Origin of the sequence: Sphingomonas soli NBRC 100801 (assembly GCF_001591025.1) — a bacterium.
In the GTDB taxonomy this organism is placed as follows: Bacteria; Pseudomonadota; Alphaproteobacteria; order Sphingomonadales; family Sphingomonadaceae; genus Sphingomonas; species Sphingomonas soli.
On the sequence record NZ_BCTZ01000006.1, the window covers coordinates 1 to 49,292 of the forward strand.

Consider the following 49,292-nt stretch of genomic DNA (forward strand, 5'->3'; position numbering starts at 1 on the left):
CGAGGTGCGCTTCACCAATGCACCGCCCCCTCCCCAACACGCCTTGCAAGAACGCCGCGGATGCTGAAAACCACGCATCGCCACACTCGAGATGGCGCAAGTGACGGGGGACGTGCATGAAATTGGTTTACGCCGCAGCCTTGGCATCCAGCCTGGCTTTCGTCGACGAAGCGGCCGCCCAGCAGGTGACCGCCTTCAAAATCGGCGCCGTGGCGATCGAGGGTTCGCTTCCCGCTGGTTTCTGCACACCCACCGGCGACGCCATCGAAAAGGCCAGGATCGGAGCGGCGGCCGACACCGGCAACGTCACGCACGCGACTTTCTATTCCTGCGCCCAGATGCGCGGCGGCGGCCGCATCGACGACTATTTCCTGATCAAAACTCCATCCAACCTTCTCGACACCGAATTGGCGCGCGAGGAAGTGTTGACCCAGCTCACCGCGGAATTCGACGATCCGAATTTCTCCGAGGAGAAGCTTTCCCGCCAAGCAGGCGAAGAAGCGAGCAAGGGGATCAGCAAGGCCAGCGGAACCGCCACCGAAGTGACCACCGATATCCGTCCGCTCGGGCGAGACAAGGATTGCGCCTATATGGGCGGCATCGTCGCCGCCAGCACCGCCGAGGGCTCCTTCGCGCTGAACGTGGCGGGATGCATCACCGCAGTCGGCGACCGAATGGTGATGGTGTTCCGCTATGCAAAGGGCACAAATGTAGCTGGCGCGGCGGCCTTGCTTCCCGACGCGCGCAAGCTTGCCATGGCGCTGCGCGTCAAGTGACGCGATGAGCGCGCCCTCCGGCATATTGCGCTTCGATCGCTTCATGCTCGATCCGCAAGACCGCCAGCTCAGGCGCGACGGGGTGCCGGTCGAGCTCAGCGCCCGCTATCTCGACGCGCTGACGCTGCTTGTCCGCGAATCCGGCCGGCTGATCTCCAAGGAACGGTTCCACGACGAAGTCTGGCGCGGCATTCCCGTCACCGACGAGGCGCTTACCCAGTGCATCAAGACGCTGCGCCGCCAGCTTGGCGACGACGCGGCCAATCCGCGCTTTATCGAAACCATCCCCAAGCATGGCTATCGCTTCATCGCGGCGGTGACCGCCGGCGAAGGCGAATCCCCTGCCCCTGCCGCTTCCACGCCGGCCGCGCCGCCCACGGCATGGAGCCGATTCCTACTGCTCGGCGCGGCGGGCACCGTGGGCGCGGGCGCGGCGGGCGCGATCGGCGGGCTGATCTATGGCTTCGCGGCAACCTCGCAGGCCGGGATCGGCACGGTTTCGGTGTTGCTCGTCCTGATCTGCCTCACCGTGCTCGTCGCGTTGATGGGCGGTGCCGGCGTCGCGTTCGGGATCGCGGCTGCGGGGTTCTTCTCGGGCAGGCGATGGCAGTGGAGCGTCCTAGGGGGTGCCGCGGGCGGCATGGTCGTCGGCGCGGTCGTCAAACTACTCGGGCTCGATGCGTTCAATCTGCTGCTCGGCCATTCGCCCGGCGACTTTGCCGGGGGGCTCGAAGGCGCGGTGCTCGGCGGGGCGGTCGGTCTGGGCGGCTGGCTCGCGCATCGCCGGTCCGCATCGCTCCGCCGCCGCGTCGCCATCGCCGCCGCTGCGGGCGCGGCCGCCGGGGCTCTGATCCCGTTCATCGGGGGACGCCTGATGGCCGGAAGCCTGGATTCGCTCGCGCGCAGCTTCCCGGGGTCGCGCCTGCGCCTCGATCATGTCGGCGGCTGGTTCGGCGAGGGCGGTTTCGGCCTGGTCAGCCAGATCGTCACCGGCGCGCTCGAAGGCGCATTGTTCAGCGGTTGCGTGATCGGCGCGATGATCCTCGCGCTTCGCGACGGGGATTAGCTCGGCCTTGCAATGTAGGGGATCGCCTGCTTGGCTTCGCAGCCCGGGCAACCCCCGCGCTCTTTGAACCCGTAAACCGATAAACGCGCGATTCCACCTCGCGGACATGCGCTCCGTGCGAATGGAATATCGAAGGCAGACGCGTGTCCCCCGGCGCAAACCTGGGCGTCTAGGTTCTCGACATTTCCCTGGCGAAGCCGGAATCCCCAATCGCGCCACGCAAAATTCCCGAAAATCCATTCACTTTCAGGCTGCGGCCATCTTGTAGGCGCTCTCCGCGCGGCCGATCAGGTGGCGGTCGTCATGGTTCCAGGGGTGGAATCCCGGCAGAAAATATGCGGCCAGCGATGGCGCGATCCGCCGCAGCAGCCCCGGCTTGCCGATCAGATACCACCAGACCTTCCGGCGGGCGCCTTTCTCCAGCCCATCCTGCCGCAGCAGCTCGACCGCGCCATCGACCCGTTTCTTCCAGAAATTGAGCGTCACCAGCACCATCATCAACGACTTGAGCCGCCAGCGGCGCCACTTGCTCCAGTCCCTCGTCGCATGCAGCCAGGTGTCGTAGGCGACGCCCTTATGCTCCAGTTCCTCGATCGCGTGCCAGCGCCACATATCGGCCTGCTCGGCATCGACGCCCGCGAAATAATCCGGGCTTTTCAATATCATAGAGGCGAGAATTGCCGTGTAATGCTCCAGCGCCATGGTCGCGGCCAGGTTCACGACCGCCGGGCGCTCGCGGATCACCGCCAGCACTTCGTCCACCGCCTTTTCCAGCGGCGCGAGGTCGTAGCCTGCCTCCACCACCCGCTTGTTGAACGCCACATGCTCGCGGCTGTGCATCACCTCTTGCAGCGTGAATGCCTTGATCTCCGCAGCCAGCCGCGGCGACGCGCCGTCGCGGAACGCCTTCACGCTCTCGATGAAAAACGCCTCGCCCTTGGGAAAGGTGATCGACAGCGCATTGTGAAACGCGGTCGCCACCGGATCGCCCGCCATCCACCAGCGCTGCTGCGCGCCGTCCCGCCCAAAGCGCCGGTCGCGGGGCGTGATAGTGAGGTCTGCAGGAGTCTTTGGATTGACCACGGGAATTCCTCCACTAAGCCGGATACCACAGGGGCATAAAGTTTACTTACACTAATGTCAATAAGTCCACGCAAACGTCTTAGTCCGGAGGAATCGCGTGACGCCTCGCTGGAAGCAGCGCGCACATTGCTCCTTGAATCGGGCCCGCAAGCCGTAACGCTAAAGGCCGTGGCGGCGCGGATCGGGCGCACGCACGCCAATCTGCTCCATCATTTCGGCTCCGCATCCGGATTGCAAAAGGCACTGGCGGCCAACATCGCCGAAGGAGTTACCGCCAAGATCGGCGAGGCGATCCTGCGCGCACGGGAAGCCGATCATAATCCGCGCGAAGTCGTCGATCTGACCTTTGATGCCTTCGACAAGGAGGGTGCGGGCGCCCTGGCAAGCTGGATGATCCTCACCGGCAACCACGATGTGCTCGAACCGATCCTCGAATCGGTCCAGAAGCTCGTCGACATGATCGATCGCGATCATCCGCATCAGGGCGCGTCGCTGCAGGAGGAAACGCTGCAACTGGTCCTGATGGCGTTGGGCGACGCTCTGCTCGGAGCACCCATGGCTGCGGCGCTGGGCCTTCCTCGCGGCAAGGCCCGCGAGCTGGCAACCGATGCGATCATCCGCGGGCATCTCGATCTAGAGGGCTAGGACGCGTTACTCTGCAGCCTCGCGGGGGGCTCGCCGTGCTTCCTGGTCCACCGCCTCGTCCAGCGCGCGAGCCAGCGCCGCCATGGTGAACGGCTTGCGCAGCACCGGCCGGCCGCGAAACACCTCGGCATCGACTTCGCCTGCAAAGCCGGTGACGAACAGCACCGCGACTCCCTCAATCCGGTCGCCCATCGCCGCGATCATCTCGGGCCCGGTCTGTCCCGGCATCAGCACGTCGGAAACGATCGCGTCGAGCGGTTCCAGCGTGCCGATCAACTGCATCGCCTCCAGCGGCCCCTCACAGCCAGTGACCGCGTGGCCCAGCTCCTCGAGTGCGCCCAAGGTTGCGGCGAGCACGCGGGGATCGTCTTCCACCACGAGAATCGAGAGCCGCCGCGCGGCCGTAGCCGTAGCCGTAGCCTCGCTCGCCTCTTCCGCGGTCTCGGCGACCGCCTCGCCCAGATAGCGCGGCAGATAGAGCGTCACCGTGGTCCCCTGGCCCACTTCGGTGTCGATCCCAATTTCGCCGCCCGATTGCCGGACAAAGCCAAAGATCTGGCTGAGCCCCAGACCTGTGCCCTGTCCGACGGGTTTGGTCGTGAAAAAGGGCTCGAACACCCGCTCAAGCACTTCGCTGCTCATGCCGCAGCCGGTATCGGCCACGGCGATGGTCACATAGTCGCCGGCCGCGCTCTCGCCGACCTCGCCCTGCGCCAGCGTGCGCATGCCCGACCAGATCGTCAGCATGCCCCGGCCATTCATCGCGTCACGGGCATTGACCGCAAGGTTGAGCAGCGCGTTTTCGAGCTGGTGGCGATCGACCCAGATCCGCCAGTCGCCCTCACCGGGCCTCGTCTCGACCGCGATCGTGTCGCCCAGCGTGCGATCGAGCAGGTCGCTCATCCCCTCGATCAGCTTCCCCGGCTCCACTGCTTCGGGAAGCAGCGGCTCCGAGCGGGAGAAGGCAAGCAGGCGCCGGGTGAGCGCTGCGGCGCGGTTGGCGCCTTCCATCGCATTTTCGATATGTCGCTGCGCATCGGGGCCACCGATGTGCATCTGGCGCTTGGCAAGTTCCAAACCGCCCAGAACCACCGCCAGCATATTGTTGAAATCGTGCGCGATCCCTCCGGTGAGCTGGCCCACCGCCTCCATCTTGTGCGCTTGGCGAAGCTGCTCCTCGGCGACGATGCGTTCATGGACTTCGGCGCGCAATTGCGCGGTCGCTTCGGCCACGGCGTGCTGCAGCTCGGCGGCGCGCTCGCGCTCGCTGATGGCTTCAGCATCCGCGATTGCGCGTTCGCCCTCGGCCTCGATCGCCATCCACCCGAGCAGCACCGCGCCCAGCACGATCAGCACACCAAAGCCGATAAGGATGCGCGACGCGAGGCTCGAATTATCGATCAGCTGGACTGCGGCGCGGGTACGCTGCTGGAGCAGGACACGCTCGCTATCGACCAGCGCGGCAAGGATCTTCTCGACGCGCGTCCGAGCGTCGCTTGTCCGGACGTTGTAGTAGCTGCCCCACGCGTCGCGATGGCGGTTGTAGGTGGAATATAAAGCGGTCTCGCTAAGCTCCTTGCCGCGCTGATCGAACGCTTCGCGGAGGCTGGCGAGCTGCTCCTGCTGGGCGGTATTGTCGGAGGTTAGCTGACGCAGCCGGTTCAGTTGCTCGCCGGCTTTCCCCCATTGATCGGCATATTGCCGCCCGAGCGCCGCGTCCGCGCTGACCACATAACGGCCCAGCGCGGCCTCAGCCGAGGCAATCGCGCCCGAAAGCTGGTTGGCGCGCATGATGACTTCGAACGTGTGCTGCTGGAGCGCGATGGCGCGGTCGCGGGCGTCGTCGGTACGCTGCTGGACGAAGATCAGCGCGCCCAGCACGGCGATGCCCAGCACCGCCAGCACGCCAAGCAAGCGGAAGCGCCAGTTCGTATCGCGAACTGCGCGCTCCAATGCGGTGAGGCCCTCGCTCATTTCGAGGGGGACTCTAGCCAAATCAGGCGATTACGCCAACCGCCTGCCCCGCCGCCTTGAACATCCCCAGCACCTTCTGGATCTGCTCGGGCGTATGCTCGGCACAGAGCGAGCAGCGCAGCAGGAAAGTCCCAGCGGGCGTGGCCGGCGGGCGGGCCATGTTCACATACAGGCCGCTATCCAGCAGCGCCTGCCACATCATCACCGCCTGTTCCTGATCCTTCAGGATCACCGCGATGATCGCGCTATCGGGATTCTCGGTCCCGAGCTCGAAGCCCATCGCCTTGAGCCCGCCATGCAGCGTCCGGGCATTCTCCCACAGATGCTGACGTTTGTTGTGCGCGAACTGGAGCTTGCGGATCGATGCGGCGGCGGTGGCGACCACGCTGGGGGGCAGCGATGCGGTGAAGATATAGGGGCGGCAGGCCAGGCGGATCGCCTCGAACTTGGGATGGTTCGAGACGCAGAAGCCGCCGACGGTGCCGACCGACTTGGAGAAGGTGCCGACGATGAAATCGACATCGCCCTCGCAGCCCTGCGCCTCATAGACGCCGCGGCCATTCGGACCGAAAAAGCCCATCGAATGCGCTTCGTCGCTCAGCACCATCGCGCCATGCTTCTTGGCGATTGCGACCATCTCCTTCAGCGGCGCGATGTCGCCCAGCATCGAATAGACGCCTTCGAGAACCACCAGCTTGCCCGCTTCCTTGGGCAGGCGGCCGAGGCGCTTGTCGAGATCGTTGATGTCGTTGTGGCGGAAGCGGACGATCTCGGCATAGCCCTGCTTGCAGCCGTCATAGATCGATGCGTGGCTGTCGGCGTCTAGGATGACATATTCGCCCTTCCCCGCGAGCGTCGATATCATGCCCAGATTGGCCATGTAGCCGGTGGAAAAGACGATCGCTCCGGTAGTCCCGTAAAAGTCGCGCAGCGCCTGCTCGACCTCCATATGATCGCGGAACGTGCCGTTGAGCATGCGGCTGCCATTGGTGCCGCTGCCGAACTGATCGAGCGCGTCCTTGCCGGCCTGGATCACGTCCGGATCGAACGTCATGCCCATGTAATTATAGGTGCCGAGCAGGATCGTGTCCTTGCCCGCGATCACCGCCTCGGTGGGCGACTTCACCTTTTCCATCACGATCGCGAACGGATCGGTGACGCCGGTGTCGATCAGCGCCTGGCGCTCCGCGATCAGGCCGTCGAACTTCGACATCAAATCCTGGGTCACCGGATCAGCCCTTCAGCTTGGCGACGGCATCGACGAGCTGGCCGACATTTTCGATCTCGGCCTGCATGTTCATCGTGATGATGATGTCGAACTCGTCCTCGATCTCGGCGACGAAATCCATCACGGTCAGGCTGTCCCATTCGAGATCGCCGGCGAACGTGGTCGCGTCGGTGATGGCGACACCCTTCTTGTTGAAGCGCTCGATCAGCGGGGCGACGGTGGCGAAGATTTCGGTGCGGTCGGTCATGGCGCGTCCTTAGTGGCTCGACGATGCACTGCCAAGCGAATGCGGCGGAAACGCGGTGGCGGCGGGGCGATGAACGCGCGAAAGGTTACACAAAGGTGACACCAAGAACGCTACCTGCGCGGCGCGAATGTTCCCAATGTTCGCACTGACAAAGGGCCAAGCGGCTGACGATTTCAAAGAGCGGCCGACAATGCCGACCGGCTGAGCCAAGCAGGTGAAATCCTACATTGCAAGCACTTAGGCCGTGAATGTTCCAACGACCGCTTTGGGCGCCTCCCGGAATGGCCGAGGTTGGGTGGAAAGCCGTCATTCCGCACGTCCCCACCCGTCATCCCGGACTTGTTCCGGGATCCACCTGGCGGCACTCGGTGGACAAGAGGCTCCAGCATAAGCACCCGCGGCTCCGTGGACCCCGGAACAAGTCCGGGGTGACAGTGATCCAGGGTCCGCTATTGGGTCGTCAGCGGCCCGACCGCTGCTAGCGGGGTGCCGTCACCGCTGAACGACGTCAAATGGGTGGTTAGCTGACATTGCCCACATCCACACCTGTCATCCCGGACTTGTTCCGGGATCCACAGGGCGGCACGCGATGGACAAGAGGTTCTAGCGTCAAAACCGCAGCTCCGTGGAGCCCGGAACAATTCGGCGATTCTCCCTTTGCGCTAAGCAATCCACGTCATCCCCGCGAAAGCGGGGACCCAGAGCCACACAGGACACAGCGCGCGACCCTGGGTCCCAGCTTTCGCGGGGATGACGAAAAGGGCGCGCCTGCTCCAAGGGGATAAGCACCGAACAAGTCCGGGGTGACGAAGAGAGGGGAACAGGAGGGTACGGACGCCCGCAACGGAGGCGATATCCGACCGGCAGCATTTGCCAATCCACGACCTAGAGCAGCCCCTGCGCCCGATACCATTCGGCCGTTGCCGCCAATCCGGTCCGCGTCTCGATCTGCGGGGTCCAGAGGTCGGGTGCCGGGCGTTTCGATGGATCGACGACCCAGTCCGGGTGACAGAAATAAGCGACGCGATCCCTGGTGAGCTTCGCGCCGGAGCGGCGGAAGAGGCCGTCGAGCATTGCGCCCAGGTTGAGCAATGTGCGCGGCAATGCGAAGGCGCGGATACGCTTGCCCACAGCATCGCCCACGGCGCGCGAGAATGCCTCGTGGCTCCAGCCGCCCTCGACACCGTCATCGGGTTCGAGGATCAGACGGCCAGGGTCGGTCTGCGCGAGCGCAATCAGCAGCCGGGCGAGGTCATCGGCGTGGATCGCCGACATCTGGCCGCCCGGCGGGAGCAAGGCGAGGCCGCGCTTCGCCAGCCTAAACAGATCGAGCATCTCCATGTCGCCCGGGCCATAGACTGCGGGCGGGCGGACGATCGTCCAGTCGAGCGCGGAGGCGCGGACCAGCGCCTCCGCACGCTCCTTCGAGCGGCCATAATTGGAGAGTTGCGGCTCGCGCGCCGATAGCGAGGAGACCATGACGAAGCGGCGCACGCCCATGGATTCAGCGGCATCGAGCATCCGCTGGGTGCCCTCCACATTGCCGCGGATGAAGCCGATATGATTGGGCGCGTTGACCACGCCGGCGATGTGCAGCACCGCATCCGCCCCGCTGGCGAGACGAGCGAGGCTGTCCACGCTTTCAAGGCTGCCATCGACCCAGACCACGCCCTCGCGCGGGGGCTGGGCACGGCGGGTGAGCGCGCGAACCTGATGCCCGGCGGCGAGCGCCAGATCCAGGGTGCGCTTGCCGACAAAGCCGGTGGCGCCGGTGATGGCGAGAATCATGCTCCCCCTACCCTCACAGCAGCGCCATATGGCTGCGATGGATCAAGGCGGCGCGCGGGGCGTAGCCGAGGATTTCGGCATGCTCCTCGCTGCGCTTGCCGGTGATCCGGATGGCGTCTTCGCTGGGATATTCGGACAGGCCCCGGGCGATCTGCGTACCATCGGGGCCGAGCACGACGATCAAGTCACCGCGCGCGAATTTGCCTTCCACGCGAGTGGCACCGGCGGCGAGCAGGCTGTTTCCCTTTGCCAGCGCACGCGCCGCGCCGGCATCGACATGGATCTGGCCCTTGGCGGTAAGGCCGCCCGCCAGCCATGCCTTGCGCGCAGGGGCCGACTTTTCCGCGACGAACAAGGTGTGGCGAGCATCGGCGGAGAGCGGGCGATCGACCCTGCCCGAGGCGATGGCGAGATGCGCGCCAGCCGCATTGGCGATGCGCGCGGCGGCGATCTTCGAGACCATGCCGCCCGACCCCATGCCCGAAGCCGAGCCCCTGTCGGCCATCCCCTCGATCGCGGAATCGATCCGCTCGACGCGCGCGATGTGCTGCGCGCCGGGCAGCGCGGGATTGCGATCGTAGAGGCCGTCGACATCGGAGAGGAGCACCACGCCCCCTGCCCCAGCCGCCTGACCCACGCGCGCGGCGAGGCGATCATTGTCGCCGAAGCGGATCTCCTCGGTCGCGACCGAATCGTTTTCGTTGAGGATCGGGACGACACCGAGCGTGAGCAGCCTATCGAGCGTGGCGGCGGCGTTGAGATAGCGGCGGCGGTCCTCAAGATCGTCGAGCGTGACGAGCATCTGCGCCGCGGTGAGGCCGTTTGCGCCGAGAACTTCGGCCCAGACCTGGCTAAGCGCGATCTGCCCGACAGCGGCGGCAGCCTGCGCATCCTCCAGGCTGGCGCGACCGCCCTTGCCGAGGCTGAGACGCCGCGCACCAAGCGCGATCGCGCCGGAGGAGACGACCGCAACCTGCTGCCCCGCGCGGACGCGTTCGGCGATGCCGGCGGCGATCCCCTCCAGCCATTCGCGCCACACGCTGCCATCGGGATCGACGAGCAAAGCGGAGCCGATCTTGACGATCAGGCGCGGGCAGGTGGCGGGGGGAAAGAGGGGCATAAGCGCCAGTTGTGGAAAAGCGCGGAGATTGGCAAGTTCCAATCCTCTCCCGGAGGGAGAGGATTTTTTGGCCCCTCACCCAACCCTCTCCCGCAAGCGGGAGAGGGCTTTAGAAGGTAGAGCCTAGAAGGTTAGATCGGCGACCATTCGATTGCGTCTTCGCCGTCATCGTCTTCGGCGACCTGGCCATGGTCGGGGCCGATCGCTTCGAGGAGCTTGTCGAGGACCCAATCGACGCCGGTGCCGGACGCGCCGGAGAGCGGGATGACTTCGGCACCGCTGGCTTCCTCGAGTTCGGCGGAGAGCGCGGCGATGAGTTCGTCGTCGAGCGTGTCGATCTTGTTGAGCGCGACGATGACCTGCTTGTCGGTCAGGCCCGCGCCATAAGCCTCCAGCTCGTCGCGGACGATGCGGTAGCTTTCGGCGACGTCCTCGTCATTGGCGTCGACGAGATGGAGCAGCACGCGGCAGCGCTCGATATGGCCGAGGAAGCGGTCGCCGATCCCTGCCCCGTCGGCAGCGCCTTCGATCAGGCCGGGAATGTCGGCGATGACGAACTCGCGCTGCTTGTGGCGGACGACGCCCAATTGGGGGCGCGTGGTGGTGAAGGCATAGGCGCCGACCTTTGCCTGGGCGTTGGTCACCTGATTGATGAAGGTGGACTTGCCCGCATTGGGCAGGCCGACAAGGCCGGCATCGGCCAGCAGCTTCAGCCGCAGCCAGACCCACATTTCCTCGCTCGGCCAGCCGGTGCCGTGCTGGCGCGGGGCGCGATTGGTGCTGGTCTTGTAGCTGGCATTGCCGCGCCCGCCATCGCCGCCGCGCAGGAAGACGATGCGCTGGCCCTCCTTCACCATATCGGCGAGCAAGGTGCGCTCGTCATCATCGGCGAGGATCTGTGTGCCGACCGGCACCTTGATCACCAGATCGTCACCGCCTGCGCCGGTGCGGTTGCTGCCCGCGCCGCCCTGACCGCGCGGCGCCCGGAAATGCTGGGTGTAGCGGAAGTCGATCAGCGTGTTCAGCCCCGCCACCGCTTCGAAGACGATATCGCCGCCCTTGCCGCCATTGCCGCCATCGGGGCCGCCATATTCGATATATTTCTCACGGCGGAAGCTCACCGCGCCGGGGCCGCCCGCGCCGGAGCGAACGAAAATCTTGGCCTGATCGAGGAAATGCATGGCTGCGCACTTAGTCCCGTTGCGAGAACGGCGCCACCCCTGCGCAACTTTCTTGCTGGCGCGAGGCGGAACCCGTCGTATAGGCTTGTGGTTCACGCAAACGGGCGAACCAGCGCCTGTTTAAGGAAGGCAGCCCAAGCACGCGCATGAATTCGATCGATCGCTATATGGCGCGGCTGATCGCGGTTCCGTTGATCTCGACGCTCCTGATCTCTGCAATGCTGCTGGTGCTGGACCGCATGCTGCGGCTGTTCGACTTCGTCGCGAACGAAGGCGGGCCGGTTAGCGTCGTCTGGCGGATGCTGGCAAACCTGCTTCCCGAATATCTGGGCCTGGGCATTCCGATCGGGCTGATGCTCGGCTGTCTGCTCGCATTCCGGCGGCTGGGCACGTCGTCCGAGCTCGACGTGCTGCGCGCGGTGGGGATCAGCTATACGCGGCTGCTCAAGGTGCCGTACATGTACGCCATCGCGCTGGCTTTGCTCAATTTCTCCATCGTCGGCTTCGTCCAGCCCTGGGCGCGCTACAATTACGAGCAGCTCCGCTTCGAATTGCGCAGCGGCGCGCTGGGTGCCTCTATCAAGGTCGGCGAGTTCGCCAGCTTCGGCCAGCGGATGACGCTGCGCATCGAATCGAGCAAGAATGAGGGCCGCGAACTATCCGGCATCTTCGTCCAGATGGCGACCAAGGACGGCCCGGTGGCGGTGACCGCCGAGGGCGGGCAGTTCATGCGCTCCGACGATCCCGACACGATCATCTTCCGGCTGACCAACGGGACTTTGGTGCACAAGGACAAGGCATCGGCGGTGCCGCGCGTGCTGACCTTCACCACGCATAATCTGCCGATCCCGCTCCCCAAATACGAACAGTTCCGAAAGCGCGGCGACCGCAGCCTGGAGCAGACGCTGCCCGAGCTGTCGCGCATCGGCAGGGACCGGACGGCGAAGGAGGAATTGCGCGATACGAGCCGGGCGGCGTGGCATTTCCGCGTCGCCGAAGTCGCATCCATGTTCCTGCTGCCGATGCTGGCGGTCGCGCTGGGCGTGCCGGCCAAGCGATCGACTTCGGCGCTGGGCGTGTTCCTGTCGATCGTGCTGATCGTGACATATCACAAGATCAACGAATATGCGCAGGCGATCGGGGCATTGGGGCGGATCGACCCGCTCATCGCGCTCTGGACGCCATGGGCGGTGTTCGCGGGGCTGACCTTCTGGCTCTATTACCAGACCGCCTATGTGCCGGGCGCGCAGCCGCTCGCCGCGCTCGAGAAGTGGTTCGACAAATTGGTCAAGATGTTCACCCGCTATCTGCCCGGACGCCGGAAGGCGGAAGCCGCATGACCAACTTTCTCGACTTCTTCCCGTCGCGCACCATGTCGCTCTACATGGCGCGGATGTTCCTGGTGCGGACGTTCGCGATCCTCGCGGCGCTGGTGCTGGTGCTGCAGGCGCTCGACCTGCTCAGCGAAAGCGGGCGGATCCTGGCCTATGCCGGCAATGGCGATGCGGAAGTGTGGCGCTATGTGAGCCTGCGCTCGCCCGAGATCATCGCGCGCTTCCTGCCCTTTTCGGTGCTGCTGGGCACGATCATCACGCTCAGCCAGCTCAACCAGAACAGCGAAGTCATCGCGATGAAGGCGTCCGGACTCTCGGCGCATCAGGTGCTGGCACCGCTGATGCTGACCGGGCTGGTGGTGGCGGCGATCTCGTTCGGGTTCAACGAGCGCGTCGTGGCGCGCTCCTCCGCCACGCTCGCGCAGTGGAAGAAGGTGGAATATGGCCCGCTCCCGATCGACCGGGGCGACCGATCGCACGTGTGGGTGAAGGACGGCAACCACCTGATCGTGGTCGAGCAGATCAAGGGACGCGGCGACGCGGCCCTGCTATCCGGCATCACCGAATATGAGCGCGAGGGACAGTCGCTCCGCTCGATCCTGACGGCCAAGACGGGCAAGCGCGACGGCACCGGCTGGCGGGTGGAAGGCGCGGAACGCTTCGACGTGGCGACGGGCGTGGTGACGCCGGTGGGTTCGGTGCGCATCGCCGACGGCGTGCGGCCCGATCAGTTCACCCTATCGAACATCAACGCGGACGGCATGTCGTTCGTCAGCCTGCGCGAGGCGATCGAGGATCTGAAGGTCGCGGGCCGCCAGACGCGCGCGCTGGAAGGCTCGCTCTGGCACAAATTCTCCGGTCCGCTGTCATCGGTGCTGATGCCGCTGCTGGGCGCGGTTGCCGCATTCGGGCTGGCGCGGAGCGGCAAGCTGTTCTTCCGCGCGGTGATCGGGATGGCTTTGGGCTTTCTCTACTTCGTCGCGGACAATTTCGCGCTGGCGATGGGCAATCTGGGCGCCTACCCGCCCTTCCTCGCCGCCTGGGCACCGTTCCTGCTGTTCCTGATGATCGGCGAAGCGGTGTTGCTCAAGACCGAGGAATAGGACGCTCCCCGGCTTCCGCCGGAGAGCAAGCTTGGCTTAGCGCTTCACCATCGTCGAGCGGGCGAGCTGGCCGACAAGGCCGGGAAGGCCCGGATAGCTCGCCTTGTGATAGGGCGAGTCCGGCTCCAGCGACGCAGTGATCCGGCGATGGGCCTGGCCGAGATTATGGTACGGCACGCTCGGCAGCAGATGGTGGAGCGCATGGTAGCGCAGACCCACCGGCGCCCAGAGCGCCGGAAGCAGCGCGGGCGGCGGCACGTTGACGCTGTCGAGATACTGGGCGGTGACGGTCATCGTCTCCCCTTCATTTTCCCACAGATGCGCGACGAGCGTGCGGATCTGGTTCATCACCGTGAGAAGCGAGACGATCGCGAGCACGATCAGGAACATCTTGAGCGGGATGATCCCGGTGACGACCATCGCGATGACGGCGATCGACCAGATGCTGGCGCCCGCCTCCATCGCCAGCCATTCGGCACGGAAGCGGCCCGTGGGCATGCGGCGGCGATAGGCGGGGTTGATGACCAGCCCCGAATAGCGCTCGATCACGGCCTTGCGCAGCGGCGGGATCACCAGCGAAAGCGGCGTCAGCACGCCATAGCGGATCAGCAGGCCGATCGGCGCGAGCGCGGCGAGCAGCACGAACACGGGCAGCGACCAGGGCTTCATCAGCGCAAGCGGCAGATATTCGGGATCCTCGACCGTGCCATATTTCATGCGGGCATGATGATGGACGTGGACGTCTTCATACATGAACGAGGGCACGGCGAGCGGGATACCCACGAGCAGGTTCCAGCCCAGCCGGAAGCCCGGCACCGCGCCCGGCTTCATATGCGAAATCTCGTGAATGAAACTCACCGCACGATAGAGCGCCAGCGCCGAGACCAGCCCGGCGGCAAGACCGATGCCAAGGCTGGCGGTGGTGACCGCCACGACCAGCGCGGCATAGCCGATCACCACGGAGGCGAGCAGATCGCTCCAGTAGATCAGCGGCTTGTGCGCAGCGAGGTCGCGCGCCATTTCGGCGGCGGCGCGGAGCATCGCCTTGTCATCGGCGATCCGCTCACGGGTCTTGCGCGGCGTCGCATCCGCTTCGCGCGCATCGAAAGCAACGGCAGTGTTCATGGTCTGGCCCATTGCAATCAGATAGTGGCTAGATGTTGGCATTAACAGGTCCGGAAGGTTCCGGCCTTGACAGCACGCCCGCGACGCAGGACTTCACCGGCGCAGAAAGGGGCTTCTTCCCATGTCTTCTTTGTCCATCCGCCCGGTAATCACCAAGGCGGACACCAAGGCCTTTGTCGAGATCGCGTACCGGCTGAACAGCGGCGACCCCAATTGGGTGCCGCCGCTTCGCAGCGAGGAATATGCAAAGATAAGCCCGAAGAAGAATGGCTGGTTCAGCCATGCCGAAGCGCAGTTTTTCATAGCGGAACGCGGCGGCAAGGTGGTCGGCCGGATCTCCGCGCATATCGATTTCCTCGCGCTGGAAATGCCGCCCGAGCAGGGTTTCGGACCGGGTACGGGATTTTGGGGCATGTTCGACGCGGAGGACCAGAATGCCGCAAAGGCGCTGATCAACGCTGCGGAAGACTGGCTGCGCAAGAAAGGCATGACCCGGGCCGTGGGCCCGATAAGCCTGTCGATCTGGGAAGAGCCGGGGCTACTGGTGAAGGGCTATGACCATTCACCAACCGTGCTGATGGGCCATCACAACCCGCAATATCGCGGCTGGATCGAGGCCATGGGCTATGGCGCGGTCAAGAAACTGCAGACCTATGAACTGGATATCGAAAAGGGCTTCCCGCCGCTGATCGGGCGCATCGTCGCTGCAGGCGAGAAGAATGCGCGCATCCATATCCGCAAGGTCAACAAGGCGAAGTTCGCCGAGGAAGCGCAGATCATCCTGGCGATCCTCAACGACGCATGGTCGGACAATTGGGGTTTCATACCGCTGACGCAGCCCGAGATCGACGATGTCGGCAAGAAGCTGAAGCCGCTGGTGTTCGAGGATTTGATCCACATCGCAGAGCTGGATGGCGAACCGGTGGCGTTCATGGTGACGCTGCCCGACATGAACGAGGCGCTGAAACCGCTAAAGGGTTCGCTGCTGCCCTTTGGCTGGGCCAAGCTGCTGCTATGGCTGCGCAAGCCGCGGGCGCACACGATGCGCGTGCCGCTGATGGGCGTGGTCAAGCGGCTCCAGGCATCGCGCATGGCGAGCCAGCTCGCTTTCATGATGATCGAATATTCCCGCCGCGCCGCCGTGACGAATTACGGCACCCTCCGGGGCGAGATCGGCTGGGTGCTCGACGACAATCAGGGGATGAACGCGATTGCCGATGCGATCGAAAGCACGGTCAATCGCGAATATCTGATCTACGCCAAGCCGCTTTGAGCGGAAGCGCGGCGGCTGGGGGACCGCCGCGCATCCAGATCAGATCAATATTCGCCGAGCGGATCGCGGCCTTCGCGGATCCACTTGCCGCGAGCCTTGCACACCACCTTGGCGCCGGGAGCATCGCTCTCGGGACGGCAGAGCTTGACGCTCTTGGCGCGGCCGCTGAGCGGCGGCTTGGCTGCCTTGGCGGCCGGGGCGTTGGTCTCGGGATCGGACGAATGCGCGCTGGCGGGCATCGCGACAGCGGCGAAGCTGAAGGCGGCCAGGGCGACGGTGAGGCTACGCATATTCATGGGGGGACACTCCTCTCAATTTCAAAACGGGCGTCTCTGCCCGTACCGAAACGATTGCATCACCCGTGCCAAATCAGCTTGTTACGCTAATTCAACACCTTAGCTAACTTGCGTAATCGTTGAGAGTGCCATAGAGCAGTAATACACACCAATATTTGGCGAAACCGTTCGCTGCCGGACAAGCTGGTGTCCGGAAACGGACGGCAAAAGCGGACCCCAGGGTTGCGCGGAGGCACCCTGGGCTCTGGTTCCCCGATTTCGCGGCGATGACGCCTATTCAATCCGGACGGGTTGGGTGGCTAGCGCAGGCTGACCCAGGTGGGTGCGTGATCGCTGGCGCGCTCGCGGCCGCGATATTCCTTGTCGACCCCTGCCCCAGCGAAGCGATCAGCGGCGATCGGGCTAAGCAGGAGATGATCGATGCGGAAGCCCGCATCGCGCTGCCAGCAGCCGGCCTGATAGTCCCAGAAAGTCCAGACGCCTCCCTGCGGGAAGCGCGTGCGCAGCGCATCGGTCCAGCCCTGAGCGAGCAAGGCGCGGTAACGCTGGCGGCTTTCTGGCTGCATCAGCGCGTCGCTGGCCATTGCGGAGACGGAGAAAGTGTCGTCATCGTTCGGGATGACATTGTAATCGCCCGCGAGCACCACCGGCCGCTCCTCGGACAGCAGCGCCTGTGCGCGATCGGCCAGCCGCTCCATCCATTTGAGCTTGTAATCGAATTTCGGGCCGGGCTGCGGATTGCCGTTCGGAAGATAGATGGAGGCGACGATCAGATCGCCGATCTCAGCCTCGATATAGCGGCTATGCGCATCTTCGGGATCGCCCGAAAGGCCGCGCTGGCGCTCGACCGGCTGTTGCCCACGGGCGAGGATCGCGACGCCGTTGAACCCCTTCTGCCCGTGCCAGACAGCGCCATAGCCGGCCTTTTCGATCTCGCCGACGGGAAGCGTCTCGTCCGAGCTTTTGAGCTCTTGAAGACAGACGATATCGGGCTGCTGTTCGGCGAGATATTCGAGCAGACGCTCCATGCGCGCCTTGATGCCGTTCACATTATAGCTGACGATCTTCATGGCCGTCAGATCGAGAAGCTGGTGCCGCAGCCACAGCCCGAAGCCGCCTGTGGATTGGTTACCGCGAAATGCGCGCCGCCGAGATTATCGACGAAATCGACCTGGCTGCCGCGCACCAGATCGAGGCTGATCGAATCGACGACGAGGCGAACGCCATCCTTTTCGACGACGAGATCGTCGTCAGCAGGCGCATCGGCCATGCCGAACTTGTATTGGAAGCCCGAGCATCCGCCGCCTTCGACCGAAAGCCGCAGGATCGCGGGCTTGGCCTGTTTGGCCGCAATCGCCGCGACACGCGCGGCGGCAGAGGCGGTCAATGCGATATCGGGCTCGGTTACGGTTGCCATGCAAGGGAGATAGTGCCGCAGGCGTGCGGGGGCAATCTCTGCTGCCTGCGCTTTGGCGGTGGGGGGCACCACAAAAGAAAGGGGGCCGCCTTCACGGGCGACCCCTCCCTCTCCTACCCCCTTGGGATCAATCTGCGGGACCGCCGACGCCCTGCGCGCGATCCTGGATCTGGACGAGATATTCGCCGGTTTGGAGGAAGGGGATCGGGTTGACCGCCTTGCCATCGACGCGGACTTCATAATGAAGATGGCTGCCGGTGGAGCGGCCCGTGGAGCCCATCAGGCCGATCATCTGGCCGCGCTTCACGCGGGTATTGCCGGCAACGAGGATCTTCGAGAGGTGGCCGTAGCGCGTTTCGATGCCGCGGCCGTGATTGATCTGAACGAGATTGCCATAGCCGCCCTGACGACCGGCATGGCTGATGACACCATCGGCGGTGGCGTAGATCGGCGTGCCGATCGCACCGGGAATGTCCACGCCCGCATGCATCGCCGCGGTGCCCCGGAACGGATCCGAGCGGACGCCGTAGCTGGAGGTGAAGACGAGCCGTTCGACCGGCTGCATCGACGGGATCGAGATCACCGTCTGCTCGAGCATGTCGAGCTTCTTCCACGTCTGGAACAGCGCGCGGAACTGCGCATCGGCCATGGCCGCATCCGCATTGGCGCCGCCAGCACCGTCATTCTCATCGACCGGCACATAGGGGCCGCCCATCGCGACGCCCGAATAACGCTCCGGCGTCAGGCCGAGCTGGCGGAAATGACGCGCGGTTTCGGCATAACGGGCCTCGCCTGCAGCGCGCGCCTTGCCGGCGAGCGCGACCTGACGGGCCTCAACCTGCTTGAGCGGCGCGAGCACTTCCTCAACGACGGCGCTGGTCTTGGGGGCGTTCGCGGGAAGCGGCTGTTCGATCACGGCGCGATCGACCTGACCGCCCGACATGGTGGCGGCGATCAGCGCCTGATTGCGCTCGACGCGCGCAGCCTGGAGCCTCGCCGCTTCCTTGGCGGCTGCGACGTCGGCCTGCATCTTCACGAATTGCGCGCGCATCTGCTCGACCTGGGCCTCGGGCGAAGAGGGCATACCGGTCACGCCGCTGATCGCGATCGCGCCGACGGTCGCCTGCGACACGCCATAAGCCGAGAAGAGCACGGTGACGGCGGCGACGCCGGCGAGCAGCGCCTGGGTGCGGCCCTGCACGCTGAAGCGGCGGAGATCGCGACCGTCATGGAAAATAAAGTCACGGGTGGTGAAGAAGCTGCGGAACCGCTGGCTCAGCTTGACCGTTTTGGTATTCGACAAATTAGCCATGTATCCCCGGCAACCCGAAAAAAGCCCCACGCCGATTCTTGCGTTCCGGCGGTGCTTCCAAACCCAAATTGTCGCAGCAGCAGCCCCTCCGCTTCTGGACGGACAGGTTTGTGACGGATTTCGTTAATCCCGGGCAAGGGGTTGGTAATAATCGCGGGACAAACCGGCTGAGTCGCGCGCCGAGTCGTTGAACGGAGGCTTAATGAGCCCGCGAAAATGGCGCGTCACCAGATCACGCCATGCCGCTTCCGGCGCGAGATTCGCCGCCTGACAGGCTGATTCGAACCATTTCGTACCCGCCCTGACATGGCGAATCTCATCGTTGAAAATGCGCGACAAAATGGCCGCGGTAGCGCTGTCGCCCGCCGCCAGGAAACGCTCCACCGTGGCGGGAGTCACGTCGAGTCCACGCGCTTCCAATACCATGGGGACGACCGCCAGCCGGGCCATCGGATCATGCGCCGTCTGGGCCGCAGCGTCCCACAAGCCATCATGCGCGGGCATCGCACCATAATGGCTGCCAAGCTGGCGCAGACGGCGATCGAGCAGCGCGAAGTGCATCGCCTCGTCCGCCCCTACCCCCAGCCAGTCATCGACGAAATCGCGCGGAAACCGCGCGCCGAACCGCCCCGCCATATCGAAGGCGAGATCGATCGCGGAGAATTCGATGTGCGCAAGGGCATGGATCAGCGCGATGCGGCCATGCGCGCTTCCCTTCCCCCGCTTCGGCATGTCGCGCGGTGCGAGCAAGCGCGGCTCGACCGGGCGAGCAGGCCGATCGGGCATCGCCACGTCGAACGCATGCGCCAGCCGCCCCAGCCGCCAGTCGCGCGCGACACGGCGGGCCAGCATCACCTTGGCGCGGGGTTCGGCAGTCTCAAGAACGGCGCAAACCGCCTGCGCGACGCTGCTCACCGGCCGAGCAGTTCCTTCACCGATTCGAGCACGTCGATGGCATGCCCGGGCACGCGCACGCGCCGCCAGACGCGCCACAGCGTGCCATCGGGGGCGAACAGGAAAGTCGAGCGATCGATCCCCATATAGCGCTTGCCGTAGAGCTGCTTTTCCACCCAGACGTCGAACGCCTCCATCGCCTTGCCTTCGGTATCGGTGGCGAGGGGAACGGTGAGGTCGTACTTGGCGATGAACTTCTGGTGCTTGATCGCGCCGTCCTTCGACACGCCGAGCACCGACGCGCCGAGCGCTTCAAACTCGGGCAGCATCGCCGAGAAATCCTGCGCCTCGCGCGTGCAGCCGGAGGTGTCGTCCTTGGGATAGAAATAGAGGATGAACGGCTTTCCCGCCTGCTCCGCGAGCGAGATCGTGCCGCCATCCGGCGTGTCCAGTTCGATATTGGGAAGCTTGTCGCCTTCCTCGATTGCCATGTCGGTCTCCGTCAGCCGCCGCGGATCGCGGCCCAGCATGCGCGAACCTCCTGCCGGGTCCGGGCCAGCTCCGCAACCACCTCGTCCCACGAAGCCAGGCCGACGGCACGGGCGATGAGCTTCTGGGTGGGGACGCCGGGCACCTGCGCATCAGGCGCGACCAGACGCAAGGTGACGAGCAGGCGCGAGAGGAAATCGTGCGCGGCGCGCATATCGCCGGAGATCAGGCCCGCCGCATGCAGCTCGTCGATGGCGCGGCCAAGCTGCGGCGCGAACGCCTTGTGATGCACGAGCTGGAGCGTGTGGACCGCGAATTCGAGATCGACCAGGCCGCCTTCGGACAGCTTGGCGTCAAGCGGACCCAAAGGCGGCTTATGCGCGGCCATCTCCTCGCGCATCTTCGCGGCCTCTGCCGGCACGTCGCGCTTCGGACGGTCGCCTTCGAGCACCTCATGCACCACCTTCATCACCGCACCGCGCGCCTCGGGCGAGCCAAAGAGAGGGCGCAGGCGGGTGAGCGCCATATGCTCCCAGGTCCAGGCGTCCTGACGCTGGTAGCGATCAAAGGCGGCGAGCGAGACCGACAGGGGGCCCTGCGCACCCGAGGGACGCAGCCGCGTATCGATCTCATAGAGTGGGCCCGCCGCAGTGGGCACGCTGAGCGCCGCCGATACGCGCTGCGCCAGCCGATTGTAATACATCACCGCGCCGAGCGGCTTTGGCCCGTCCGATTCCGCGGCATAGTCGCCGGTGAACAGGTAGATCAGGTCGAGATCCGAGGCATGGGTGAGCGCCTGCCCGCCCATCCGCCCGAGCGCGAGGATGACCAGTTCGCTATCCGGCACGCGCCCATGCGCGCGGGTAAATTCCTCGACTGTGGCACGCGCCAGCACCTCGATCGCGGCTTCCGCGACGCGCGCATAGCCGGCGGAGACCTCAAGCGGATCGCTCGCCCCGGAAACGATCTGCGCGCCAAGCGCGAACCGCTTCTCGCCGACCAGCTTGCGGACATGATCGAGCTGCCACTGATAGTCCGCCCCCGCCTCACGCGCGGACATTTCGGCGATCAGCGCGGGCACCTCCGGCATTGGATCGAGCGCGGTCGCATCGATCAGGCCATCGAGCAGTTCGGCGCGGCGACCAAGCTGCTCGGCAAGCGTGGGCGCGTGGCACAGGATGGTGCTGAGCAAGCGGGCAAGCCCGGGCTGCGCTTCGAGCAACCGGAAGAAATTGATCGCGCTGGGCAGGCGCGAGAGCATCGCATCGAAGCGCGTGATCGCATGCGTGCTGTCCGGCGCCTGGGCAAAGGCGGCGATCAGGCCGGGGAGCAGGCTTTCCAGCGCCTCGCGCGCCTGTGATGTGCGGAGCGCCGGATAATTGCCGCCGCGCCACCCCTCCACGATGCGCGCAGCGCCCGCCGGATGATCGAATCCCGCATCGGCAAGTTGCGCCTGAAGGCTCTCGCTGCCGGCCGGCAGGCGCGGTTCGGCATCGTCGCTGAGCGCATCATAGACCCGCCCGACACGCACCGTATGCGGGCGCAGCAGATCAAGCAGAGCATCGCCGCCGGCCAGCCCGTGCAGCGCCGCGACATTGTCCAGCGCCGCCGGATCGCTGGGGATGCGGTGCGTCTGGAGATCGTCCACCATCTGAAGCCGGTGCTCGATGGTGCGGAACAGGGTATATGCTTCGGAAAGCGCCGCCGCGTCGTCCGCATCGATCCGCCCCGCCGAGGCGAGCGCCGCCAGCGCGTCGCGCGTTGCGGGAACGCGCAGGGCGGGATCGCGGCCACCATGGATAAGCTGGTGGATCTGCGCGAAGAACTCCACCTCGCGGATGCCGCCCCTGCCCTTCTTCAGATCATAGCCGAGCCCGAACGCCTGGGACTGGGCGAAGTGATCGCGGATACGGCGGCTGATGTCGCGAATCTCGCGGAGCGCGCCATAATCCAGCGCGCGCCGCCACACGAAGGGGCGCACAGCATCGAGGAAATAGCCGCCCAGCGCGAGATCGCCCGCACAGGCGCGCGCGCGGATGAAGGCCGCGCGCTCCCAGGGCAGGGCCTGCGATTCATAATAAGAGATCGCAGCATCGATGGGCAGCACGATCGGGGTAGCTTCAGGCGACGGCCGCAGCCGCAGATCGACGCGCATGACATAGCCGTCGCCGTCGCGCGCCTGAAGCAGCTCCACCACGCGCTTGCCGATGCGGACCGCCGCATCCTGTGGTTCCTCGCGCGGGCGGCATGGCAGCGTGGCCGGATCGAAGAGGAGGATCGGATCGATATCGGACGAGTAATTGAGCTCACGGCTCCCCTGCTTACCGAGCGCGATAGCGGCGAAGCCACCGGGTTCAGCATCGGGGGTGCGCTCGCGGATCGCGGCGACGATCGCACGGTTCAGCGCATCATCGGCGAACTCGGTGAGGAGATGGGTGACGCGGGTGAGATCGAACTCGCCGGAAAGGTCCCCCAGCGCAACGATCAGCGCCAGACGACGCCGCTCGATGCGCAACCGCGCGCCTTCGGACATTTCGCCAGCCACGTCGCGCGCAGCGGCAAGCGGATCGTTGAGCGCTGCGGACAGGTTCTCCGCCAGCCCAGGCTCACGCGAAAGAAGTAGCGAAAGAAACGGGGCATGTTGCTGCGCCCGGGCGACTGCATCGGACAATGACGCCGAAGATGAATGCAAGATTACGGACACGCTCTAACGGGCACTCGTCGCGTTTTCAGGGATGTCAAGCAACAAATCACAGCTCCATCCGTTTAACCTGGGTGAGTCGCACATCGCATACGGCCCCCGAGGCAAAACCCGCTTACCGGGTCGAAGCGCCGCGCGCCAGCGACGCGATCGGCCTTGCGCTGCGCGGAGCATATCAGGACGAAAGCGGATTGCCGGACGACATGGCGGCGATGCTGCGGCAGCTCAACCGCCTGGACCACTCCACCCATTGAGCGGCTGAGGACTTTCGGCGGGCCAGCATTTCCGCGACCGAAGCCGCGAATGCGCCCCGCCCCTCGGCATCAAGCGCGTTGGACCAGGAAAGATATTGGCGCTGCTAAGTGATGGACGCCAATCGCAGGCCGCCCGCGATCAGCGGTCGCGGCTCAGATCGTCCACTTGCCCCATGATAGTATCGAGCGCGCTCTTGCCGCCCGGATTGGGAAGCATTTCGCGGCGCGAAGGTAGCTGGCCCTCCGAGAGCAAGGCTTCGAGCGCGACACGGCCACGGGCGACGCGGCTCTTGATGGTGCCCACGGCGACCTGACAGATTTCGGCGGCTTCCTCATAAGCGAAGCCCCCCGCCCCGACGAGGATCAGCGCCTCGCGTTGCGGCTGGGGGAGATGGAGGAGCGCGCGCTGCATATCGGTCAGTTCGACATGCCGGTCCTGGCTTGCCGGTGCGGCGAGGATGCGATCGGCGACGAGATCGTCCCACTCGCCCTTGAACCGGGCGCGCCGCATCTGGCTGAGGTAAAGATTGCGCAGGATGATGAAGGTCCATGCGCGCATGTTCGTGCCCGCCTGGAAGCGCTTGCGCGCGGCCCACGCCTTAAGCAGCGTTTCCTGCACCAGATCGTCCGCCAGATCGCGATTGCCCGAAAGCGAGCGGCCAAAGGCGCGCAGGTGCGGAATGACCGCGCCCAACTGCACCTTGAACTCCGGATCGGATAGCGAGACGTGCTCGACCGGCGGCTGGGTGCCGTCTTCGCGCTCGTCGGGCTGTTCAGTCTCGCTCATCGATTCCCGCTCTTTGGGCGTCGTGCCGCCATATATGTGAGATAAGCGCCTGCAACGCTATTACCAGCAAGCCAGCCGGCTTCGTCAGACGTAAAGGATAACCGCAAAGGCGAGCACCACCAGCACCAGCCCGAAACCCAGCACATATCGGGTCATATGGGGCGTGGCGCCGGCGCGTGCCTGCTCGGTCGTACGGTGGATCGGTTCTTCGTTCTCAGCCATGGCGACTAAACACACGGGAACCGTTTTGGCTCCGTATCAGATGGAACCAGAGCCATTTTTTTCGCGCGCCCCGGCGATCAGGCCGGCACCGTCGCCTGATCGAAGAACAATGCCTGGCTGATCGTCGTCTTCACCGTTTCGCGCTGGAAAGGCTTGGTAATCAGGAAGGTCGGCTCAGGCCGCTCGCCGGTCAACAGGCGCTCGGGGAAAGCGGTGATGAAGATCACCGGCACGCTGAATTCAGCGAGGATATCCTTGACCGCGTCGATCCCCGAACTGTCATCGGCGAGCTGGATGTCGGCCAGCACCAGGCCCGGACGATCCTCCATCGCCAGTGCGACCGCTTCGTCGCGCGTCACGGCGACGCCAGTCACGTCATGGCCGAGATCGCGGACGATCTGCTCCAGGTCCATGGCGATCAGCGGCTCATCCTCGATGATCATCACGCGGGTGCGCGTCTGCCGCTCGATCTCTGCAACCGCTTCAGCAACCAACTTCGACACGTTGGCAGGATCCTCCTCGATCAGATAGCCGGCATCCTCGATGCTGAACCCTTCGACCGTGGTGAGCAGGAGCGCCTGGCGGGAAAGCGGGGTGAGCCGAGCAAGCCGTTTGCGCGCGATCGCTTCGCTCTGGCTCGGCGAATCTTCGACCAGATCCTCTTCCTCAAGATGCGTCGACTGCCAGATCGCCTGGAAAGTGCGGTAGAGGCCGAGCCGGGGATCGACATCGCGCGGGAACTGATCGGGCGCGGCAACGATCGCTTCGAGCGCGGCGCGGACATATTTGTCGCCGTCAACCTGGCTTCCGGTCAGCGCACGAGCATAACGCCGGAGAAGAGGAAGGTGTGGCGCGAGTTGCTGTCCCAGCGACATAATCAGGTCATTCTCCAATTCGGGGCCGGCCGCTTGTTTCGCGCCCGTTACGGCCCATTGCAAATGTTTATGCACCCGAAGGAAGCCCCTCCCCGGATATTGCATCGCATGTGGAACAAACGTCGCGCTGTTTAGTTTCATCCCCCGAACCGGGCAGGTACACATTGTATCGCCGTGCGCTTGCGCTTGGTGAATTGGTTTTATACCGGACCCCGGAACGTTCTGGTGTCCTCAAGGGGGAATTGGTGGTTTCCGCTAAGAATGAGAAGACCAAACCTTCGCGGTCCAAGGGCGGAGACGAAGCCGGCAAACCCATTCGCAACGTGGGTGACGCGCTGCGTCAAGCCTATGACGAGACGTTGAGCGAGACCGTACCTGACGATTTGCTCGCGATTCTGAAAAAGCTCGATTAACCCTTCACAATGGAAACGCCGGAACCACAGAAGCGCAGCAGGGCTCCTGTGGCGGCGCTGGCGCGCATGCCGACCGGGGCCAAGCTGTTCCTGATCCTGGTGGGCGCGTTGCTGCCCCTGGCGTTGATCACACTCTTCATCACCATCCAGACCACGCAGACCGTAAGCAACGAACGCCGCGAGCGGCTGCGCGCGATGGCCGGGGAAAGCGCCGGCACGCTGAACACCGTGCTGAGCAACCATATCGCCCAGCTGAAAGAGGGGCTGGCGGCGCTGGAGGCAAATCCGGGCGACGCGCCGGCATGCACCAGGCTGGCCGGTACGTTCGGGTCGCAAGGATCGGCGCGTTTCGCGGTGCTCGGCGGTTCGGGAAAGGTCCTTTGCGGCGAGCGCTTCAGCCTATCGGGCGCGGCGCTGCTAGACCCCGGGCAATTGCAGGCCAGGATCGTCGATAACGGCGTGTCGGTGCGGATCGGCGGGCATGACGGGGCGAGCGCCGTCGCTTATTATCCGGCCGCGCTGCTGAACACGATCGCGCGGCCCAACGGCTTCGTCCCCGAATATGCGCTGGAGCTGACCAAGGGCGACGAGCGCCTGCAGTTGCGCGCGCTGCCAGGTGCCGGGGTGCTGGATCGTCGCGAAACCGCGCACGATCCGATCCAAATCGACGGTCTGGCGATCGACATGTCCGTGCCGGGCACCCCGATCACCTCGCCGCTGATCGTCAGCACCGTGCTGATGGTGATCATGTGGATCGCATCGGCGCTCATCGGATGGGCGGTGGTCGACATCCTGCTCATCCGGCCGCTGCGGCGCCTGCGCGCCAGCGTAGGGGCGTACACGCCAGGCGAAGTGCTCGACATCAAGCGGATCGGCGAATTGCCGGCGCAGGAAATACGCGAACTCGGCGAGACCTTTCGCGAGATTACCCGCACCGTACAGGCGCACGAAGCCGATCTGGCCGAGGGGCTGGTGCGCCAGACCAAGCTGACGCGCGAAGTGCATCACCGGGTGAAGAACAATCTTCAGGTGATCGCCAGCCTGATCAACTTCCACGCGCGCGGAGCGAAGAGCGCCGAGGCGAGCGAGGCCTATGCCTCGATCCAGCGCCGCGTCGACGCGCTCGCGGTGGTGCATCGCAACCATTATGCCGAGATGGAGGAAAATCGCGGGCTGGAGCTGCGATCGGTGATCGGCGAACTCGCGGCCAATATCCGCGCGACAGCCCCCGAGCATTCGGCGGCGCTGGGCATCACGATCGAAACCGAGCCGGTGCTCGTCAACCAGGACGTGGCGACGGCGGTCGCGTTCCTGCTCACCGAGATTATCGAGCTGGCGATGATGCGCATGGCCGGTGCGCAGATCCGCATATCGGTGAAGGCCGGGCCGGAGGACGACCGGGCGACGTTGCGCGTGGTGTCCCCCGCATTGGTCGAGAGCCCCGAGCTCGTCGAACTGCTCGAAAATCGCTATGGACGGGTGCTGGGCGGCCTTGCCCGCCAGCTTCGCACCAAGCTGCATCACGATCCGCTGACCGGCGCCTACGAAGCCTCCATCGCGATCACCGGAAAGGGCGGTCTGGCCGTCTAAAAAAGATGAAATAATTTTGCATACGATGGAACCCGGGAGCGCGTTGCGGGTTTTGTACTTCGGATAGTGACCTTTTGCCCCCCGCTCTCGCTATCCAAGACATGGGCCCGGAAGCGTCAACCCCTCCCCCCCGGTGACGCTCCCGGGCCTACAACTTTCAGAAACCAGCGTTTTTCCGCACAGGACCCCGACAAGGTCCTTTTTCATGTCCGGAACGTTTTGCGCGGCTCACGCATTCCCCTCCCGGCCCCAAAGGGCCAATGGAGAGTTCCGATGCGTAAGATTTTCACCTGCGCCGCACTGGCGGGCGCGATCCTGGTTTCGGCGTGCAACACCGTGGAGGGCGTAGGCCGCGACGTGGCCTCAGCCGGCGAAACCGTGGCCAACGCTGCCGACGACAACAAATAAGCGGGCCGGCCTCTCCTGCGCCGCAGGGGGGGCCTCAGGCCGAAGCCTCAGACTCGGCATCGCGCTCCCGCCGGCTGCGGGTGAACTTGATGCCCAGCAACGCGATGAAATAGAGCGCGATGAGGGGGAATGCGAGCAACAGCTGCGACACCACGTCGGGCGGTGTAAGCACCGCAGCAACCGCGAACGCCGCAACCACCGCATAGCGCCACGCACCCTTCAACTGTTCGTAGGTGACGATGCCCGAACGCTCGAGCAGCATCAGCAGCACGGGCAACAGGAAGGTGATGCCGAACGCGAACAGGAACTGCATGATGAAATCGAGATATTTGCCGATCGCGGGCAAGGCCATCTGCTCGACGCCGCTGCCGATCTGTCCCTGATAGCTGAGCAGGAAGTGCAGCGCGGTGGGGATTGCGATCGTATAGGCCAATGTGGCCCCGGTCAGGAACAACAGGGGCGTCGCCAGGAGGAAGGGCAGCAGCGCCTTCTTCTCCCTGCGGTAGAGCCCCGGGGCCACGAATTGCCAGAGCTGGTTCGCGATGACGGGGAACGACACCATCAGCGCAGTGAAGAAGGCGATCTTCACTTGGACGAAGAATGCCTCGAAGATTTCGGTATAGATCACCTTGCTCTGGCCCGCCGCGGCAAGCGGGCGGACCAGGAACGAGAAGATCTGCTGCGAGAAATAAAAGCCGATCGCGAAGGTGACGAACAGAGCGGCCACGCAATAAAGCAGACGGCGGCGCAGCTCGATCAGGTGCTCGATCAAAGGCGCCTGGGTATCGTCGATATCGTTCATTCCGCCGGACTCCCGGCGGCGGCGCCTTTGGACTTGCGAGCGCGCTTCGCCTTCGGCGCCACGGCAGGCTCGCCCAGCAGATCGAACTGCGCTTCCTCGGCGATCTCGGGCTGCTCGACCATCACCGGCGGTGCATCCGCAGCGTCGAAAGGCTCCGTATCGAAATGCTCGGGCTGGGGCGAAGGCAGCGAGGCGACGGGATGCTCGCGCATGATCCGCTCATTCTCGGCCGCCCATTGCTTCTCCATCTCGGCCAGCTCGGCTTCGCGGACCATGGAATCAAAACCCGAACGGAACTGGCGCGCGACTCCCCGCGCCTTGCCGACCCATTTGCCGACAAAGCGCATCGCCTTGGGCAGGTCCTTCGGCCCGATCACCAGCAAAGCGACGATCGCGACGACAAGGAACTCCGGGGCGTTGAAATCAAGCATCGGTCATGACCGGATACGGCACGGCGCAGGCCGCGCAGGACAGCTGGCTCAACGCTCCTCGCGGGTGCGCTCGGCCTCGACGTCATAGGCTGGATCGGCAGCCTTCTTGCTTTCGATACGCGTGGCGGGCTTCTCGTCGTCGTCTTCTGCCATGCCCTTCTTGAACTGTTTGATACCCTTGGCGACGTCGCCCATCATGTTCGAGAAACGACCGCCGCCGAGCAGCAGGATCGCCACCACGCCGAGCACGATCCAGTGCACCAGGCTAAAACCACCCATCGAAACTCTCCTTGATTCCGGACATATCTAGTCCTCTTGGCCCGCGGTTTCCACCTCGGCGTCAGCGCTATCCCCGGAATCTTCCAAACCCTCGAACGCCAGATCGACGGGATCGAGCAGCCCCGCCGCCTTCAGGTCGTCCATGCCGGGCAGGTCGCGACGGCTGGCGAGGCCGAAATGGGTGAGGAATCCCGCTGTCGTCGCATAGGTGAGCGGGCGACCAGGCACTTCGCGGCGGCCGGCCGGGCGCACCCAGCCCGCCTCCATCAGCACGTCGATCGTGCCCTTGCTGATCTGCACGCCGCGTATCGCCTCGATCTCCGCGCGGGTGACCGGTTCGTGATAGGCGATGATCGCCAGCGTCTCGATTCCCGCGCGGCTGAGCTTGCGTGATTCCTCACGATCGCGGCGGAGCAGATGCGCGAGATCGGCGGCCGTCTGGAAATGCCATCGGTCGCCGCGACGGACGATCTCGATTCCCCGGCCCGCATAGATTTCCCCCAGATCCGCGAGCGCGCCGCGGACATCGGCTTCCGCGCCGACATGTGCCTTGATCTCGTCCACCGTCATTGGATGCTCGGAGGCGAACAATACGGCTTCGACCGCGCGGGTGAGTTCGTCCTGCGGATTCATGCACTGGCCTTGAGATATAGAGGCGCGAAGGCGGATTTCTGCTGGAGCTCTACCCTGCCCTGCTTGGCCAGCTCCAGCGCAGCGACGAAGGACGATGCCAGCGCCGATTTGCGATAGGTGCCCGTGGCGCCTTCCGGAAGGAAGCTCTCTATCGTCGTCCAGTCCACGCGCGAGCCGATCAGCGTGGAGACGCGCTCTATCGCTTCCTCCAGCGTCATCACGTCGCGCACCGCGACGACGTGCATCACCGGGCGGGTGCGCGCGCTGATCCGGCCATACGCGGCGATCAGATCATAGATTTCCGCTTCCCAATTCGCCTTTCGCAGGACGCGCAGCCCCTCGGGCGCGCCCCGGCGGAAGATATCACGGCCCAGCCGGTCACGCGCGACCAGTCGCGCGCCCGCCTCGCGCATCGCGTTCAGGCGTTCGAGGCGCAGTTGCAGGCGGAGCGCCAGCTCTTCGGGGCTGGGCGATTCCTCCGGATTGCGCGGCAGCAGCAACCCCGATTTGAGATATGCCAGCCATGCCGCCATCACCAGATAATCAGCGGCCAGCTCCAGGCGAAGCGCGCGCGCCTCGTTCACGAAGGCGATATATTGATCGACCAGCTCCAGGATCGAAAGCTGGCGCAGATCCACCTTCTGCGTCCGCGCAAGCGCGAGCAACAGATCGAGCGGCCCTTCCCAGCCGTCGATATCGATCGTGAGGATCTCGGGCGCTTCTTCGCTCATCGCGAAGGAGTTAAGCAGAGCGCCCCCGACCTGTCACCCCGGCCTTGGGCCGAGGTGACGAATGAGCGGATGGGCGCGCGGGCCGCCTCGTAGCGCCGGGCTTTAAAATCGAGCTTCAGGCGAGCGCGAGCAATTCGTCGCGGATCGCGATGAGCTCGACCATCCCTGGCTGCTGCGCGCCGTCTGCGACGGTTTCCATCGCACGATCGAGCCGCGCAATGCACTCCGGCGTTGCATCATCGATCAGGCCGACGATCTCGATCATCTCGTCCATCCGCGCCCAGCAATCGAGCACCACGTCACAGCCGGCATCGAGCGCCTGCGCGGCCTTCTCGCCGGGTGTGCCGGAGAGCGCCTTCATGTCGATGTCGTCGGTCATCAACAGCCCGTCAAAGCCGATGCTCCCCCGCACGATCTCGGAAATCACCTTACGCGACAGCGTCGCCGGCCTCTCGGCATCCCATGCTTCGAACACGACGTGACAGGTCATGCCCATCGGCGCCTGGTTGTTGCTGCGGAAGGGCTCGATATCGACTTCCAGCGTAGCGGCGTCGGCCGTGACGCGCGGCAGCTCCAGATGGCTGTCGACCAATGCCCGGCCATGCCCCGGCATATGCTTGACCACGCCGACCACGCCGCCCCGGCGCAGCCCCTCAATCGCTGCGCGGCCCAGCGCCGCCACCTGCATCGGATCGCCGCCGAAAGCGCGGTCTCCGATCGCCTGCGTCACTTCGGGCTGGACGACGTCGAGCAAGGGCGCGCAATCCACGTTCACACCCACTTCGTAAAGCATCAGCCCCAACGCATGATAATTGGCGCGCGCCGCCTCGATCGCGGAGATCGGGGCGGTTTCATACAGCGCGTTGAACGCCGAGCCCGCCGGAAATTCCGGCCAGACCGGCGCCTGCATCCGCGCGACGCGGCCACCCTCCTGATCTATCAGGATCGGCACGTCGGCCCGCCCGGTAAGGTCGCGGATGCTGTCCGTCAGCGCGCGCATCTGCACGCGATCGCCGCAGTTACGCTTGAACAGGATATAGCCGAGCGGATCGGCATCCTTGAAAAAGGCGCGTTCATCCTGGGTGAGCGTGTGGCCGGAAACGCCAAAGATTACAGGCTTCATGCCTCCGCCTTAGCCGATCCTCCCCCGCACGGGGAGGACCAATCAATTAGCGACGTAGCAATTCTCGCCCGCGTCTTTCAGCTTGCCGCAGATATCCTTGGCCTGGCCGTTCGACCCCGCATTGACGCGCAGGCGGAACACCGTCTTGCCATCCTTTTCGCCGCGCTCGACCGATTTGCCGAGCGGCGCGAGATAGGGAAAGCGCTTCGACATACGGCTCCACGCCGTGTTCGCGCCCGCTTCGTCCGGGAACGCACCAAGCTGGATCAGCGCGCCCGAGCCGCTGTTAACCGGCGCAGGCGCGGTCGGCTTGGCACCCGGCGCGGGAACCACGATCTTAGCGGTCTTGCTTCCGGGATCGGTATTGGTCGGCACGGGAGCCTTCGCCCCATCGACCGGGGCCTCCGGCCCGGCGCTCGCGTTGATCGCGGCGTTGCTGATATTTCCCTGGCTGGTCGAAAAGACCGTGTCGCCCTCCCCTTCGACCACCTGGCCGCCGGGCTCGTCGGGCTTCACCTTGTAATCGCCTTCCTGGGCGTTGATGAGCTGGCCGTTGCCCGTCAGCCCCTGGTGCTGCTTGTACCAGTAATAGCCGCCCGCAGCGGCGCCGATGACGAGCAAGAGCAGGAAGATGAGCAGCAGGATCCGGCCGAAGGACGGGCCTTCGCGATAATCCTCTTCCACCGTTTCAAGCCACGGCAGGCGATCATCGTCGCCAAAACCGGGTTCCCTGCTCATCACTTCATCTCCTGAACGGCGTCGACCCCCATGATTCCGAGGCCGTTTCGGATGATTTGCCCGATCCCGCGCGCCAGATAAAGCCGTGCGCACGTTAACCCTGTATTGTCAGGTAACAGGAAGCGGCGATCGGGATTATCGTTGCCCTGATTCCACAGCGCGTGAAAAGCGGCAGCCAAGTCATAGAGATAAAAAGCGATTCGATGCGGCTCGCGGGCGAGTGCCGCAGCCTCGACGATCCGCGGGAACTGCGCGGCAAGCTTCACGACGCTCAGCTCATCCGTATCAAGCAGGGACAGTTCCGCATTGGGACAGTCGATACCCGCCTCCTGCGCCTTGCGCTGAAGGCTTGCGATGCGGGCATTGGCATAGTTGACGTAGAAGACCGGATTGTCCTTCGACGCTTCGACCACCTTGGCGAAATCGAAATCCATCTGCGCATCGGCCTTGCGGGTCAGCATCGTGAAGCGGACCACGTCCTTGCCCACTTCCTGCACGACATCGGCCAGGGTGACGAAATTGCCGGCGCGCTTCGACATCTTCACCGGCTCGCCGCCGCGCAGCAGCCGCACCATCTGGACGAGCTTGACGTCGAAGCGGGTCTTGCCCTCAGTCAGCGCCGCAACGGCCGCGACGATCCGCTTGACCGTGCCGGCATGGTCCGCGCCCCAGATATCGATAAGCTGATCGGCCGACTGCGCCTTCTGGAAATGATAAGCGAGGTCGGCGCCGAAATAGGTCCAGCGGCCATCCGACTTCTTGATCGGGCGATCCTGATCGTCGCCGAATTTGGTCGAGCGGAACAGCGGCAGTTCAACCGGCTCCCAATCCTCGGGCGTCTCGCCCTTGGGCGCTTCGAGCACACCGTCATAGACCAGGTCGCGCGCGCGCAGCCACGCCTCGGCATCGGCCGGCTTGCCCGCCGCCTGCAGCTCGGCTTCTGACGAGAACAGGTCGTGATGGATGCCGAGCAGCGCCAGATCCGCCTTGATCATGACGAGCATATCGGCAACCGCGGTCTTGCGGAACTCGGCCAGCCACTCGCTCTCGGGCGCGTCGACGAATTTCGGGCCATAGCGGTGCGCCAGCGCATCGCCGACAGGCTTCAGATAGTCGCCCGGATAGAGCCCCTCGGGGATCTCGCCGATATCCTCGCCCAGTGCCTCGCGGTAGCGCAGGTGCGCCGAACGCGCGAGAACGTCGACCTGGCCGCCCGCATCGTTGACATAATATTCGCGGACGACCTTGTGCCCGGCATATTCGAGGAGAGAGGCGAGCGCATCGCCGACCACCGCGCCGCGGCAATGGCCCATGTGCATCGGGCCGGTCGGGTTGGCGGAGACATATTCGACATTGACGGTCACGCCCTCGCCGAGCGTCGAGCGGCCATAGCCCTCACCCGCATCGAGGATCGCCTGAAGCTCGTCGCGCCAGGTGGCGTCGGTCAGCGTCATGTTGATGAAGCCCGGCCCGGCAACGCTCACCGACTGGACCTCGCCCAGCTTCTCCAGCTCGTCCGCCAGCTTCTCTGCCAGCGCGCGCGGATTGGTGCCCGCGGGCTTGGCCAGCACCATCGCCGCGTTGGTCGCCAGATCGCCATGCGAGGGATCGCGCGGCGGCTCGACCGTCACGTTGCGTCGCTCCACGCCCGCCGGAAGATCGCCGGAGGCCACCATGGCATCCAGCGCAGCGTCGATATGGGCGGCAAAACGGGCGTAGAGGGTCATTTTGGGGTCCGATGGTTACGGGAAGCGCGCGCTCTAGCGCACCTCTGTGCCTTCGTCACCTTCGGCATTGCGGCCCCCGAGCAGCTTCGACCAGTTGATCTTGGTCAGCCCCACCAGCCCGACCAGCATAACGACCTGCAGCGCGATGCCCCAGCCGCTCGAAAAACTCTCTGCGAAGACCGCGCCGAGATCGGACTTGCGGATCGACTGCGCGCCATAGGCATAGAGAGTGTACGAGACGATCCGTCCCGCGAAGAAGGCGAGCGTGAAGCCCAGGATCGGAATGCGCGCGAGCCCCACTGCCATGAACAACTGGCCCGAAGGGAGCGGCGAAAGCGCGAACAGCGCCAGCCCGATCCAGAGATTGTGCTTGCGCCGGGCCACAGCCTCACGCGCGGTATCGAGGTTCGCCTGCGTCCGCGCAGGCAAGCGATCGGCGAACAGCCGCGCGCCATAAGCGAGGCTAAGCCGACCGAGCACCGACGCGGTTGCCGCCACGATCACCACCGCCCAGACCGGGAGCGCATTGTTCAGCTGGAAAAAGACAATGATCGACCAGGTCGGCGGCCCGAAAGCGGGCAGCAGGTTCACGCCAAGCACGACAGCGAACAGCGTCAGATAGATCATTCCCCACGCGTGCTAGGAATTTTCCCGTCGTGCAAGCGCGCAGGACACGCCCGCTTGACCGTGATATATTGTATCATGTACCGGAAATGCATGACCGACCCCTCCAAACCAGACGCGATGCGCGAGCATTGGGAGCGTACCGCCGAGCAATATGAAGCCGAGGGAGATGCCTTCACCCGCCAGTTCGCCGAAGAGGCGTGGCGATTGGCCGATCTCGCAAAGGGTGCGAAAATTCTCGACGTCGCGACGGGCGTCGGGGCGTTGTTGCTGCCCGCACTGCGGGCCGAGGCGGAGGCACATGCGATCGATTTCTCCAGCGCAATGGTCGCGCGCGCTCGCCGTCGCGCCGCCGAGATTGATCCGGCCGCCGCCTATCGCGTCACCCAGATGGATGGACAGGCGCTTACCTTCGCGCAGGGATCTTTCGACGCCGCCTTCTCGATCTTTGGCGTGATGCTCTTCCCCGATCCCGATGCCGGGCTCGCTGAAATGGCACATGTGCTGCGACCCGGCGGTCTCGCGATCGTCGGCGCGTGGCAGAGCGCAGCGGGTGCGGGTCCGGCGCTGTTGTTTCAGGACGCGATCGCGACGCTGTTTCCCGATCTGGAATTCGGCTCCCCGCTCGCCGGTCGCCCGCCGTTCAACACGCCCGAGCGCATGGACGCCGCCTTCGCCCGCGCCGGGCTGGCACCACAGGCCGTGCATCATGTCACGCGGCCATGGGCCACGCCTGAGGCCGATTGGCCGCGCAAGAATGCCGCGCTCGCATTCGGTTGGTCGCCCGCCTGGCAGGCGTTGGGCGAGGCTGACCGCGACCGCGTGATCGAAGCCGTGGAGGCAAGGCTGCGAACGGGTGTGCAGATAGAGGCAACCGCGCTGATCGGGATAGCGCGCAAGGGGTCAAGCCGGCGCAACTGGATCGGATCGGCCCGAGCTTAAAACCCTTCCGGCAAATCGATCGGGCCGATCACCTCCTGATAGCGCGAAATGGCGTAGCGATCGGTCATGCCCGCGATGAAATCGGCGATGTGGCGGCTGCGCCACGGCTCGTCCACCGGCAGCGCATCGCGCCATTCGGCAGGCATCAGCTTCGGGTCTGCGGCATATGCGGCGAACAGCCCAGCGACCATCCGGTGCGCAGCGTCCGCCGCCGCCAGCTGCTCGGGGTGGTGGTAGAGATTGGCGTACATGAACGCCTTCAGCCCGCGCTCGGCCTCGCGCATCTCATCCGAGAAATGCGCCAGACAGCGTCCCGCTTCGCGCACATCCCCCACCGATTGCACATCGCTTTCGATCAGCCGGGTGCGCGTCGCCACGATCAGATCATTGGCCATCGCGCCAATCTGCGAGCGCACCATCTCGCCGATCAGCCGTTTGCGATCCGTGCCTGGATATTTCGCCTCCACAGCGCGCCAGCCCTGTTCGATCATCGGCACCGCCATCAACTGATCGAGGCTGAGCAGCCCGGCCCGCAGGCCGTCGTCGATATCGTGATTATCATAGGCGATATCGTCCGCAATCGCGGCGACCTGTGCCTCCAGCGACGGCCATTGCTCCAGCGCCAGCGGAAATTGCGCATCGGCGGCGGCGAGCGCCCATTGCGGCTCGTAGATCGGGCCGTTGTGCTTCGCCAGACCTTCCAGCGTGTCCCATGTCAGGTTGAGCCCATCCCAACCAGGATAGGGCCGTTCTAATGTCGTCAGGGTGCGCAGCGTATGGCCATTGTGATCGAAGCCGCCCTGCCCCGCCAGAGCCTCCTCGAGCGCCCGCTCGCCGGCATGGCCGAAGGGCGGATGGCCGATATCATGGGCGAGGCAGAGCGCTTCGGTCAGGTCTTCGTTCAGCCCAAGCGCGCGCGCAACGGTACGCCCGATCTGCGCCACTTCGAGGCTGTGGGTCAGCCGCACGCGAAAATGGTCACCATCGGGTGCCATGAAAACCTGCGTCTTCGAGCGCAGGCGGCGAAAGGCGATCGAATGGATAATCCGGTCGCGATCGCGCTGGAAGGCGTCGCGAGGCCCGCGGATGATCCCGGTCTGTTCTTCGTGAAGGCGGCCGCAGCTCTGAGTAGGTACGCACGCCCAGGGCGCGCGCATGCTCACTTGACCGGCAACCGCGTGACCTTCTGGCCCGCCTCGCTCGTGAAGACGAACGCCGATACCCCCGCCTTGCCCAGCGTGTTGACGAAGGCCTGTGCCTCGGCATTCGTCTTGAACGGCCCGGCGAGCACGCGGTTGGTCGCGCGCAGCGGCGTGGACCAGGCCGATTTGCCCTTCATCGCCGCAGGAGCCTTCGCCACGACTGCCGTCCATGCCTTGGACAATGTAGCAGGGTTGGCGCCCCCGGCCACCTGCACCCACACCCGTGACGGTTCAGCCTTCGCCGGATCGGGTTTCTTCGGATCGGGCTTCTTCGCGGCCTTGGGGTCCGGCGTCTTGGCCTTCGGATCGGTCTTGGCGGGCAGCGTCTTTGGCTCGACCTTCGCCTTGGCAGGCCTGGGCTTTGCGGCTTCGGCTACCGGCTTGGCGACAACCGGCTTCGGCGCCGCCTCAGCTACGCGAACGGGCGCTGGCGCGGGAGTGACGATCGGGTCGGGCGCGCGGGTCACCGCTTCCAGTTCTTCTGCGGGGATGGTGATGTTGTCGATAATCGACGCAAGCACCGCATCTTCACCGCCGATACGGCGCGACGGCGCGGGCTGCGCACGCATCGTCTCCGGCTGGGGTTCAGAGTTTGCCGGGCGCGATGCCGGGCGATCGACGGAGAACCGTTCGGGCAGCACGCCGCTGTTGCTGCTGGCGAGCCGCACCGGCGCAGGCGCCGTGCGGGCGGGCGCGGGCGCTGGCGCTGGCATGGGCTGCACAACCTCCTGACGCTCGACATATTGCGGCGGCGGCGGAAGATCGGGGGTGGACGTCACAACCGGCTGCGGCACCGGTGTTCGTGCAGCGACCGCCACCGCCTCGCGCTCATCTCGCTCGCGCTCGCGACGCGGACGGCGGTCGCGGACGACGCGCTCTGGCTGCACCTTGACCACGGGCATGGGCGTTGCGGCAGCTACAGCGACGGGCTTTGGCGGCGGCGACCAGCGCGGCACGTCGGCAGCAAATCGCGCATCGGCAAGCCGCGCCTGGGTCGGGGACAGTTCACCGAAATGCACCGCGAACGCACGGTCTGCAGGTGCCAGACCGGCGAGACGGCGGAAGAAGGGGGAAAGCGCCGCGCCCATATTGCCCGGCATCATCGTGGTAGCGATGCGATCGGCCCCCGCAATATCGCCATTCATCGCGAGGATGAAGGCGCGCGCGCGCCACGCGGCGCGATCGCTGCGGCGCAGGAGCGGATCGAGCTCCTTCATCGCCTGTTCCACATCGCCGGTGATCCCCAGCGACAGCGCGTAGCGGCGAACGGTCTCATCATCGCGAAACACGGCGAGCGCGGTGCGATAATCGCGCTGGGCGAGATCCGGTGCGCCCAGCAGATCATAGGCCCAGCCGCGATCGCCAGCGAACTGAGCGACACGCAAGCCCCGCGCCTCCGCAGCCTGAAACAGCCGGAGCGCTTCGCCGGGCCTCTCGAGGCGGACCAGCGTCGATGCACGGCCGGAAAGAATCCGCGGATTGGTGGGGTCGATCGCTTCTGCGCGCGCAAAGAACGACATGGCAGCGGACGTGTCACCCAGCCGCGCGCTGAGATCGCCCGCGTCAAGCAGCGCCTGCGTATCGCGCGGATCGGCGGCGAGGCGGCGAACCTCGCCGGCCAGCCGGTCTGCATCGGGATTGGCTGGAGCCACCACTTCCTGTGCGACGGCGGGCGTAGCGATTCCCAGCGCGAGAATCAGCCCGGTAGAGCCAAGGAATTCAATTCGGATCATTGTTGGGAGACTGCGCGTCATCGACTGAACCGCCAATGACGACCGCCGCCGTGCTCGCCGAAACGAGGCACGGCGGCGACGAACGCCTATTGGTTGTTCTGGCTGCGCAGAAAACGCGGGATGTCGAGCGGATCCTTGTCGTCGTCATCGGACGATTTGGAACCGCCGCGCGATGCGGACGCCATGCGTTCGAACAAGGTGCCGCCAGCCTTCTTGGCGGGCTTTGCCTCTGCTGCAGGCTCGTCGTCGGAGCCGCCGCCGCCCGTCAGCCAACGGCGGCGCGTGGGGTTGCCGCCCAGTTGCGGCGTGGGCTCTTCCGCTACCGAAGGTGCCAGCGGCTCGGGATCGGCTTCGGGTGCCTCCTCGGAACCGAGCACCAGCTCGTCCCCGTCGCCGCCATCGTCGACCCAGCTATCCGGAGCGGCCACTTCCGCAACCGGCTCGGGTTCATAGGCCTCGGGCAGGCGTGGCGCTTCGGCGACGGGCTCGGGAGCGGGCGAGGGTTCTTCAGCCTCATAAGAGGGTTCGGAGAAGCCGGGCTGCGGCGCTTCGGGTTCGGGCGCGGCTGCCGCCGGCTCGGCCGTGGTGCGGCGCGGGGTGGAGAAAGAGAATACGCGCGGCTGTTCCGCGGCGCGCGGAGCGACGGCGGGCTGCGCTTCGGCATCGATGCCGGTCGCCACCACCGAAACGCGAATCTTGCCTTCCAACTCGGGATTGAACGCCGAACCCCAAATGATGTTCGCGTCGGGATCGACCAGCTCGCGGATATGGTTCGCAGCTTCGTCGACTTCGAGCAGGCGCATATCCTCGCCGCCGGTGATCGAGACGATAACGCCCTTGGCGCCATTCATCGAAACGCCGTCGAGCAGCGGATTGGCGATCGCCTTCTGCGCCGCGATCAGCGCGCGATCGTCGCCCTCGGCCTCGCCGGTGCCCATCATCGCCTTGCCCATTTCCTGCATCACTGCGCGGATATCGGCGAAGTCGAGGTTGATCAGGCCGGGCATGACCATCAGATCGGTGATGCCGCGAACGCCCTGCTGCAGCACTTCGTCCGCCAGCTCGAACGCTTCCTTGAAGGTCGTGTTGGCGTTGGCGATCAGGAACAGGTTCTGGTTCGGGATGACGATCAGCGTATCGACATATTTCTGCAGCTCATCGATGCCCGCTTCGGCGCTCTGCGCGCGGCGCTTGCCTTCGAACGAGAACGGCTTGGTCACCACACCGACGGTGAGGATGCCCATGTCGCGCGCCATCTTGGCGATGACCGGGGCCGCACCGGTGCCGGTGCCGCCGCCCATGCCGGCCGCGATGAACACCATGTGCGCGCCTTCCAGCGCGGACTGCACGGCATCGATCGTCTCCTCGGCTGCCGCACGACCGATCTCCGGACGCGATCCGGCGCCCAGGCCCTGGGTGATCTTCGCGCCAAGCTGGATGCGCTTGCTGGCCGCAGACTGTTTGAGCGCCTGCGCGTCGGTGTTGGCGACGAGGAAATCGACGCCCTGCACCTGTGCCCGGATCATGTTCGCGATGGCGTTGCCGCCCGCGCCGCCGACACCGATCACAGTGATCTTCGGGGTCAGCTCATCCACCTCGGGCGGAAGGAAATCGATACTCATCGCCTTGGTCTCCCCACGCGCCGGATTGGGCCGACGCAAAATCTAGTGGGTCCCGTTCTGCACCAACGCCAACACCGAGCCTAGAGGGAAAGACGCAGTTATCGACAGCTTTCCTCTAATAATTCGCACGGAACGCCGCCATCAGGCGCTGGAGCAGCGCGCCGGGGCTCGCCTTCGTGACCAACTGGTGCGCGGGCTCAAGGCTGCGCAGATCAATAGGGTTCGCCGCCGCGAACCTCGCAAGCCCCGCAAGCGTCGCGAATGCGGGTCCGGAATGTGCCTCGGGAAGCGCGACCAGCCCCTTTGCCCGGCCCACGCGCACCGCGCTGCCCAGCGATTGCTGCGCGTAATCCGCGATGCCCTTCAGATCCGCACCGCCACCAGTCAGCACGATCTGGCGGCCGACCGGATCGTTGAAGCCAAGCTTGCGCAGCTCCTTCTGGATTTCGAGCATCAGCCGCTCGAGCCGCTGGCGGATGATCGCGTTGAGCTGCGCCTTGGTAATGCGCGGCCCGTCCCCCGCCTCGGGGGTGGCGGGCACCACATCGATCATCTCGTGATTGTCGCGCGGCGAAAGATTGGCCGATCCGTGGAAGCATTTGGTGCGCTCAGCCCAGCTGCGCTGGGTACCAAAGGCGGATGCGATGTCGTCGGTGATATCCGACGAACCCATCGCGATCGATGCGAGCCCGGCCAGCACGCCACCCGCAAACACGCTCACATTGGTTACGCCCGCGCCGATCTCGACCAGCGCCACGCCCAGCTCGCGCTCCTCCTCGCTCAGGCAGGCGAGACCGGTCGCAACCGGCGCCGCGATGATCGAGCGGACCTCCAGATGCGCCGAACGGACGCAATGATCGAGATTGCGCACGGGCGCGCCGTCGGTCGCGACGACGTGGATGTCGACTCCCAGCCGGTCCGCATGCAGGCCGAGCGGATGCTTGACCCCCGCGAGCCCGTCGACGGTGTAGCGTGTGGGCTGCGCATGCAGCACCATCTTGCCCTGAGGGTCGATCGCGTCACGGCCCGCGGTGAGCAATTCGTCGATATCCGATTGCTCGACCCGGTGGCCGCCAAGATCGGCTTCCAGCTTGACGATGTCGGAAACCAGCCCGCCCGCCGAGAAGCTGACCCAGACGTCCTCGATATTCTGTCCGGCGATGCGCTCCGCCTGCTCCACCGCCTCGCGGATCGCCTGCTCGGTCGCGGCCATGTCCGCCACATAACCGCGCTTGACGCCGCGGCTCTCGCGCTGGCCGGTGCCGAGCACGACGAGCTGACCGTCATCGGTCTTCTGCGCGATCAGCGCCGATACCTTGGACGAGCCAACGTCCAGCGCGGTGATCAGCCCTTCCGGTGCAACCTTCGCCATGCCCCTATTCCCCTGCTACGCCCGATGCCGCTGCTTGCGGCGCATTAACCGTACCCTGTTTGCGCACTATGAGCTTGCCGGGGTCGCGCATGTCAAATCCGATATGTCCCCTACCCAGCAGCCGCTGCGTACCGTCCAACTCCGCAAACTTTTTGAGCGTGGCAGCCGCTTCTTCCTCGCCCTCGGGCAATTGCAGTCGCTCGCCCGTATCGAAGATGATGTCCCAGCGCCGGTTGCCGATCCAGCTTGCCGCCCGGACCAGCGGCTTTAGCGCAGGTGCGCTGTCGAGCAGCGCGCGGCGCGCGGGCTCCTGGGAGTTCGCGTCTTCACCGATGATCAGCGGCAGATCCGGCATCGCCTCGCGCTTGACCGGCTCGAGCGCCACGCCCTTGGCGTCGATCAGCATGAGCTGGCCATGATTTTGCCAGATCGCGGCGGGCTCGCGCTCGACAATGTCGATCACCAGCTTGTTGGGCAGGCGGCGCGACACGCGCGCATCCTCGATCCACGGATATTTGAGCAGGCGTTCGCGGATCAGTTCCAGATCGACGAGCGGCATCGCGCGCGAAGACTGGTCGAGCGCCGCGTCATATACCGCCATCTTGTTCATGCGCTTGAGGCCCTGCGGCACGACTTCGTCAACGCGCAGGCCCGCCTCACCCACCGTTTCGGCAACCGCAGTTCCAATCGCCGCCGGCACGCCGAAATAATTGGCCACGCCCAGCGTGCCCAAGCCGGCGAGCCCCACTATGGTCCAGGTCGCGATCCGGTTCAGCGTCGTCTGGCTGACAGGCAGCGCGGCGAGTGCCTGATCGAGCAGGCCTGGCTTCTTCTGCTTGCGCGAAGCCTTGCGCGCGCGAGGCTTAGCCCCGCGCCGCGTCGCCGTGCGCTTGGCCGGTGCCCGGCTCATGCGAGCGCCTCGTCGATGATCTTCTGGACGAGCTCGGGATAGCTGATGCCGAGATATTTGGCCTGTTCGGGCACCAGGCTGAGCGGCGTCATGCCCGGCTGCGTGTTCACTTCGAGCAGGAACAGCCCTTCTACGCCCTGTTCGTCGTCCCAGCGGAAATCGGAGCGCGATGCCCCCTTGCAACCGAGCAGCTTGTGCGCCTCCAGCGCGATGCGTTTGCACGCCTCGGTGATCTCATCGGGAATCTGCGCCGGGAAGACATGCTCGGTCAGCCCATCGGTATATTTGCTGTCATAGTCGTAGAAGCCGCTCTTGGGCTTCAACTCGGTGACGCCCAGCGCCTGATCGCCGAGCACCGCCGTGGTAAGCTCCCGCCCGCGGATGAAGGGCTCGGCGAGCAGTTCGTCAAATTCCTGCCAGGGCCCCTTGGCGGCGGCGGCGATGGGATTGCCGTAATTGCCCTCCTGGGTAACAATCGCAACGCCGACCGACGAGCCTTCGTTGACCGGCTTGAGCACATAAGGCCGGGGCAGCGGATCGGCTTCGTAGAGATCGGCGGTGCGCACCATCCGGCCGCCGGGCATGGGAATGCCGTGTGGCACCAGCGCCTGCTTGGTAAGCTGCTTGTCGATCGCGATCACCGAAGTGACGAGACCTGAATGGGTGTATTTCAGCCCCATCAGATCGAGCATGCCCTGCACCGTGCCGTCCTCGCCGGGGGTGCCATGCAGCGCGTTGAACACGACATCGGGCTTCGCGGCGGCCAGCTTCGCGGCGACTTCGCGATCCATATCGATCTTGGTGACACGGTGGCCCAGGCTCTCAAGCGCCTCGCTGATACCGGCGCCGGACATCAGCGAGACCTCGCGCTCGGCCGACCAGCCACCCATCAGCACTGCCACGTGCAACTTGTTCACTTGCTCACCCCAATCCGCTGGATTTCCCATTCCAGCTCCACGCCCGACTGCGCCTTCACCCTTGCGCGGACTTCCTCGCCCAACGCTTCGATATCTTCGGACGAAGCATTGCCCAGATTGAGCAGGAAATTGCAGTGTTTTTCGCTGACCTGCGCATCGCCTCGCCGCAAACCGCGGCAGCCCGCGGCGTCGATCAGTTCCCAAGCCTTCGCGCCCGGCGGATTTTTGAAAGTCGAGCCTCCGGTTCGCGACCTAAGTGGCTGAGAAGCCTCACGCTCAGCCGCGATGCGGTCCATCTCCGCACCGATCAGCGCCTTGTCGCCCCGCAGGCCCTCGAACAGCGCTTCGACCACAATCGCGCCCGCCGGAACCTCCGAATGGCGGTAGGTGTAGCCCAGTTTGGCGGCCGGCCAGACCGTAAGTGTCCCATCGCGAGTCACAATCGTTGCTTCGACCAGAATATTGCTGGCGTCGCGGCCATATGCGCCTGCGTTCATTCGCACTGCGCCGCCGACCGTCCCCGGGATCCCGCGCAGGAACTCCAGTCCCGCAATCCCCGCGTCGCGCGCCGCGCTGGCGACGGTAATTCCCATTGCGGCTCCGCCAGCACGCACGCGGTTGCCGGGCTCAACCGAAACCTTCGCCATCGCCTTGGGCAGACGGATCACCACACCGGGCACGCCGCCGTCGCGCACGATCAGATTGGAACCGACGCCCACCGGCAGGACCGGAATTTCAGGGTCCAGCGCGCTCACGAACGCCGCCAGACCCGGCACGTCATCGGGGCGCACCAGCCACTCCGCCGGTCCGCCGGTGCGAAACCAGATGAAGTCGGCGAGGCTACCATGCTGCTCGACCGTGCCGCGAACCGGCGGAAGGGCGTAGCATGTGGTCAAGCGCGCGCTTCCTCGATGCCCTCGGCCAGCCCTGCCGCCCATTTGGTGATGTCGCCCGCGCCCAGGCACACGACCATGTCGCCCGGCACGACGACGTCAGCGAGCGCATTGGCTAGCTGATCCGCGCTCTCGACACCCTGGACGGCGCGATGCCCGCGCCGCTTGATCCCTTCGACCAGCGCTTCCGAGCTTACGCCCTCCAGCGGCAATTCGCCTGCGGCATAAACCGGAGTGATATAGACCAGGTCGGCGTCGTTGAACGCCTGCGCGAAGTCCTCCATCAGATTGCCAAGCCGGGTGAAGCGATGCGGCTGCATGACCGCGATCACCCGCCCTTCGGCGCTCTCGCGCGCCGCGGCGAGCACCGCGCGGATCTCAACCGGATGGTGGCCGTAATCATCGATGATGGTGACGCCATTGGTCTCACCCACCTTGGTGAAGCGCCGCTTGACGCCGCCGAAACGCGCAAAACCCTTCTGGATGGTCACGTCCGGGATGCCGAGCTCCAGCGCCACGCCGATCGCGGCCAGCGCGTTCTGAACATTGTGGCGGCCGGGCATCGGCAGCTCGATGCCTTCGATTGAGCGCACGCCGCCGTCACGCTGCCGGATGATCGCCTCGAAGCGATTGCCCCCCGCATGGGGCGTGACGTTGACGCCGCGCACGTCCGCCGAGGCAGCAAAGCCATAGGTCACGATCCGCCGGTCGCGCACGCGCGGGATGATCGCCTGTACTTCGGGATGATCGAGGCACAGCAAGGCGGCGCCGTAGAAGGGCACATTCTCAACGAACTCGACATAGGCGTCCTTGGCGTTCTCAAACGAGCCATAATGATCGAGATGTTCGGGATCTATGTTGGTGACGACCGCGATCGTGCCGTCGAGCCGCAGGAAGCTGCCGTCGCTCTCATCGGCTTCGACGACCATCCAGTCGCTGTCACCCAGCCGTGCGTTGGAGCCATATTGATTGATGATGCCGCCGTTGATGACGGTCGGGTCCACCCCACCCGCATCGAGCAGGGCCGCGACCATCGAGGTGGTCGTCGTCTTGCCATGCGTGCCCGCCACCGCAACGGTCGATTTCAACCGCATCAGCTCGGCCAGCATCTCCGCGCGCCGCACCACAGGAATGCGGCGCTCATAAGCCGCTTCCACTTCGGGATTGGTGCGCACAATCGCCGTGGAGGTAACCACCACCGCAGCATCGCCCAGATTCTCGGCATTGTGGCCGATCGTCACCTTGATCCCGCGATCGCGCAGGCCCTGGACAACATAGCCCTCCGCCACGTCCGAACCCTGCACCGAATAGCCGAGATTGTGCATCACTTCCGCGATGCCGGACATGCCGATGCCGCCAATCCCGACGAAATGGATAGTGCCGATGTCCTTCGCGACGCCCTTCATGCGCCAAAATCCTTCATGCGTAAGCGGCCTTTCCGGTATTCATTGCGACGCGGCGGACGCCGATCGACGCGGTCGGCGCGTGAATCGATTCGACCAAATCCGCAAGATCGCGCGCGGCATGCGGGCGGCCGCAGCTTTTGGCGCGGGAGGCGGCATTCTCAAGCCCCTGGGTATCGAGGCCGAGTTTCTGGATTTGCTTCGCCAATTCGGTGGCAGTGAAGGCGCGCTGGGGGATTGCGCGCGCGCCGCCGGCCGCCGTGATCTCGCGCGCATTGGCGGTCTGGTGATCGTCGGTAGCGCTGGGCAAGGGCACGAGGATCGCGGGACGCCCCGCCGCAGTCAGCTCGGCGATCGTCGACGCCCCTGCCCGCGCGATCACGATATGCGCCCAGGCTAGCTGCTCGGGCATGTCGGGCAGATAGGTGGCGATATCCGCCGGAATGTCATGCGCCTTATACTTGGCGCGCACGGCTTCGATATCCTCGACACGCGCCTGATGCGTCACCTGCATGCGGCGGCGGAAGTGGATCGGCAGCAGCGCCAGCCCATCCGGAACGACTTGCGAAAGGATCGAGGCGCCTTGGCTCCCGCCCGTCACCAGCACGCGAAAGATGCCGTCCTCGTCGAGCATCGGATAAGGCCGGTTGCGCAGATTGAGCACCGCCTCGCGCACCGGATTGCCGATCAGATGCGTCTTGGCCGCCCAGCCCGGCTTCATCCGCTCGACATCCTCGTAGGACGTAGCAATCGCATCCACCTTGCCCGCGACGAAGCGGTTGACCCGGCCCAGAACCGCATTCTGCTCGTGGATGATCGTGGGGATCCCGTCGCGGAACGCCGCGAGGATCGACGGCAGAGCGGGATAGCCGCCAAAGCCGATCACCGCCGAGGGGCGCAATTCCTTGTACAGCCGCCGCGCCATCGAACGGCCTGCCATGATCTTCGCACCGGCACGCAGATAACCCAGCGGCCCGCCGCCCATCCGGCCCGCGGGCAGAACATGCGTCTCGATATCCTCGAACAGGCCGGGAAACCGCACACCGCGATCGTCGCTGAGCAGAGCGACGTGATGCCCGCGCGAAATCAGCTCGGCCGCAAGGGCTGCTGCGGGGACCATATGCCCGCCCGTGCCGCCGGCGGCGAGGACGTAGCTGCGGGGATTGCTCATGGTGTGCTCCAGCGTCCCGTATAGGGTGAGCGCTTCAGATACGGATTTCGCCGGGTAAAGGCGAGAAGCAACCCGAAGCCGATAGACAGCGCCACCATCGACGACCCGCCATAGGAAATGAAAGGAAGCGTCATGCCCTTGCTGGGCGCGATGCCGGTGTTGACCGCCATGTTGATCAGCGCCTGCACGCCGAACTGCGCCGCAAGGCCCGCGGCGGCGAGCAGACGGAAGGCGTCTTCCTCGTCCAGCAGCTTCATGAACACGCGGATCACGATGGCGAGATAGAGGATCGCGATCACCGCGCAGGCGATCAGCCCGAATTCCTCGCCGATGACCGAGAAGATATAGTCGGTATGCGCCTCGGGCAGCCGGAACTTGACCGTGCCGCTGCCCGGGCCCGTGCCGGTGAGACCGCCCGCCGTAAGCGTGTTATGCGCCATTTCGACCTGATAACGCTCCGCGAGCGCCGCCTCCTTCGTGGGAAACAGGAAGTGATCGATGCGCGTCCGCGCCGTGCCATAGAATAGATAGGCCGCGACGACGCCGCCGATCGCCGTTCCCCCGAGCACCCCGATCGCCATCGGCGAGATCCCCGCGATCGTCAGCAGGATCAGCCAGACCACGCCGAACACAATCGTCTGCCCAAAATCGGGCTGGAGCATCAGCAAGACCGCGATCAGCGCGACCAGCCCGCCGGTGATCACCATCACCGGCAATTGCGGATCCTTGGCGCGAAACGACAATATCCAGGCGGTCGAGACGATGAACAGCGGCTTGAGGAATTCGGAGGGCTGGAGATCGGAAACGCCCAGATTGATCCAGCGCCGCGCGCCATTCACTTCGGCGCCGATAAACGGCACCAGCATCAGCATCAGGATGCAGATCCCCGCCCCGATCAGCGACAGCCGCCGCGCCAGCGTTACCGGCAGCATCGAAACGGCGATCAGCACCGGTACCGAGACGCAAACCCAGACGAGCTGACGCCAGAAATAATACATGGGCGGCATGATGTGGGTCGCATCGGAATAGCGCCGCGCGGTCGCGGGCGAGGCGGCCGCCACCGCGACCAACCCGATAGTAATGAGCAGGAATGCGAGCACCATCAGCACCCGATCGACTTCCCAGAACCACATGCCCGCGCGGCTCTGGCTGGCGCGACCGAGCTGCTTGCTCATCCGCCCCCGTCCGCTCTCCGCACCTTCGGTCGTCTCGTTCATTGGAGCGCCGCCACAGCATCGCGAAATGCCTGTCCGCGCGCCTCATAATCCTTGAACTGGTCGAACGAGGCGCAGGCGGGCGACAGGAGCACCACTTCGCCGGGCTGCGCGTTCGCGGCAGCCGCCTTCACCGCCGCATCCAGCGTGCCGCTTTGCTCGACCGGCATTTCGGGCGCGAGCAGCCGCGCGAACAGGCTTCCCGCATCGCCGATCGTATAGGCGCGAACGACATGGCCAAAGCCCGGCCGGCAGGCGTCGAGGTCGTCGGTCTTGGCCTTGCCGCCAAGGATCCAGTGAATGCGCGGATAGGCCGAGAGCGCGGGCGCGGTGGAATCGGCGTTGGTCGCCTTGCTATCGTTGACGAACAGCACGCCATTCTTCGTGGCGACCCGCTCCATGCGGTGCGGCAGGCCGGGGAAGGTTTCCAGCCCCTTGTCGATAGCGGCCTTGCCGATGCCAAGCGCATCGCAGGCCGCAATCGCGGCGAGCGCGTTCTGGGCGTTGTGCGGGCCCTGCAAGGCCGGCCAGCGCGACTGATCCATGCACAGGCCGGGCGCGATCTTGGTGAGGTGAGCACCGCGCTTCGAAAGCGTACGCGCAATCGCGGCACTGGGCGCGTCGCCAATCCCGATCACCGCATCGTGATCGCCCGCTTGCATGCCGAACAGCCGCGCCTTGGACGCGGCATAGCCTTCAAAGCCGTCATAGCGATCGAGATGATCGGGGGTGATGTTGAGCAGCACCGCCACGTCGCAATCGAGGCTGTGGGTCAGATCGATCTGGTAGCTCGACAGCTCCAGCACATAGATGCCCCCTGCGGGCAGCGGATCGCGCCCCAGGATCGGCAAGCCGATATTGCCGCCCATCAGGCTCGGCAACCCCGCCGTCTCGCAGATATGGTGGATCAGCGCGGTGGTGGTCGATTTGCCGTTGGTGCCGGTGATACCGACGACCTTGTGCGGCGGCAGATCGGCCCGGGCCTCGGCGAACAGCTCGATATCGCCGATTATCGGGACGTGCGCGGTCGCGGCATGCGCGCGGATCGGATGCGCGTTGAGCGGGACGCCGGGCGAGACGATGATTCCGTCGAAGCCGGTCAGGTCGAGGGTGAGCGGATCGGCTACCTCCAATCCCCTCTCTCCGCTTGCGGGGAGAGGGTGGCCGAGCACAGCGAGGTCGGGAGAGGGGGCCGTTAAATCGGGAGCCCCCTCTCCCCGACCC

The 49,292-nt window shown here is 65.2% G+C and carries 49 protein-coding genes; 11 read left to right on the forward strand and 38 right to left on the reverse strand.

The window, feature by feature from the left end:
* The first annotated feature begins 116 nt into the window (after window positions 1–116).
* On the forward strand, window positions 117–776 hold the full coding sequence (locus tag SSO01S_RS05425) for a hypothetical protein (protein WP_066796394.1): 660 nt from the start codon (window positions 117–119) through the stop codon (window positions 774–776).
* A gap of 4 nt (window positions 777–780) precedes the next feature.
* On the forward strand, window positions 781–1,842 hold the full coding sequence (locus tag SSO01S_RS05430) for a winged helix-turn-helix domain-containing protein (RefSeq protein WP_157073657.1): 1,062 nt from the start codon (window positions 781–783) through the stop codon (window positions 1,840–1,842).
* 246 nt (window positions 1,843–2,088) lie between these two features.
* Here SSO01S_RS05430 and SSO01S_RS05435 read toward each other — a convergent pair whose 3' ends face one another.
* A complete protein-coding gene (locus SSO01S_RS05435; protein ID WP_066796397.1) occupies window positions 2,089–2,925 on the reverse strand; it encodes a metal-dependent hydrolase in 837 nt (278 codons plus the stop codon).
* Between the two features lie 54 nt (window positions 2,926–2,979).
* Here SSO01S_RS05435 and SSO01S_RS05440 point away from each other — a divergent pair, with 54 nt between their 5' ends.
* A complete protein-coding gene (locus SSO01S_RS05440) occupies window positions 2,980–3,570 on the forward strand; it encodes a TetR/AcrR family transcriptional regulator (protein ID WP_066796399.1) in 591 nt (196 codons plus the stop codon).
* Window positions 3,571–3,576: 6 nt separating this feature from the next.
* Here SSO01S_RS05440 and SSO01S_RS05445 read toward each other — a convergent pair whose 3' ends face one another.
* The 6 genes from SSO01S_RS05445 to obgE all read right to left on the reverse strand — a co-directional run bounded on the left by SSO01S_RS05445 (window position 3,577) and on the right by obgE (window position 11,108).
* Window positions 3,577–5,544 carry an ATP-binding protein gene (locus tag SSO01S_RS05445; RefSeq protein ID WP_066796401.1) on the reverse strand — a complete coding sequence of 656 codons (1,968 nt, stop codon included), beginning with the start codon at window positions 5,542–5,544 and terminating at the stop codon, window positions 3,577–3,579.
* A 22-nt stretch (window positions 5,545–5,566) separates the two neighbouring features.
* A complete protein-coding gene (spt, locus tag SSO01S_RS05450; protein ID WP_066796403.1) occupies window positions 5,567–6,757 on the reverse strand; it encodes a serine palmitoyltransferase in 1,191 nt (396 codons plus the stop codon).
* Window positions 6,758–6,776: 19 nt separating this feature from the next.
* Window positions 6,777–7,019, reverse strand: a complete 243-nt coding sequence (locus tag SSO01S_RS05455) for an acyl carrier protein (RefSeq protein WP_066796405.1) — start codon at window positions 7,017–7,019, stop codon at window positions 6,777–6,779.
* 885 nt (window positions 7,020–7,904) lie between these two features.
* Window positions 7,905–8,807: an NAD-dependent epimerase/dehydratase family protein gene (locus SSO01S_RS05460; RefSeq protein ID WP_066796408.1), complete on the reverse strand. Its 903-nt coding sequence runs from the start codon at window positions 8,805–8,807 to the stop codon at window positions 7,905–7,907.
* Between the two features lie 13 nt (window positions 8,808–8,820).
* Window positions 8,821–9,927 carry a glutamate 5-kinase gene (proB, locus tag SSO01S_RS05465; protein WP_066796419.1) on the reverse strand — a complete coding sequence of 369 codons (1,107 nt, stop codon included), beginning with the start codon at window positions 9,925–9,927 and terminating at the stop codon, window positions 8,821–8,823.
* A gap of 131 nt (window positions 9,928–10,058) precedes the next feature.
* A complete protein-coding gene (gene obgE / locus SSO01S_RS05470; RefSeq protein ID WP_066796422.1) occupies window positions 10,059–11,108 on the reverse strand; it encodes a GTPase ObgE in 1,050 nt (349 codons plus the stop codon).
* Window positions 11,109–11,254: 146 nt separating this feature from the next.
* Here obgE and lptF point away from each other — a divergent pair, with 146 nt between their 5' ends.
* Together lptF and lptG are read left to right on the forward strand one after the other, a co-directional pair.
* A complete protein-coding gene (gene lptF / locus SSO01S_RS05475) occupies window positions 11,255–12,448 on the forward strand; it encodes an LPS export ABC transporter permease LptF (protein ID WP_174520758.1) in 1,194 nt (397 codons plus the stop codon).
* The gene (gene lptG / locus SSO01S_RS05480; protein WP_066796425.1) at window positions 12,445–13,545 is read left to right on the forward strand and encodes an LPS export ABC transporter permease LptG; all 1,101 of its coding nucleotides are present in this window, start codon (window positions 12,445–12,447) and stop codon (window positions 13,543–13,545) included. Before lptF ends, lptG begins: the two co-directional genes overlap by 4 nt.
* A gap of 36 nt (window positions 13,546–13,581) precedes the next feature.
* On the opposite strand, the gene SSO01S_RS05485 is transcribed toward lptG, so the two are convergent.
* Entirely contained in the window at window positions 13,582–14,670 is a 1,089-nt protein-coding gene (locus tag SSO01S_RS05485; protein WP_066796520.1) for a fatty acid desaturase family protein, read from the reverse strand.
* A gap of 121 nt (window positions 14,671–14,791) precedes the next feature.
* Here SSO01S_RS05485 and SSO01S_RS05490 point away from each other — a divergent pair, with 121 nt between their 5' ends.
* Window positions 14,792–15,943: a GNAT family N-acetyltransferase gene (locus tag SSO01S_RS05490; protein WP_066796428.1), complete on the forward strand. Its 1,152-nt coding sequence runs from the start codon at window positions 14,792–14,794 to the stop codon at window positions 15,941–15,943.
* 44 nt (window positions 15,944–15,987) lie between these two features.
* On the opposite strand, the gene SSO01S_RS05495 is transcribed toward SSO01S_RS05490, so the two are convergent.
* The 7 genes from SSO01S_RS05495 to SSO01S_RS05525 all read right to left on the reverse strand — a co-directional run bounded on the left by SSO01S_RS05495 (window position 15,988) and on the right by SSO01S_RS05525 (window position 23,022).
* On the reverse strand, window positions 15,988–16,239 hold the full coding sequence (locus SSO01S_RS05495) for a hypothetical protein (RefSeq protein WP_066796431.1): 252 nt from the start codon (window positions 16,237–16,239) through the stop codon (window positions 15,988–15,990).
* 299 nt (window positions 16,240–16,538) lie between these two features.
* The gene (xth, locus tag SSO01S_RS05500; RefSeq protein WP_066796434.1) at window positions 16,539–17,309 is read right to left on the reverse strand and encodes an exodeoxyribonuclease III; all 771 of its coding nucleotides are present in this window, start codon (window positions 17,307–17,309) and stop codon (window positions 16,539–16,541) included.
* A gap of 5 nt (window positions 17,310–17,314) precedes the next feature.
* Entirely contained in the window at window positions 17,315–17,656 is a 342-nt protein-coding gene (erpA, locus tag SSO01S_RS05505; RefSeq protein WP_066796437.1) for an iron-sulfur cluster insertion protein ErpA, read from the reverse strand.
* A gap of 127 nt (window positions 17,657–17,783) precedes the next feature.
* A complete protein-coding gene (locus SSO01S_RS05510) occupies window positions 17,784–18,968 on the reverse strand; it encodes a M23 family metallopeptidase (protein WP_066796440.1) in 1,185 nt (394 codons plus the stop codon).
* 123 nt (window positions 18,969–19,091) lie between these two features.
* On the reverse strand, window positions 19,092–19,883 hold the full coding sequence (locus tag SSO01S_RS05515) for a ferritin-like domain-containing protein (protein ID WP_083942864.1): 792 nt from the start codon (window positions 19,881–19,883) through the stop codon (window positions 19,092–19,094).
* Entirely contained in the window at window positions 19,880–20,392 is a 513-nt protein-coding gene (locus SSO01S_RS05520) for a peroxiredoxin (RefSeq protein ID WP_245646609.1), read from the reverse strand. Before SSO01S_RS05520 ends, SSO01S_RS05515 begins: the two co-directional genes overlap by 4 nt.
* Window positions 20,365–23,022 carry a bifunctional [glutamine synthetase] adenylyltransferase/[glutamine synthetase]-adenylyl-L-tyrosine phosphorylase gene (locus SSO01S_RS05525; protein ID WP_245646611.1) on the reverse strand — a complete coding sequence of 886 codons (2,658 nt, stop codon included), beginning with the start codon at window positions 23,020–23,022 and terminating at the stop codon, window positions 20,365–20,367. Before SSO01S_RS05525 ends, SSO01S_RS05520 begins: the two co-directional genes overlap by 28 nt.
* Window positions 23,023–23,126: 104 nt before the next feature.
* Between SSO01S_RS05525 and SSO01S_RS05530 the strand changes: the two genes are divergently transcribed.
* Window positions 23,127–23,306 carry a hypothetical protein gene (locus SSO01S_RS05530; RefSeq protein WP_066796443.1) on the forward strand — a complete coding sequence of 60 codons (180 nt, stop codon included), beginning with the start codon at window positions 23,127–23,129 and terminating at the stop codon, window positions 23,304–23,306.
* A gap of 139 nt (window positions 23,307–23,445) precedes the next feature.
* On the opposite strand, the gene SSO01S_RS05535 is transcribed toward SSO01S_RS05530, so the two are convergent.
* The 3 genes from SSO01S_RS05535 to SSO01S_RS05540 form a co-directional block, all read right to left on the reverse strand.
* Window positions 23,446–24,093, reverse strand: a complete 648-nt coding sequence (locus tag SSO01S_RS05535) for a sigma-70 family RNA polymerase sigma factor (RefSeq protein WP_066796445.1) — start codon at window positions 24,091–24,093, stop codon at window positions 23,446–23,448.
* An 84-nt stretch (window positions 24,094–24,177) separates the two neighbouring features.
* The gene (locus SSO01S_RS17715) at window positions 24,178–24,315 is read right to left on the reverse strand and encodes a hypothetical protein (protein WP_169798320.1); all 138 of its coding nucleotides are present in this window, start codon (window positions 24,313–24,315) and stop codon (window positions 24,178–24,180) included.
* Window positions 24,316–24,392: 77 nt separating this feature from the next.
* Window positions 24,393–25,190: a response regulator gene (locus SSO01S_RS05540; protein ID WP_066796446.1), complete on the reverse strand. Its 798-nt coding sequence runs from the start codon at window positions 25,188–25,190 to the stop codon at window positions 24,393–24,395.
* A 164-nt stretch (window positions 25,191–25,354) separates the two neighbouring features.
* Here SSO01S_RS05540 and SSO01S_RS17860 point away from each other — a divergent pair, with 164 nt between their 5' ends.
* From SSO01S_RS17860 to SSO01S_RS05550, 3 genes are all read left to right on the forward strand, one after another.
* A complete protein-coding gene (locus SSO01S_RS17860; RefSeq protein ID WP_157073658.1) occupies window positions 25,355–25,603 on the forward strand; it encodes a NepR family anti-sigma factor in 249 nt (82 codons plus the stop codon).
* A gap of 9 nt (window positions 25,604–25,612) precedes the next feature.
* Window positions 25,613–27,193, forward strand: a complete 1,581-nt coding sequence (locus SSO01S_RS05545) for a sensor histidine kinase (RefSeq protein WP_066796448.1) — start codon at window positions 25,613–25,615, stop codon at window positions 27,191–27,193.
* Window positions 27,194–27,466: 273 nt separating this feature from the next.
* Window positions 27,467–27,601 (forward strand): entericidin A/B family lipoprotein, encoded by a 135-nt coding sequence (locus SSO01S_RS05550; RefSeq protein WP_066796450.1) that lies wholly within the window; start codon window positions 27,467–27,469, stop codon window positions 27,599–27,601.
* Window positions 27,602–27,635: 34 nt separating this feature from the next.
* Here the strand turns inward: SSO01S_RS05550 and tatC are convergent, their stop codons facing one another.
* The 9 genes from tatC to SSO01S_RS05595 form a co-directional block, all read right to left on the reverse strand.
* Window positions 27,636–28,403, reverse strand: coding sequence for a twin-arginine translocase subunit TatC (gene tatC, locus SSO01S_RS05555; protein WP_066796452.1), 768 nt, complete (start codon window positions 28,401–28,403; stop codon window positions 27,636–27,638).
* Complete coding sequence (gene tatB / locus SSO01S_RS05560; RefSeq protein WP_066796455.1) at window positions 28,400–28,834, reverse strand: Sec-independent protein translocase protein TatB; 435 nt, start codon at window positions 28,832–28,834, stop codon at window positions 28,400–28,402. The genes tatC and tatB overlap by 4 nt, the downstream gene beginning before the upstream one ends.
* Before the next feature lie 48 nt (window positions 28,835–28,882).
* Entirely contained in the window at window positions 28,883–29,113 is a 231-nt protein-coding gene (locus tag SSO01S_RS05565) for a twin-arginine translocase TatA/TatE family subunit (protein ID WP_066796458.1), read from the reverse strand.
* A 27-nt stretch (window positions 29,114–29,140) separates the two neighbouring features.
* On the reverse strand, window positions 29,141–29,746 hold the full coding sequence (gene scpB, locus SSO01S_RS05570) for an SMC-Scp complex subunit ScpB (RefSeq protein WP_066796461.1): 606 nt from the start codon (window positions 29,744–29,746) through the stop codon (window positions 29,141–29,143).
* Window positions 29,743–30,477, reverse strand: coding sequence for a segregation and condensation protein A (locus tag SSO01S_RS05575; protein WP_066796464.1), 735 nt, complete (start codon window positions 30,475–30,477; stop codon window positions 29,743–29,745). Before SSO01S_RS05575 ends, scpB begins: the two co-directional genes overlap by 4 nt.
* A 115-nt stretch (window positions 30,478–30,592) precedes the next feature.
* Window positions 30,593–31,600 (reverse strand): beta-N-acetylhexosaminidase, encoded by a 1,008-nt coding sequence (gene nagZ, locus SSO01S_RS05580; RefSeq protein WP_066796472.1) that lies wholly within the window; start codon window positions 31,598–31,600, stop codon window positions 30,593–30,595.
* Window positions 31,601–31,642: 42 nt separating this feature from the next.
* Window positions 31,643–32,338, reverse strand: coding sequence for an SPOR domain-containing protein (locus SSO01S_RS05585; RefSeq protein WP_066796475.1), 696 nt, complete (start codon window positions 32,336–32,338; stop codon window positions 31,643–31,645).
* Complete coding sequence (gene argS, locus SSO01S_RS05590; RefSeq protein ID WP_066796478.1) at window positions 32,338–34,065, reverse strand: arginine--tRNA ligase; 1,728 nt, start codon at window positions 34,063–34,065, stop codon at window positions 32,338–32,340. Before argS ends, SSO01S_RS05585 begins: the two co-directional genes overlap by 1 nt.
* Window positions 34,066–34,098: 33 nt before the next feature.
* The gene (locus tag SSO01S_RS05595; protein ID WP_066796481.1) at window positions 34,099–34,692 is read right to left on the reverse strand and encodes a hypothetical protein; all 594 of its coding nucleotides are present in this window, start codon (window positions 34,690–34,692) and stop codon (window positions 34,099–34,101) included.
* A gap of 90 nt (window positions 34,693–34,782) precedes the next feature.
* Here SSO01S_RS05595 and SSO01S_RS05600 point away from each other — a divergent pair, with 90 nt between their 5' ends.
* Window positions 34,783–35,631, forward strand: coding sequence for a class I SAM-dependent methyltransferase (locus SSO01S_RS05600; RefSeq protein WP_169798321.1), 849 nt, complete (start codon window positions 34,783–34,785; stop codon window positions 35,629–35,631).
* Here SSO01S_RS05600 and SSO01S_RS05605 read toward each other — a convergent pair.
* From SSO01S_RS05605 to murD, 11 genes are all read right to left on the reverse strand, one after another.
* Window positions 35,628–36,794: a deoxyguanosinetriphosphate triphosphohydrolase gene (locus SSO01S_RS05605; protein WP_066796487.1), complete on the reverse strand. Its 1,167-nt coding sequence runs from the start codon at window positions 36,792–36,794 to the stop codon at window positions 35,628–35,630. The genes SSO01S_RS05600 and SSO01S_RS05605 overlap by 4 nt on opposite strands.
* Window positions 36,791–38,566, reverse strand: a complete 1,776-nt coding sequence (locus SSO01S_RS05610) for an SPOR domain-containing protein (RefSeq protein WP_066796490.1) — start codon at window positions 38,564–38,566, stop codon at window positions 36,791–36,793. The genes SSO01S_RS05605 and SSO01S_RS05610 overlap by 4 nt, the downstream gene beginning before the upstream one ends.
* A gap of 86 nt (window positions 38,567–38,652) precedes the next feature.
* A complete protein-coding gene (ftsZ, locus tag SSO01S_RS05615) occupies window positions 38,653–40,188 on the reverse strand; it encodes a cell division protein FtsZ (RefSeq protein WP_066796493.1) in 1,536 nt (511 codons plus the stop codon).
* 115 nt (window positions 40,189–40,303) lie between these two features.
* A complete protein-coding gene (gene ftsA / locus SSO01S_RS05620) occupies window positions 40,304–41,560 on the reverse strand; it encodes a cell division protein FtsA (RefSeq protein WP_066796496.1) in 1,257 nt (418 codons plus the stop codon).
* Window positions 41,561–41,564: 4 nt separating this feature from the next.
* Window positions 41,565–42,470: a cell division protein FtsQ/DivIB gene (locus SSO01S_RS05625; RefSeq protein WP_066796499.1), complete on the reverse strand. Its 906-nt coding sequence runs from the start codon at window positions 42,468–42,470 to the stop codon at window positions 41,565–41,567.
* A complete protein-coding gene (locus tag SSO01S_RS05630) occupies window positions 42,467–43,417 on the reverse strand; it encodes a D-alanine--D-alanine ligase (RefSeq protein WP_066796502.1) in 951 nt (316 codons plus the stop codon). The genes SSO01S_RS05625 and SSO01S_RS05630 overlap by 4 nt, the downstream gene beginning before the upstream one ends.
* The gene (gene murB / locus SSO01S_RS05635; protein WP_066796505.1) at window positions 43,384–44,283 is read right to left on the reverse strand and encodes a UDP-N-acetylmuramate dehydrogenase; all 900 of its coding nucleotides are present in this window, start codon (window positions 44,281–44,283) and stop codon (window positions 43,384–43,386) included. Before murB ends, SSO01S_RS05630 begins: the two co-directional genes overlap by 34 nt.
* Window positions 44,280–45,686, reverse strand: coding sequence for a UDP-N-acetylmuramate--L-alanine ligase (murC, locus tag SSO01S_RS05640; protein WP_066796507.1), 1,407 nt, complete (start codon window positions 45,684–45,686; stop codon window positions 44,280–44,282). Before murC ends, murB begins: the two co-directional genes overlap by 4 nt.
* Before the next feature lie 13 nt (window positions 45,687–45,699).
* Window positions 45,700–46,854, reverse strand: coding sequence for an undecaprenyldiphospho-muramoylpentapeptide beta-N-acetylglucosaminyltransferase (gene murG / locus SSO01S_RS05645; protein ID WP_066796509.1), 1,155 nt, complete (start codon window positions 46,852–46,854; stop codon window positions 45,700–45,702).
* Window positions 46,851–48,071 carry an FtsW/RodA/SpoVE family cell cycle protein gene (locus SSO01S_RS05650; RefSeq protein WP_066796511.1) on the reverse strand — a complete coding sequence of 407 codons (1,221 nt, stop codon included), beginning with the start codon at window positions 48,069–48,071 and terminating at the stop codon, window positions 46,851–46,853. Before SSO01S_RS05650 ends, murG begins: the two co-directional genes overlap by 4 nt.
* Window positions 48,068–49,201 carry a UDP-N-acetylmuramoyl-L-alanine--D-glutamate ligase gene (gene murD / locus SSO01S_RS05655; RefSeq protein ID WP_066796513.1) on the reverse strand — a complete coding sequence of 378 codons (1,134 nt, stop codon included), beginning with the start codon at window positions 49,199–49,201 and terminating at the stop codon, window positions 48,068–48,070. The genes SSO01S_RS05650 and murD overlap by 4 nt, the downstream gene beginning before the upstream one ends.
* Window positions 49,202–49,292: the final 91 nt, after the last annotated feature.

Excerpts from the sequence above, each read along its gene's own strand:
- SSO01S_RS05425 (WP_066796394.1), top strand. The coding sequence starts at position 117 with ATGAAATTGGTTTACGCCGCAGCCTTGGCATCCAGCCTGGCTTTCGTC.
- SSO01S_RS05430 (WP_157073657.1), top strand. The coding sequence starts at position 781 with ATGAGCGCGCCCTCCGGCATATTGCGCTTCGATCGCTTCATGCTCGAT.
- SSO01S_RS05440 (WP_066796399.1), top strand. The coding sequence starts at position 2,980 with ATGTCAATAAGTCCACGCAAACGTCTTAGTCCGGAGGAATCGCGTGAC.
- SSO01S_RS05445 (WP_066796401.1), bottom strand. The coding sequence starts at position 5,544 with ATGAGCGAGGGCCTCACCGCATTGGAGCGCGCAGTTCGCGATACGAAC.
- spt (WP_066796403.1), bottom strand. The coding sequence starts at position 6,757 with ATGTCGAAGTTCGACGGCCTGATCGCGGAGCGCCAGGCGCTGATCGAC.
- SSO01S_RS05455 (WP_066796405.1), bottom strand. The coding sequence starts at position 7,019 with ATGACCGACCGCACCGAAATCTTCGCCACCGTCGCCCCGCTGATCGAG.
- SSO01S_RS05460 (WP_066796408.1), bottom strand. The coding sequence starts at position 8,807 with ATGATTCTCGCCATCACCGGCGCCACCGGCTTTGTCGGCAAGCGCACC.
- proB (WP_066796419.1), bottom strand. The coding sequence starts at position 9,927 with ATGCCCCTCTTTCCCCCCGCCACCTGCCCGCGCCTGATCGTCAAGATC.
- obgE (WP_066796422.1), bottom strand. The coding sequence starts at position 11,108 with ATGCATTTCCTCGATCAGGCCAAGATTTTCGTTCGCTCCGGCGCGGGC.
- lptF (WP_174520758.1), top strand. The coding sequence starts at position 11,255 with ATGAATTCGATCGATCGCTATATGGCGCGGCTGATCGCGGTTCCGTTG.
- lptG (WP_066796425.1), top strand. The coding sequence starts at position 12,445 with ATGACCAACTTTCTCGACTTCTTCCCGTCGCGCACCATGTCGCTCTAC.
- SSO01S_RS05485 (WP_066796520.1), bottom strand. The coding sequence starts at position 14,670 with ATGAACACTGCCGTTGCTTTCGATGCGCGCGAAGCGGATGCGACGCCG.
- SSO01S_RS05490 (WP_066796428.1), top strand. The coding sequence starts at position 14,792 with ATGTCTTCTTTGTCCATCCGCCCGGTAATCACCAAGGCGGACACCAAG.
- SSO01S_RS05495 (WP_066796431.1), bottom strand. The coding sequence starts at position 16,239 with ATGAATATGCGTAGCCTCACCGTCGCCCTGGCCGCCTTCAGCTTCGCC.
- xth (WP_066796434.1), bottom strand. The coding sequence starts at position 17,309 with ATGAAGATCGTCAGCTATAATGTGAACGGCATCAAGGCGCGCATGGAG.
- erpA (WP_066796437.1), bottom strand. The coding sequence starts at position 17,656 with ATGGCAACCGTAACCGAGCCCGATATCGCATTGACCGCCTCTGCCGCC.
- SSO01S_RS05510 (WP_066796440.1), bottom strand. The coding sequence starts at position 18,968 with ATGGCTAATTTGTCGAATACCAAAACGGTCAAGCTGAGCCAGCGGTTC.
- SSO01S_RS05520 (WP_245646609.1), bottom strand. The coding sequence starts at position 20,392 with ATGCTGGGCCGCGATCCGCGGCGGCTGACGGAGACCGACATGGCAATC.
- SSO01S_RS05535 (WP_066796445.1), bottom strand. The coding sequence starts at position 24,093 with ATGAGCGAGACTGAACAGCCCGACGAGCGCGAAGACGGCACCCAGCCG.
- SSO01S_RS17715 (WP_169798320.1), bottom strand. The coding sequence starts at position 24,315 with ATGGCTGAGAACGAAGAACCGATCCACCGTACGACCGAGCAGGCACGC.
- SSO01S_RS05540 (WP_066796446.1), bottom strand. The coding sequence starts at position 25,190 with ATGTCGCTGGGACAGCAACTCGCGCCACACCTTCCTCTTCTCCGGCGT.
- SSO01S_RS05545 (WP_066796448.1), top strand. The coding sequence starts at position 25,613 with ATGGAAACGCCGGAACCACAGAAGCGCAGCAGGGCTCCTGTGGCGGCG.
- SSO01S_RS05550 (WP_066796450.1), top strand. The coding sequence starts at position 27,467 with ATGCGTAAGATTTTCACCTGCGCCGCACTGGCGGGCGCGATCCTGGTT.
- tatC (WP_066796452.1), bottom strand. The coding sequence starts at position 28,403 with ATGAACGATATCGACGATACCCAGGCGCCTTTGATCGAGCACCTGATC.
- tatB (WP_066796455.1), bottom strand. The coding sequence starts at position 28,834 with ATGCTTGATTTCAACGCCCCGGAGTTCCTTGTCGTCGCGATCGTCGCT.
- SSO01S_RS05565 (WP_066796458.1), bottom strand. The coding sequence starts at position 29,113 with ATGGGTGGTTTTAGCCTGGTGCACTGGATCGTGCTCGGCGTGGTGGCG.
- scpB (WP_066796461.1), bottom strand. The coding sequence starts at position 29,746 with ATGAATCCGCAGGACGAACTCACCCGCGCGGTCGAAGCCGTATTGTTC.
- SSO01S_RS05575 (WP_066796464.1), bottom strand. The coding sequence starts at position 30,477 with ATGAGCGAAGAAGCGCCCGAGATCCTCACGATCGATATCGACGGCTGG.
- nagZ (WP_066796472.1), bottom strand. The coding sequence starts at position 31,600 with ATGAAGCCTGTAATCTTTGGCGTTTCCGGCCACACGCTCACCCAGGAT.
- SSO01S_RS05585 (WP_066796475.1), bottom strand. The coding sequence starts at position 32,338 with ATGAGCAGGGAACCCGGTTTTGGCGACGATGATCGCCTGCCGTGGCTT.
- argS (WP_066796478.1), bottom strand. The coding sequence starts at position 34,065 with ATGACCCTCTACGCCCGTTTTGCCGCCCATATCGACGCTGCGCTGGAT.
- SSO01S_RS05595 (WP_066796481.1), bottom strand. The coding sequence starts at position 34,692 with ATGATCTATCTGACGCTGTTCGCTGTCGTGCTTGGCGTGAACCTGCTG.
- SSO01S_RS05600 (WP_169798321.1), top strand. The coding sequence starts at position 34,783 with ATGACCGACCCCTCCAAACCAGACGCGATGCGCGAGCATTGGGAGCGT.
- SSO01S_RS05610 (WP_066796490.1), bottom strand. The coding sequence starts at position 38,566 with ATGATCCGAATTGAATTCCTTGGCTCTACCGGGCTGATTCTCGCGCTG.
- ftsZ (WP_066796493.1), bottom strand. The coding sequence starts at position 40,188 with ATGAGTATCGATTTCCTTCCGCCCGAGGTGGATGAGCTGACCCCGAAG.
- ftsA (WP_066796496.1), bottom strand. The coding sequence starts at position 41,560 with ATGGCGAAGGTTGCACCGGAAGGGCTGATCACCGCGCTGGACGTTGGC.
- SSO01S_RS05625 (WP_066796499.1), bottom strand. The coding sequence starts at position 42,470 with ATGAGCCGGGCACCGGCCAAGCGCACGGCGACGCGGCGCGGGGCTAAG.
- SSO01S_RS05630 (WP_066796502.1), bottom strand. The coding sequence starts at position 43,417 with ATGGGAAATCCAGCGGATTGGGGTGAGCAAGTGAACAAGTTGCACGTG.
- murC (WP_066796507.1), bottom strand. The coding sequence starts at position 45,686 with ATGAAGGGCGTCGCGAAGGACATCGGCACTATCCATTTCGTCGGGATT.
- murG (WP_066796509.1), bottom strand. The coding sequence starts at position 46,854 with ATGAGCAATCCCCGCAGCTACGTCCTCGCCGCCGGCGGCACGGGCGGG.
- SSO01S_RS05650 (WP_066796511.1), bottom strand. The coding sequence starts at position 48,071 with ATGAACGAGACGACCGAAGGTGCGGAGAGCGGACGGGGGCGGATGAGC.